Here is a 57671-nt window from a genome sequence, read left to right as displayed (position 1 = left end):
AAGCCGCAGCCTGTGCCAGGAATTCCTGCTCCAGGGTTTTGGATTCCTGTTTTAATTCATTCTGTCGGATCTGCAGGCGGAGGACGTCTGTAGCTGATGCGCGGCCCACTTCAACGGCTGTGAGCGCGAGTCGCTCGTAGGTTTCCAGTAGATCAAGGTTTTCTGCGAGGACAGCTTGCTGCGCCCTGAAGGCCTGTAATTGGTAATAGGCGCTGGCGACTTTAAGGATCAGTTCTCTCCTGGCCACCTGGTACTCTATATACTCGGCTTCTGACAATACGGTAGCCAACTCCTCCCGGGAACCGATGGTGCCAAACCACGGGAACATTTGCCGGGCAGAAAACCTGGCGCGTTGCGGGCCGGTCCTGGTCTCCGGTTCACTGACAAAATAACTGGTACTGATCTCTGTATTTGGCAGCCAGTTAGCCTCATTCACTTTTTCACGGGCGATATCCAACCGGGTCTGGTATGCCTGTAGGCCCGGGTTCTCCGCCTGGGCAATACTAATATAGGTCTGCAGGTCCTGTGCATTTGCAGGAAAGCAGAACTGGGTCAGCAGGAGTATAATGATATACTTTCTCATGACTTGCGTAGTTTTAATTTGGTTTCCTTGTGCCAGCTGTATAACACGGGAACGATAAAATAAGAAGTGACATCTATGATCATCCCCCCGAAACTCGGGATGGCCATGGGGATCATAATATCACTACCCCTGCCTGTAGAAGTAAGAATGGGTAGTAAGGCAAGGACCGTAGTTGCCGTGGTCATAAGGCAGGCCCTAATCCTTTTGTTCCCTGCCTCCAGTGCTGCAGCACGGATCTCTTCCCGGGTACCCGGGTCGTTCCGGTCAAAGGACTGGGTGAGGTATGTCGCCATGATCACCCCGTCATCCGTTGCAATACCAAACAGGGCGATGAACCCGACCCAGACAGCCACACTCAGGTTGATGGTCTGCATGTTAAAGAGATCGCGCATATTCTCTCCCAATAAGCTGAAATTCAGGAACCAGTCCTGCCCGTATAACCAGATCATGATAAAACCACCGGCAAAAGCTACTGCGATCCCGCTGAATACCATCAGGGAAGTACTTACAGAACGGAACTGGAAATACAGGATTAGGAAAATGATCAGCAGGGACAAGGGAACCACGATAGATAGTGTTTTCTCGGCCCTCAGCTGGTTTTCATAGGTGCCCGTAAAGGCGTAGTTGATCCCTTTTGGCACCACCAGTTCTCCGCTCGAGATCTTTGATCGAATAAGCTCCTGTGCATTTTCAACTACATCTACTTCAGCATACCCGTCCAACTTGTCAAACAATACATAGCCCACCAGGAAGGTGTCTTCGCTCTTAATGACCATGGGTCCTCTCTCGTAGCGGATCTCTACCAGGTCACCTAAAGGCACCGGGGTGCCATCCTTGACCGGTACGTAGATCTTCTTCAGATCTTCCGGGCTATCCCTGAGTTCCCTGGGGTAGCGTACCCGGACGGCATACCGTTCCCGGCCTTCCACGGTCTGTGTGAGTGGCATCCCGCCAACAGCAATACTGAGTACCTGTTGCACATCATCGACCGTGACCCCGTAACGGGCCAGCTGATCTCTCTGTATATCGATAAGCAGATAAGGTTTCCCTACGATCCGGTCGGCAAAAACGGCCTGCTCCTTTACGCCTTCTGCTTCTTTCAGAATACCCTCCAGTTTCAGTCCGAAAGCCTCTATCTGTTCCAGGTCTGTTCCTTTTACCTTGATGCCCATAGGAGCTCTCATCCCGGTCTGTAGCATCACCAGGCGGGTTTCGATCGGCTGTAATTTGGGAGCGGAGGTGATACCGGGCAGACGGGTGGCCTTGACAATCTCATCCCAGATATCATCAGGAGAATTTATATCGGGGCGCCAGTTCCGGAAGTATTCCCCGTCCTCATGGGGCAGCAGCATGGAACGGTTAAAGCTCCACGGATCACTGATTATTTCGTTTCCGGTCTCTGTTTCGCCTTCCACAGGGGAATTGGGGTTGGCCACCAGTTTACCACTACTGAGAACAAAGTAACCCTTTTCGTTCACTTTATATCGCTGACGTTCCCCCGCTTCATTCCGCTGGTATTCCGGGTAATACTGGATAATATTCTCGTACATCGATAGGGGCGCAGGGTCAAGGGCGGATTCTGTCCGCCCGGCTTTCCCTACCACCGTTGATACTTCGGGGATGGCAGCTACGGCCATGTCCAGTTGCTGTACCACTCGTTTATTTTCTTCAACCCCTGAATGTGGCATGGAAGTGGGCATCAGTAAGAAGGATCCTTCGTTCAGGGACGGCATAAATTCTTTCCCGGTATTCAGCATGATAACGATCCCGAGGGTTACGATAGTGACCGGGATCATCAGGAATGTCAGCTTGTGATCCAGCGCCCATCGCAGGATATCCGTATAGTAATATCGCAATGCCCACAGGGAGCCCAGGACGACCCCGCAGATCAGGCAGACGAACAACAGGTTAATGCCAACCGACCGGTCAAATCCTAAGGGGCGCCAGTAGCTGGCCAGTAAAATGATGATGGTGATAATGGTCACCAGTACATTAAGTGTATTCCTGCGTTCCAGGAAGATTGGAGGTAGTTTAAAATTAAAATTGTCCTGCTGGTGGAGAATATATAACCCTCCCAGTAAGCCAAAGACCAGCAGTGCAAGTCCGACCCAGTATCCGAGTATTACTGAGATCAGTCCCACCAAGACCAGCAGGATATTCAGGATAAGTCTCGGGTAGATACGGAGCTTTCTTTTCTTATAGATAAATGCGGCGAAGGGAGGAATAAGGAACAAGGTGATCACGATAGAGGCAGTGAGCGCCATGGTCTTGGTAAAGGCCAGGGGGCGGAATAATTTGCCTTCGGCCCCGATCATGGTAAAGACAGGGATAAAACTGATAATGGTCGTGAGTACCGCGGTAACAATGGCGCCGGAAACTTCAGCCGAAGCATTGTATACGATGGTGTTGATGGGCAAATTGCCTTCGTCTTCTTCCAGATGCCGGATGATATTCTCGACCAGGATGACCCCTACATCCACCATGGTCCCAATGGCAATGGCAATACCGGAAAGTGCAACTATGTTAGCGTCGACCCCGAAATACTTCATGCTGATAAATACCATGAGGACGGCGACCGGCAGTAATCCGGAGATCAGCAGGGAAGCCCTGAGGTTAAAGACCATTATAACAATGACCAGGACCGTGATCAGGATCTCCATGGTCAGTGCTTCGTTCAGGGTACCGAGGGTTTCCTTTATGAGTTCTGTCCTGTCGTAAAAAGGTACGATGGTCAATTGTGAGGTTCGCCCGTCTTCCAGGACCTTTGAGGGCAATCCCGATGAAAGCTTTCCAATCTCTTCTTTTACGTTATTGATCACTTCCAGGGGATTGGCTCCGTAACGGGCTACGACCACCCCGCCGACCACTTCAGCCCCTTCTTTATCCAATATTCCCCGTCTTACTGATGGTCCTAAATGGACCCTTGCGATATCCCTGATCCGGATAGAAGTGTAATCTTCTGAAGCCACCACGGTATTTGCAATGTCCTCTACCGATTTTACGTATCCCAGGCCGCGCACCAGGTATTCCGCTTTATTTATTTCCAGGGTCTGGGCCCCTATATCACGGTTTGTTTGACGGACCGCCTGCACCACGTCAGACAACTGTATATTGTATTGCCGCATCAATTCGGGGTCAACATCCACCTGGTATTCCTGTACATACCCCCCGATCGATGCAACTTCGGAAACGCCGCTGGCCGAAGACAAGGCGTATTTTACGTAATAATCCTGTACGCTGCGAAGTTCATGCAGGTCCCAGCCCCCGGTAACATTACCGTCTTTATCACGCCCTTCAATGGTGTACCAGAAGATCTGTCCCAGTCCTGTAGCATCCGGCCCCAGGGCAGGATTGACTCCGTCTGGTAATAATCCTGAAGGCAGGGAATTGAGTTTTTCCAGGATGCGGCTTCGCGACCAGTAGAATTCCACATCTTCTTCAAAGATGATATAGATGCTCGAAAACCCGAACATAGAAGAACTCCGGATGGTCTTGACCCCTGGGATCCCCAATAGGGAAGTGGTGAGCGGGTAGGTGACCTGGTCTTCAATATCCTGTGGGGACCTGCCTTCCCATTCGGTGAAAACGATCTGCTGGTTTTCGCCTATATCCGGGATGGCATCTACTGCTACGGGGTCCGAGGGAAGGATTCCGGTATTCCAGTTAAAAGGTGCGTTCACGATTCCCCAGCCTACAAAGAGTAGCAGGAGGAGCAACGCGACTAATTTATTTTCTATCAGGAATTTAATGCTTCTATCCAGCATTGTATCAAATTTAAACAGTTAAGCAAGAGAGCACATAAGCGTGCAAGCCCGGTCCCTGTTAGCGGGTCAGGCGGAATATAAACTGTTTAATTTTCAGATCAGGTAGGTCTCGTAAAGAATTTTGAGATCCTCGCTCAGGAGGGGAGGGGAATAATCCTCTAAACGCAGCGGTTTGTTCTCCGGGATAATGATGTTGTGGAGATAAGCAAAATAGTGTGGAAAGAGTATGGTTATTCGCTCAGCGGCAATTTGCTGGTAAGATTTTTTCAGCTCTTTCTGTCCCTCTTTTACGAATTCTTTATCTGTGCAACAGGATTTGGCAGCGATCATTTCTTCACAGGAAGCTGCGTGCTCCTGCATCTCCATCCCACAGTTTTTAGCTTCTTTCAGGAGTGTAAGACTTACCAGTGAATCCCCACAGAAATGCATATCGACGGTAAAGGAAACCGTTGATAACATGACTACGAAAGCCATGAGGATCGCTGTTATTTTATGAGATGATCTGTACACTTTTGCAAATATGTTAAATGTTTTGCTCAATACGGGTAAAATTAACAAAATTTCAGATTAATCCCGTGCATATTCAGTTGTAATGATTTGTTTATCAATTCGAAACGAATTGTTTTGATTAGTTTTTTTTCATGAACAGAGCTGGGGTGCCTTGATTTATTTAGGCCATCTAATTCTCATTTTCCCCTATCTTTGTAAGTATATGAATGAGCACCTGGATCCAACCGCGGAAAACTTTTCCCAAGAAGACCTCGATATAGAAAGAGCCTTAAGGCCGGCTTCCTTTGACGATTTTACGGGGCAGGCACAGGTCCTGGAAAACCTGAAAGTATTTGTGCAGGCTGCCAACCTCCGCGGGGAAGCCCTGGACCATACCCTTTTTCACGGCCCTCCCGGCCTGGGTAAAACGACCCTGGCCAACATCCTGGCAAACGAACTGGGAGTGGGGATCAAGATAACCTCGGGACCTGTCCTGGACAAACCGGGAGACCTTGCCGGTCTGCTGACCAACCTCGAGGAACGCGATGTGCTTTTCATCGACGAGATCCACCGACTGAGCCCCATCGTGGAGGAATACCTCTACTCGGCTATGGAGGATTTCAAGATCGATATTATGATAGAGACCGGGCCCAACGCTCGGTCAGTACAGATCAATTTACACCCATTCACCTTGGTGGGGGCAACCACCAGGTCCGGGCTTTTAACGGCCCCGATGCGTGCAAGGTTTGGAATTGCCAGCCGGCTGGAATACTATAACACCGAGCTCTTATCCACTATCGTGGAAAGAAGTGCCGAGATCCTGAAAGTGCCTATTACCCAGGAAGCCGCCATTGAGATCGCCGGCCGCAGCAGGGGTACACCCAGGATATGTAATGCCCTGTTGCGACGGGTACGCGATTTTGCCCAGATCAAAGGCAGTGGCAAGATAGATATGGCCATTGCGAAATTCGGGCTAAAGGCGCTCAATGTTGACACCTACGGCCTGGACGAGATGGACAACAAGATACTCGCCACGATTATCGATAAATTCAAAGGGGGACCTGTTGGGATCACCACCCTGGCCACCGCAGTTTCTGAAAGTGCTGAGACCATAGAAGAGGTGTACGAGCCCTTTCTTATACAGCAGGGATTCATAATGCGGACCCCCCGCGGACGTGAGGTAACTGAGTTAGCTTACAAGCACCTGGGCAGGATCAAAGGAGGAAATCAACCGGGGTTATTTTAGGTGAGTAAGGAACTACCAAAAGTCTCACGATACGAGGTGTTCAGGAACCGGAAACAGATCCTGGAAAACCCACTCCCTTTTCACAGGAAGCATTTTGACGATCTGGGTGATACCTTTAAAGTTGAGGTCAGTTTTGGCAGGAATATCATTTTTACGTGTAATGCCAATATCATCAGGCATGCATTACAGCAGAACCACAAGAATTACCGGAAATCTGAGCTGCAGACCGAGGACCTGGCCCGTTATATAGGGAAGGGAATACTGACGGCAGAGGGGGAGCACTGGCGTGTTCACCGGCGGATGATACAGCCTGCCTTCCATAAAAAGAAACTTCACCTTCTCTTACGCACTATGTTGTTAGTGATCCGGGAAGAACTCGGCAGGATAGAGCCACGGAAAACTACAGATATATTTCCGCTGATGGGTGACCTGGCCTTCCAGGTAGTTGCCCAGTCCTTGTTCAGCAGGGCCGATATCAGGACACGAATGAACAAGTTGCAGGAGATCACCGAGCGTAACCAGCAGATGCTGATCCGTGAAATGCGGCAGCCTTACCTCAAATGGTACTTCCGGTTAAGCGGAAAGATCACTAAACACATGGACATGGCCGAACAGGGCCGTGATATCCTGAATGGCATTATTGAAGAACGCATTGAGAGTGGGGAAGAGAAAAATGACCTGCTCGATATGCTGTTGCAGGCCAGGTACGAGGATGGCAGTGCCATGAGCAGGCAGCAACTGATCGACGAGGTTCTTATCCTTTTTACAGCAGGGCATGAAACTACAGCCAATGCCCTGAGTTTTGCCCTTCACCTGCTCGCATCCAATCCCGGGAAACAGGAAAAATTGTACGAAGAGGTCAGGGCAACTGACTGGGAGGAATCTGATCCCCTGGATCTGCTGGGAAAACTCTCGTATACCAAACAATGTATAGAGGAGGCGTTAAGACTTTATCCCCCGGTCTATGTGATAGACAGGGTGGCGAAGGAACAGGACAGTATAGAAGGACTGGAACTCCGGAAGAACACCCTGTTGCTGATGTCCGTTTATGAACTGCACCGCAGCGAAGAATTCTGGGAGCAACCCGAAGAATTTATTCCTGAACGCTTTGACCCCGGGCGAAACCTGAATCACTCCGCCTATTACTACCCGTTCGGGGCAGGACCCAGGATGTGCGTTGGTAATAACTTTGCCATGTACGAGATGGTGATGGTACTCAGTATGCTGGTGAAAGAATTCCGGATCACCACACCCCAGCCAACCCTTACACTGAACCCGCTGATCTCCCTGAAGCCGGGACCGGTCTACCTGGAATTCGTTCCGCGCTGATCCGCAGTTAACTGATTTTTAACTTTCTATTATTGAGCGGGTTATGGATAATATTCACTATCTTTAAATATCCCCCGCAACACTCGTTTACGTCCCTTACTACCGTGTTCCACGGTACGACTCATCCAGGGTTTAGACACAAGCCCATAAGGTTCTCCCAGGCCTGAATCCGCCAGGCGATTTCTGCAGATAATAGATGTATCACTGCATCATGCAGGAGTTTAACGCATGCAATCAATTAATTCTACATACTATGGAAACCGTTTTACAGGATTTAAAAGAAATGCTCCGGGGGGAATTGATAGAACCCGGGCATAAAGATTACCATGAGAGCAGGAAAGTGTACAACGCGATGATCGACAAGAAACCCGCCATGATCGCTAAATGTGTGGACGTGGCCGATGTCATAAACGCGGTGAATTACGGGAGAGAACACGATCTGCTGATCGCAGTGCGCGGGGGCGGCCATAATGGAGGTGGCCTTGGACTCTGCGAGGGGGGATTGGTCATAGATCTTTCACTGATGAAACATGTATTGGTAGACCCGATGGAGCAAACCGTCCGTGTGGGCGGGGGAAATGTCTGGGGAGAAGTGGATCATGCCACCCATGCATTTGGACTGGCAGTACCTGCGGGGATCATTTCTTCTACTGGAGTAGGCGGACTAACCCTGGGCGGGGGAGTTGGCCACCTGACCCGGACATACGGGCTGACCATTGATAACCTGCTGGAGGCCGACATGGTCCTGGCCGATGGTTCGTATATCACCGTGAATGAAGATGAGAACCCGGACCTGTTCTGGGCCATCCGGGGCGGAGGCGGTAATTTTGGAATTGTCACTTCTTTCACCTTTAAAGCTCACCCGCTGAAAAATGTTATCGGGGGACCGACGCTGTGGCCAATAGAAAAGACAGAAGAGATCATGGAGTGGTACCATGGCTTTATTCATAAAGCCCCGGATGAACTCAATGGTTTTATAGCCACTATGGTCATTCCCGGTCCGCCTTTCCCTGAACACCTGCACAATAAACAGTTTTGTGGAATTGTATGGTGCTATGCCGGGGAAGACCAGCAGGAGTTCGATAAACTCTTCGAGTCCGTCAGGGCCATGGATCCGCTTTTTGAGCATGTAGGTCCTATGCCATACCCTGCTATCCAGACCATGTTCGATGGGATGATGCCACCCGGGCTGCAGTGGTACTGGAGAGCCGACTTCTTTGACGAGCTGGGACCCCAGGCTCGGAAAGAACATCGCAATTTTGGTTCAAAAATTCCTACCCCTTTATCCCAGATGCACTTGTATCCCTTATCCGGTGCTGCCGCAAGGGTGCCGAAAGACGCTACGCCTTGGTCTTACCGGGATGCTAAATATGCGGGGGTCATTGTAGGTGTGGACCCGGATGCTGCCAATGCTGAGAAGATCACCCGGTGGTGTAAGGAATATTACAACGCGCTACATCCCCATTCCATGGGAGGAGCATATTCTAATTTTATGATGGATGAAGGCCAGGAACGGGTAAAGGCGTCTTATCGAAAGAATTACGATCGGCTGGTAAAGATCAAGACCAAATACGATCCCAAGAATCTTTTCAGGGTAAACCAGAATATCCGCCCAGGAGAATGATAAAACTTTAGTTTATTAAAATTGAACAGCCGGGGTATGCACCCCGGTTTTTTTTTGCATTAAGCGATATAAGTTGCAGATTTACAAATAGTTGAGAATAATTTCGTACTTTGAAGTAATCTTTCAGCACAACATTTATATTTTTTTCCCTAATGTTTCCCACCAATCTAATAACGCCCGGCTGTAGTATCATTTTGGCGATTCTATAGTTTAGGAATGGTAGTTCCCCTGCTCATTTAAACATATTATTATGAAGCAGGTACAAATCTTGCCTACAGTCGTTCTGATAATTATTTTATTCGCAGCCATGGGGTTAATGGCTGGTCTGCCGGGCGGGGATACCCTGCAGGGGGAAGCAGTCAAGGTACCTTTGAAAGGAGATCATGACCACCTGGCGATGCCTGGCAATAAGAGCTGGTGCGAACTATTTCATGACTTCCTGCAAAGATCAGCTAAAGACGGAGCACTGTTAGTTCGTTCGGCAGGAGATATCAGGATTACTGGACTTGCACCAGGTTATGCGATTGTCATGATAGAACTGCAGCTCCGGGCACCAAAATCTTGCAATACCCATGCGGGTCCTTGTTCACCGGATGCTGATTCAGGTAAGACCTATTGCGGGTATTCCACATTTAAGTGAGACAGTTGATATTTCACGTGATAAAACCTGTATGCCGGGATTGAAAGACCGTAACACCAACTACCTTCCCGGAATATGCTGGAGGGAAACAGAAAACATTGTTCCTTCACCCTAATTGGCACTAAATCCAATCAGCAAATAAGCATCTTCATAGTGATGATGTCATAATAATTTTAACGCACAGTAATTCAGTAGTTTAACTAAAAATATTTAACTTTATAAGAAGACCAACTCAAGGTCTGTTCCCTAGTTTACAGTTCCCTCAATTTAAAATTGCAGTTCAAAGTTCTCCTGTCAGATTAGCGGATTAGATAAACTTTCCGGGAAAAGTATGTGCCTTTTAAACGCGTATATTTTAATGCTTTCACCTCGTGATGACCGTTCGTGTTAATAGAATGAATCATAATCTATAGTTGCCTTAAGCTTTGATGAACACCTTTCTGTATACCGAGACACTTTATCCATTCCAATACTTGTGGAAGAAGATTATTGTTTAACCAAAATTGTTTTATTATGAAAAATGTAAGGCAGAATGATCGACTTTTCAGATTGATCCAATTCGTAGTATTCGACGGTTTACTGGTACTGTTAGCATTGTCCTTGTTTCTGACCTCCTGTACGCAGGAGGAGCTGAGCCCACAAGAGGATATACCTCTTACAAGTCACGCTGTGAAAGCTGAATTAGAGCCATGGGAAAAGGAAGTTGTGCGTTTAACAAAGAAAATGCGACGATTCCATAATTTTAAAGTAGCCCTTGCTCAAGGTTATGACGTAGACCTTTCAGGGTATGTGCCGCAGATGGGTCATCACTATGGTAAACAAGAACTTATAGATGACCTTTTTGAGTTGGAAAAGCCTGAGGTATTATTATATGTTCCGGAGGGCGAAGAGGGAATGAAATTTGTTGCAGTTGAGTACCTGGTTACAGTTCCTGATCCGGAAAATCCTCCAGCTGCCCCTGAAGGATTTACTGGTTCCGAGGACGAATGGTTCTTCAATACTGATATAGGAATGTGGACCTTACATGTTTGGGTCGCTATGGAAAACAGTGATGGTATTTTTGCCGCTCGTAACCAGGCATTACCATAATACGGAATAATACAGATTTAATGATTGAATTTCTTTATGTGCCGGGGGTTCCCGCTCCCGGCACTCTTTCCGAGTCTACATATTAAAACTAAGCCAGTAGCTATGACTCTAAAATAATTTTCAGTATTATTTTTTAGAACGGCTAATATTATATTCACAGGATCTACCCGGCGCTTCTTTTTTTAGATTTGTACCTTCGCCCTGATCAGGCGGATAACCCATGCAACAGAAATACACCTACAAGGAGATGATTAAGACCGAAGCAAAACGCCTCGGTTTTTTATCCTGTGGGGTATCTCGTGCAGGCTTTCTTGAAGAGGAAGCCCCACGCCTCGAACAATGGCTGCGGCAGGGGATGCACGGGGAGATGTCTTATATGGAAAACCATTTCGATAAGAGACTGGACCCTACCAAGCTGGTGGATGGAGCTAAATCGGTCATTTCTCTCCTGCTCAATTATTATCCCGAAGAGACTCAGCAGGAGGGGACCTACAAAATTTCCAAGTACGCTTACGGGCAGGATTACCATCATGTGATCAAATCAAAACTGAGGGAGTTGCAGCAGTTCATTACCGAGAATATCGGGGAAGTTCACGGCAGGGCTTTCGTAGATTCGGCCCCTGTCCTGGATAAGGCCTGGGCGGCACGCAGTGGCCTGGGCTGGGTAGGAAAGCATTCTAACCTATTGACACGGCAGCTGGGATCATTCTATTTTATTGCAGAGCTGATCACAGACCTGGAACTGGAACCCGATTCCCCGGTGACCGATCACTGCGGAACCTGTACCGCCTGTATTGATGCCTGCCCCACCCAGGCTATTGTAGCGCCCTACGTGGTAGATGGCAGTAAATGCATTTCTTATTTTACGATCGAACTAAAGAACGAGATCCCCTCCGAGGTAAAAGGCCAGTTCGATGACTGGGCCTTCGGCTGTGATACCTGCCAGGACGTCTGCCCCTGGAACCGTTTTTCCAAACCCCACCGGGAACCTGCATTTGACCCACATCCGGAGATGTTGCAGATGAGCAAAAAGGACTGGGAAGAGATCACCGAAGATGTCTTCCGGGAGGTATTTCGCAAATCTGCGGTAAAGCGCACCAAATTCTCAGGACTTAAGCGGAATATTAAATTCCTGAAGTCATAATAGGCTACAATGCTTTTAGATTAATGTTAAGAATTTGTTAGGAAAGGTCTTTAATAACTATCTTCCACATCAGTTTTTGATTTTTCAGTAGTGTTTTTCATAAATCATTACTGAGTTAATAAACTGGTAACCAATCAAATACCAACAACAAGTCTACGTCTTTACCACATGAAGATCAGGAAGCCCGAGTTAAGTTTTTGGCAGATATGGAACATGAATGTCGGATTTTTCGGAATCCAGTTCAGTTTTGGATTACAGCAAACCGCGGTGAACCCTATATTTTCATTCCTAGGTGCTCACCATGAAGAATTACCGTTACTGAACCTTGCTGGACCTGTTACCGGTCTGCTAATCCAACCTCTTATTGGTGCCATCTCCGATAAGACCTGGTCTCCCAAATACGGGCGCAGGAAACCCTTTTTCCTGATCGGTGCTATCCTGGCCAGTTTGTGTCTTGTGGCTTTTCCTTTCAGCCCGGAATTGTGGTTCGCCGTGGGGCTGCTCTGGGTTCTGGACGCAGCCAACAATACAGCTATGGAGCCTTACCGGGCTTTTGTGGGGGATAAATTACCGGACAAACAACTTACTTATGGCTACCAGATGCAGAGCCTCTTTGTGGGTGCCGGTATCACCCTGGCTAACTTTTCTCTTTTCCTCTTCCAGGACTGGTTCTCTGTTCCTGCCGTGGCAGGGGAGTTGTGCAGTACCGGTACAGAGGTAGTGACGGCCATTCCTAAATGGGTGTATTATTCTTTCTTCCTGGGAGCCATAGCTTCGGTGACCACTATCCTGTGGTCTGTCTGGAAAACCCCGGAGATCCCTCCAACGGACAAGGAGCTGGAATATATCCGGGAAAGGAAACAGACCGACTCTGTCCTGAAACGCACTTTTGAACCTATCATAGAGATAGCACACGCCATAGGGAGTATGCCCAAACTGATGTGGAAACTTGCCGCTGTCTATTTCTTTCAATGGTATGCCCTTTTCGTATACTGGCAGTTCATTACACCCATGCTGAGGACCAGCCTGTTCGGCATAAGTAACAGCGACACTTCCAGGTTCGAGACCATCATGGAAGCCTGCAGGTCAGGGGAGGTGATCGGTGCAGAGGATATGAGCTTTGCCCAGAATGTGCAGCTGATGTCTGAACAGGCACTGGCACAGACCGGGCTGATGAACGGGACCTATAACATGGTCACCATGCTGGTGGCCCTTGCCCTGGTGCCGATCGCACGAAAGTACAGTTCAAAAATAGTGTATGTGCTCAGTTTGTTCCTCACGGGGATAGCGCTGATCAGCATGCCTTTTATTACCGACAGGATTGCCCTGCTGCTCCCGATGATATTGTTCGGGATCGGGTGGGCTGCCATGATGGGGATCCCGTATGCCATGGTGTCCAAGGTGATCCCGGAAGAACGTCGTGGAGTTTACATGGGAATCGTAAACATGATGATCGTGATTCCCATGCTCATCCAGACGCTTTCCTTTGGATTCATTATAAAGAATTTCCTGGGCAATAACGCGGTCAATGCTATCCTGTTCGGGGGTGCCTTCTTTATTATTGCTGCTGTGCTGGCGATGAGGCTCAGGGTGGTCCCCCCGACTCCACCACCCAGGTTGAATATTGAAGCTGATAAAGCAGATAAGTAGGTGGCACTGAGGTTGAGAGCTGTGCTCCTGCTGTAACCCCTGGTCATTTGCTTTCCCGGGTTAAACCCATTATATTTTTAGTGCTTATCTATCACTGCAGATTTGTTTCGGCAGCAAAGAACTAATTCCAAAGAAATACTACTAAATTTGTGATTCAAAGGCCATCCTTATGAGCAAAGAAAAGAAAAGACGCGAAGCCCTTATATACCACGCGAAACCACAACCCGGTAAAATAAAAATTGTTCCCACCAAACCCTATTCTACCCAGCGCGACCTGGCCCTGGCTTATTCTCCCGGGGTGGCAGAACCCTGCCTGGAGATAGAGAAGAACAAGGAGAATGCCTACCGCTATACTTCTAAAGGTAACCTGGTGGCTGTGATCAGTAATGGAACTGCTGTCCTCGGTCTTGGCGATATAGGTCCCCTGGCCTCAAAACCCGTTATGGAAGGGAAATGCCTTCTCTTTAAGATCTTCGCGGACATTGACGGGATGGATATAGAGGTAGATACCAAGGATGTGGAGAAATTCATAGAGACCGTAAAAATGATCGCTCCAACTTTTGGCGGGATCAACCTCGAGGATATCAAAGCTCCCGAAGCTTTTGAAATTGAACGACGCTTAAAGGACGAACTGGACATCCCGGTAATGCATGATGATCAGCACGGGACAGCCATTATTTCCGCGGCGGCTTTACTGAACGCTGTGGAGATCGCCAAAAAGAAACTGGAGAAGGTGAAAATCGTGATCTCCGGTGCAGGTGCCGCAGCTATCTCCTGCTCAAGGTTGTACAAGGCCCTGGGTGCCAAAGGCGAGAATATGGTGATGCTGGATAGTAAAGGTGTGATCCGGAAAGACCGGGAAGGCATCAGCGGGGAGAAACTGGAATTTGCCACAAGCCGGAAGATAGATACCCTGGAGCAGGCGGTAAAGGATGCCGATATCTTTATCGGGCTTTCCATTGCCGATATCCTCAGTCCTGCCATGCTGAAATCCATGGCTAAGCGGCCTATCGTATTTGCCATGGCCAATCCCAACCCGGAAATTAATTATGACCTGGCCTGTAAGACCAGGGAAGATGTCATCATGGCCACGGGTCGATCAGACCATCCTAACCAGGTGAATAACGTTCTTGGGTTTCCTTTTATCTTCAGGGGAGCGCTGGATGTCAGGGCAACCAAGATCAATGAAGAAATGAAGATGGCGGCGGTAAAAGCCCTCGCCGAACTGGCAAAAGAACCGGTTCCTGAACAGGTGAATATCGCCTACGGTGAAACCCGCCTTACATTTGGCAAGGATTACATAATTCCCAAACCTTTTGATCCCAGGCTGATCGTGGAGATCCCGCCGGCAGTGGCCAAGGCCGCTATGGACAGCGGGGTAGCGAAAGCGCCCATCGATGACTGGGAGGCCTACCGGGAAACCCTGATGCAGCGTTCCGGGGATGACAATAAGGTGATGCGCCTGCTGATGAACAGGGCTAAAATAGATCCGAAGAAGATCGTATTTGCCGAAGCGGATAACCTGGACGTACTTAAGGCAGCCCAGATCGCTTACGAGGAAGGGATTGCACACCCTGTACTGCTTGGAAAAGTAGAGGTGATCAAAGAACTGATGGAGGAGCTGGAGTTTGATGCGGACGTTCCCGTGATAGACCCAAACGCCCCGGAGTCCAGCGAGAAAAGACTGCATTACGCAACCCAGTACTGGGAAAACCGTAAGCGGAAAGGATCTACCCTTCATAATGCCAAGTCGAAAATGCGCGAGCGTAATTATTTTGGGGCCATGATGTTGCTGGAAGGAGATGCTGACGGGATGATATCCGGGCAGACCCGGGCCTTCCCAAGTGCTGTAAAACCAATCTTCGAGGTCATTGGCCGCTCAACCAACGTACGCAACGCAGCGACGGTACATATTATGAATACTAAGAGAGGGCCTTTATTCCTGGCAGATACCTCGATCAATATTGATCCTGCTGCGGAAGAGATCGCGGAGATCTCGGTAATGACTGCTAACCTGGCCAGCGCCTTTGGGTTTGACCCTGTGATCGCGCTGCTGTCTTACGCGAACTTTGGATCCTCTAACCATCCACATGCCACCAAGGTGGCAAAGGCGGTGCAGATCCTGCACGAAAATCACCCTGAAATGGTAGTGGACGGGGAGATACAAACCGATTTCGCATTGAACAAGGAGCTGCACCAGAGCCAGTTCCCATTCTCAAAACTAGCCGGTAAAAAAGTAAATACCCTGATCTTCCCTAACCTGGAAGCCGCCAACATCACTTACAAGTTGCTGAAGGAACTGAACAAGGCTGATTCTATAGGGCCCATCATGCTTGGACTGAGGAAGCCTGTTCACCTGCTGCAGCTGGGGGCTAACGTGAATGAAATGGTGAATATGACCGCGGTTGCAGTGATCGATGCCCAGGAACGCGAGAAGCGCAGGAAAGCCAAACAGGGTACCGTAAAAATTTAAGACCGGCATATTTTAATGCCATCACCCAAATAATAAACCAACCATGATCACCCATCTTAAAGGGAAGCTCGTAGAGAAGCATCCTACCCATGTCGTCATTGAGTGTGCAGGAATAGGCTATTTTGTCAATATTTCCCTGAACACCTTTTCCCTGATCAGGGATGAAGAGCAATTGATGCTGTATACGCACTTACAGGTACGCGAAGACGCACATACCCTCTTTGGTTTTGCCCAGCCCTCTGAGCGGGAGATCTTCCTCCTCTTATTGTCCGTTTCCGGCATAGGTGCCAGTATTGCCAGGACCATGTTATCCTCTCTAACTCCGCAACAGGTAAGAGACGCTATTGCCAACGGTGATGTGGCTACTATTCAGTCTGTCAAGGGGATAGGTGCCAAAACGGCCCAGAGGGCTATTTTGGACCTCAAAGACAAGGTTCTGAAAATTCAGGATATCGGGGAAGTTTCAGCTCCATCGAACAATACAAATAAAGAAGAAGCGTTATCAGCTTTAGAGGTCCTTGGATTCGTCCGGAAACAAGCCGAAAAGGCCGTGGATAAGGCGATGATCGATGACCCGACACGTAGCGTCGAAGACATAATTAAACTGGCGCTGAAAAATTTGTAACAAGTTTGAAAACAGGGGCAACGTCAATACTTAAATCTTCTTCATTTAAGCTTCTCCATCTTTGGGTACTGTTCATTACGGTACTGGCCGGTGCTTACGGCCAGGAAACCGAAGTGGAAACGGATTCTACCGAAACCGGGATCGCCCTCGGGCGATTAGAACTGCAGGACCCTGAAAGCATTGTTTCCCGCTATACTTACGATCCCCAGCTGGATCGGTATATCTATACCCAGCAAGTGGGAGAATATGATATTACCTACCCCGTGATCCTGACACCGGAACAGTACCTGGAACTGGTGGAGCAGGAAAATATGAAATCCTATTTCAAGGAAAAGATCGACGCCTTCTCAGGGCGAAAGGCGGGTAGCGAAGAGGCCCGTAAGAACCTGCTTCCCAATTTCTATGTAAACAATAATTTCTTTGAATCCGTTTTTGGAGGCAATACTATAGAAGTGATCCCCCAGGGATCCGTAGCCATGGACCTTGGCGTCATCTGGCAAAAAAATGATAACCCGGCTCTGTCCCCGAGGAACAGGACGAATCTCTCGTTCGATTTTGACCAGCGCATCAGTCTGAGTATGCTGGGAAAAGTAGGCGAGCGTTTACAGGTGACGGCGAATTATGATACCGAGGCTACCTTTGATTTCCAGAACCTTGTTAAGCTGGATTTCACCCCCACCGAAGACGATATTATCCGGAAGATAGAGATCGGGAACGTGAACATGCCCCTGAACAGTTCACTGATCACCGGGGCCCAAAGCCTTTTCGGGGTAAAGACACAATTGCAATTCGGAAAGACCACGGTCACCGCGGTGGTCTCCGAGCAGCGATCCCAGAATAACACGGTGGTGGCACAAGGAGGAGGAACTCTCAATGATTTTGAACTGACAGCCCTGGATTACGACGAGGATAAGCACTTTTTCCTGGCGCAGTATTTCCGGAACCAGTATAACGAAGCCCTCGCGAACTACCCCTACATCCGTAGCCAGGTACAGATCACTCGATTGGAGGTTTGGGTCACCAACCGCAGCCAGCAGACACAGAATGTCCGGAATATCGTAGCCATCCAGGACCTGGGAGAAGGAATAAAGAGCAGGACCCGGATAGGGCAGACCAACGGGGAGCCTGCCGGTTTTTTTAACGTCAGCTCCTCGAACCCTCCGCCGAGGAACAATGCCAACGATTACGACCCTGCCTTACTGGGAACAGCCGAAGGGGTGCTCAACCAGAACATCCGTGACATCGCCACCGTGGATAGCGGTTTTGATATCAACACCGGGTACAGTGTTAACCAGGGATTTGATTATGCCATCCTGGAAAACGCCAGGAAACTGGAACCGGGAAGAGACTACCAGTTGAATACACAGCTGGGGTATATTTCCCTGAACCAGCGCTTGAGTAACGACGAGGTACTGGGGGTAGCGTTCCAGTATACCCTGGACGGGCAGGTGTACCAGGTGGGTGAATTTGCCAACGGGGGCGTAGACGCAACCACGGTGAACCCGGTTGCTGAACAACAGATCAGTAACAATACCCTGGTCGTGAAACTGCTGAAAAGTAATATCACGAACGTGAACGACCCCATCTGGGACCTGATGATGAAGAACATCTATTCCACTGGGGCCTTCCAGTTAAGCCAGGAAGACTTTAAACTGAATATCCTCTATTCTGACCCTACCCCGAGGAACTATATCACCCCGGTGAACCCGGATGTGGGCTGGCCGGATAACCCGGTGCCCCTGGAAGACCGAATCCTGCTGGATGTGTTTAACCTGGACCGGCTGAATGTTTATAACGATGTGCAACCTAGGGGAGATGGATTCTTCGATTTTGTCCCGGGTATTACCGTGGACACCAGGGGAGGCCAGATCATCTTTACCACGGTAGAGCCTTTCGGGGAATACCTCTTTAACCTGCTGGGAGGCGGAACCTATGATGTGCCGGATGACCAGGGTTATAACGAGAACCAGAGAAAATACGTCTTCAGGGATATGTATGCCCAGACCAAGGCAGCTTCCCTGGAAGATGCTGAGAAAAACCGTTTCCGTCTTAAAGGGCGTTACAAATCGGAGGGAACCAACGGGATCCCGATCGGGGCTTTTAATGTTCCCCAGGGATCGGTACGGGTTACTGCCGGCGGGAGGCAACTGCAGGAAGGAATCGATTATACCGTGAATTACCAGGCGGGAACTGTACAGATCCTGGATCCAAGCCTGGAAGCATCCAATACACCTATCAATATCTCGGTAGAGAATAATGCCGTCTTCGGGCAACAGACCCGGCGTTTTACCGGGGTGAACGTGGAGCACCAGGTGAACGAGAATTTTGTGCTGGGAGCTACCATGCTGAACCTGAATGAAAGACCGCTGACCCAAAAATCCAACTTCGGGGTAGAGCCGGTTAACAATACCATCTTTGGTTTTAATGGGAACTTCTCCACGGAGATCCCATTCCTGACAAGGCTGGTGAATATGCTGCCCAACATCGATACCGATGTTGCTTCTAACCTGTCGCTCAGGGGAGAGGTGGCCTTCCTGAAACCGAATTCTCCAAAGAATGCGGATTTCATGGGGGAAACCACAACCTACCTAGATGATTTTGAAGGTGCCCAGGCTCTGATCGATATCCGGTCGTCCCTGGGATGGACCCTGGCCAGTACCCCGCTGGAGTTCCTGGATGAGGGAGAAACGGGGCTGGAAACCGGGTACGAGCGTGCAAAAATGGCCTGGTATACCATCGACCCTATCTTTTATACTAACCAGCGCCCGGCTGCGATAACCGATAATGATATTTCCACTAATGAAACCCGAAGGGTCTTTATAGACGAGGTTTTCCCACAGGTGGATATAGCCCAGGGGCAGACCACGGTTCAGAATACACTGGATTTGGTTTACCTGCCGGGGCAGAGAGGACCCTATAATGCCAATGCTAATTTCGCGGCAGAGACACCGGACCAGAAATGGGCAGGGATCATGCGTGCCCTCAGCAGTACCAACTTTGAACAGAGCAACGTAGAATTCGTGCAATTCTGGGTGATGGATCCATACGTGGACGGATCTGCCACCAGTCCCGGTGAACTGGTGATCAACCTTGGGAACATTTCCGAAGATATTCTGGCCGATGGACGTAAGCAATACGAAAACGGGCTGCCCGGGGTAAATAGCAATGACCTTACTACCCCGACAGTCTGGGGTAAGGTGCCGGCCACCCAGTCCCTGGTTTACGCTTTTGATGCAGACGCAACCAACAGGAACCTGCAAGACGTTGGGTATGACGGGCTCCTTGATACTGATGAAGCAGCACAGGGTTATAACGGTCCCCCGGAAGACCCGGCCCTTGACAACTATACTTATTACCTGAACAGGGAAGGGAATATCCTGGAACGCTACCGGGATTTCAATAACCCCCAGGGGAACTCGCCAGTAACGGTAACCAATACGAACCGGGGTTCTACAACTTTACCTGACGTGGAGGATGTGGACCGGGACCTGACGATGAATACCATCAACAGTTATTACGAGTACCGCATACAGATCAAACCGAATACCACCATTGACGATAAATATGTGACCGACATTAAGGAAGGGACTACTCCGGACCTTCCCAATGGAGATCGTTTAAACCGCCGTTGGATACAGTACAAGATCCCGCTCAGCGACTTTACTGATGCCGTAGGTGGAATTTCCGATTTCAGGTCTATCAGTTTTATGCGGATGTATATGACGGGCTTCAGCAGTGATGTGGTCTTGCGTTTTGCGACCCTGGACCTGGTGCGGGGCGACTGGAGGAATTACACCAAGACCCTGGAAACCGGTGGCGATAACCCTGCAGATGACGGAACTGTTGTGGATGTGAACACCGTTAACATTGAAGAGAATAACTCCAGGATCCCTATCCCTTATGTATTGCCTCCGGGGGTGCTGAGGGAACAGCTCAACAATAACAATACTATCATCCGCCAGAACGAGCAATCTCTATCTTTCGTAGTAGAGAACCTGGAACCACAGGATTCCCGAGGGGTGTTTAAAAACGTAAATATCGATATCCGGCAGTACGAGCGTATAAAGATGTTTATGCATGCCGAAGAGATCGTAGATACGGATTATACAGATGGAGAGACACCATTGGTCGGTTTCCTCCGGATAGGAACAGATTTCTCTGAGAACTTTTACCAGCTGGAACTGCCCTTGCAATTCACGCCATTCGGAGCCAGTACCGCTTCCGAGATCTGGCCTTCGATCAACGAACTGGAGGTATCTCTTTCTGACCTTAACAAAGTAAAATCCCTAGGGATCGCGAACCAGAGCCTCACCGAGATTAATTTTTACGAAGTAGTGGACGGGGAAGTGATCCCGGTGGCAGAAGATGCCCCGAGAACAGCCGGCCGTGTTCGTATCGGGATACGTGGAAACCCCTCACTGGGTAGTTTGCGGAGCATGATGGTAGGAGTGAAAAATATTGATAATATCCCGGCACGGGGAGAGGTGTGGTTCAACGAGCTCCGCCTGGCCGGCCTGGATAATAACGGGGGTTGGGCGGCTGTAGCCGCTATGGACGCCAACCTGGCCGATTTTGCCAATGTATCAGCCACGGGAAGTAAAAGTACTTCCGGGTTTGGGGCCATCGACCAGATGCCGAACGAGCGGTCCCGCGAAGATGCTGTTGCCTACGATGTGGTGACCAATGTGGAATTAGGGCAGTTGTTGCCTCAGAAATGGAACCTGCAGATCCCTTTCAATTACGGGATCTCCGAACAACTCATCACCCCGGAATTTGACCCGGTATACGATGATCTTAAACTGGAGGACAGGATTGCCGCCGCCCCGTCACAAGAGGTTGCGGAAGAGATCAGGGAGCAGGCAGAGGATTACACTAAAAGGACCAGTATTAATTTTATCGGGGTGAGGAAGAACCGTGGGGAGGAAGCAGAAGCCAACTTCTACGACGTTGAGAATTTTACGTTCAACTATTCCTATAACGAAACCGACCACAGGGATTTCGAAATAGAGAACCTGAGAGACCAGGATGTTGCCACCGGTTTTGTTTATAACCATAATTTTAAACCCACCGAGGTAGCACCTTTTGCAAAGAAGGATTCGCTCTTTACGGGGAAATACTGGCAGTGGCTTAAGGAGCTCAATTTTAATGTGCTCCCGGCGAGCGTGGCTGTGCAGTCTAATATAGACCGCCAACTGAACCAGCAGCGATTCCGCGATGTACTGGAGCCCGGGGTAGAGCGCCTGGAGCTGCCCTTGTTACAGCAGCGCAACTACCAGTTCAACTGGCAGTACGCGGTAAACTACAGCCTTACCAAGTCGCTTCGCCTGAACCTAACTGCATCCAACAACCGTATCGTCCGTAATTATTTCGAGGACCCGGATGCGCCGGAGCCAATTATCGATCCTACCCTGACCTTATGGGATGGTTTCTTTGATGTCGGGGATCCCAACCGTCATAACCAGCAGTTGCAGCTGAACTACGAACTGCCGCTTAACAAAATTCCGATACTTGATTTCATTAATGCCCAATATACCTATACCAGTAATTTTGAATGGCAGCGCGGCGGAGATGCAATCCGAGAAGTAGTCGGAAACGATGTGAACACCGTACAGAATGCCAATACCCACAACCTGACGGCTTCCCTGAGCATGCAACGATTCTACGATAAGATCGGCTTAAAGAAAAGGGGCAGCAAGGCAGTATCGGGCAGGGCCCCGGCCAGGCGTGATAAAGCGGGCAGGCCGGCCGCAGGCCAGGAAGCCGGTAAGAAGAGTTCAGGCCTCGGGAATGCCTTTATAGACCTGGTCACCATGATCAAAAGGCTTAACGCGAATTACAGTGAGAATAACGGGCAGGTACTCCCGGGCTACCTCCCGTCTATTGGATTTATCGGGACTACTAAGCCTACCCTCGGCTTTGTTTTCGGAAGCCAGGCTGATGTACGTTTCCAGGCGGCCCGTAATGGGTGGCTGACCGATTTTGATGGGTATAACGAACAGTTCATCCGCCAGAAGAATACACAGCTCAACCTTACTGCTACGGCCCAGCCCATGCAGGATTTGACCATCGACCTGACTGCAGACCGGCAGTACTCGGAAAGCCTCAGGGAGAATTTTGATATAGAGGACGGGGAGTACATTGTACAGACACCGAATACCAATGGTAACTTCAGTATCTCTACGGTGATGATCAGTACCTTTTTCAACAAGAGCGACGAGACAGAATCGATCAACTTCGAGACCTTTAAAGAGAACCGGATCACTATAGCCAACCGCTTGCTTTCTGACCGTAATGGTGCGGACGAGGGCCTGGATAGTGATGGCTTCCCGCTGAGGTATGGTAAGAGCAGCCAGGAAGTGTTGCTGCCGGCTTTCTTTGCGGCGTATACCGGGCAGGAAGTTGACAGGGTAAACCTGGATGCTTTCAGGGACATTCCTATCCCGAACTGGAACATTAAATATACCGGCTTAATGCGCAACCAGTGGTTCCGCAAGAAGTTCACCCGTTTTTCACTCAGCCACGGGTACAGGGCAGCCTACAGTATCAACTCTTTCCAGACCAACCTGGAAAGGCAGAACAACCTCTTTGATGCCGATACCGGCAACCTGCAGCCTGAGCTGCTGATCAATAATGTGGTCCTGACCGACCAGTTCAACCCGCTGATGCGCGTTGATTTTGAAACCAAGAGTTCGCTGAGCGTGCTGGCGGAGGTCCGTACAGACCGGGCACTTTCACTGAGTTTTGACAACCAACTGATGACAGAGATCAATGGAAAGGAATATACCGTAGGACTTGGGTACAGGTTCAAGGACGTTCAATTCGTCACCAACATCGGGGGTGAAAAGCAAAGGCTGAAAGGGGATCTAAACCTGAAAGCAGATGTTACCCTCAGGGATAATATTACCATTATCCGCAGCCTGGATATTGATAATAACCAGATCACTTCAGGGCAGAACCTGTTGTCTGTCAAGTTTACCGCGGATTACGCCCTGAGCAAAAACCTGAACGCCCTGTTCTTCTACGATCATTCGTTCTCCCAATTTGCGGTTTCTACTGCATTTCCACAGACCACCATCAACACCGGGTTCACCCTGCGCTATAATTTCGGGAACTAAAAGGTAAACCCGGCCCTGACAGGCTTCATATTAGCAGGTTTTTTCCTTTCTGCATTTTTGAAAACCTTGACAGAAACAATTACATTTGCTGCCTAAGCAAAACAAAGCACAATGAACATACCGTCAGAACTTAAGTATACCAAGGACCACGAATGGATCCGGATCGAGGGCGATGTAGCCACCGTTGGAATTACCGATTTTGCCCAGGGAGAGCTGGGAGATATCGTATATGTAGAAGTGGAGACCCTGGATGAGACCCTGGACCAGGAGGAAGTTTTTGGAACCGTTGAGGCGGTAAAAACTGTTTCTGACCTGTTCCTGCCACTTAGCGGGACCATAGTGGAGTTTAACGAGGCCCTGGAAGATGAGCCTGAAAAAGTTAATTCTGATCCTTACGGCGAAGGCTGGATGATCAAGGTTAAGATCAGCGATAGTTCTGAAGTAGATGGTCTGATGTCTGCCGATGAATACAAGGAGCTGGTTGGTGCTTAACTCCAATAAGTATACAATAGTATTTATAAGCTGGATGGTGATGATAACGCTGCTCAGCTTTTTTTCATTTTCGGGAGTGGATGACGAAATCAGTTTTCCTTATATGGATAAGCTGGTGCATTTCGTTTTTTATTCAGTTGCTGCAATTACCCTCGGATTTGCCCTCCGGGAACGCAGCAGCGGAAAAATGCGCCTCTCGAATGCACTGCTGATTTCTTTCCTGTTTTCCCTGGTGTTTGGTATAATTATTGAGGTGTTACAAAGTACCTACACGAGCTGGCGCAGCGGGGAATTGGCTGATGTAATTGCCAATACCATCGGGGCGCTTACCGGGACTGCTTTCTTAAAGCTCCTTTTTTCCGGAAACCGGCAGTTAAAGTGGAAAATTTAATTGCAGGATTAGTAATAAAATAGTTAAATTAGCGAACACTAAACCAAAATGTATGGAACCCAAAAAGAATCCAAAAGCTGACTTGAGAAGAAATAGCGGCCTTTACTTCGTATTAGGGCTTGCGCTCGTGATGGCATTGGTCTACGTGGCACTTGAGTGGAAAACCTATGATGAAGTTCAGGATTACGATATATCTCTGAACGTCGAAGATCAACTTGATGAGGAAGTCCCAATGACCGAGCAGATCAAGACTCCACCGCCACCACCACCACCTGCAGCTCCCGAAGTTATCGAGGTAGTTGAAGATGAGGAAGAAGTGGAAGAAACCGTGATCGAGTCTACCGAGACCAGCCAGGAAGAAGAGGTAATTGAGGTTGAGGATGTAGAAGTTGACGAAGTTGATGAAGATATAGATGTTCCTTTCGCTGTTATTGAAGATGTACCGATCTTCCCCGGTTGCGAAGGAGCAAAAGATAAGAGGGCTTGCTTTAATGAAAAAATGCAGGACCATATCCGAAGAAATTTCCGTTATCCTGAAATTGCACAGGAAATGGGTATACAGGGGCGTGTAAACGTAATGTTTACCATCCAGACTGACGGTAGTATCGGTAATATCCGTTACCGCGGACCGGACAAGAACCTGGAAGCCGAGGCACTCAGGATCATCGAGAAGCTTCCGAAAATGACTCCCGGAAAACAAAGGGGTCGCCCGGTAAGGGTTCCTTTCAGTATCCCGATCACATTTAAATTACAGTAATACTATTCTATATAGAACCAGGACCCCGGCAACAATGCCGGGGTTTTTTTATGCTGTTTTTTTAACGGGCAGATTAATTATACTATATGTGGATTTATAAAGAAGCGATAAACAACTCCTTAAGATTGCAAACAAATAGATTGGGTGTTATCTTTGCACTCTTAAAATCAACGCATGAAGACTGCGATCGGTGCGGCAAAAAACATAACCTGGTCTATGACACTGGCCGACTTTAAAGAAATCACCAAAGCCAGGTTGGCGATCAGCGTGGTTTTCTCTTCTATAGCCGGTTACCTGCTGGGTGCTACCGAGATCTCCGGCCTGTCCCTGTTACTCCTTGCCTTTGGTGGATATTGCCTGGTGGGCGCGTCTAATGCTTTTAACCAGGTCATAGAAAGGGATCTTGACCTGCTGATGAATCGTACCCGGAACAGACCGATCCCGGCAGGGAGAATGAGTGTGAATACGGCGCTCTTCCTTGGGATGCTGATGACGGTGCTGGGACTTGTGACCCTTTACACCTTAAATCCTAAGACCGCCATGTTCGGCGCGATCTCAATATTTCTTTATACCAGTGTATACACCCCCCTGAAAACGGTAACTCCGCTTTCTGTCTTTGTAGGGGCTATCCCCGGGGCCATACCGTTTATGTTAGGCTGGGTAGCGGCTACGGACGAGTTCGGGATAGAGCCGGGGACCCTGTTCATGATACAATTCTTCTGGCAGTTCCCGCATTTCTGGGCCCTGGGATGGATGCTCCACGAAGATTACAAAAGAGGAGGCTTTAAGATGTTGCCAACCGGGAAAAAGGATCGCGGTACAGCATTCCAGATCATATTTTACACCTTCTGGATGATCCTCATTTCTGTGATCCCGGTCTTTGGTTTTACAGGGCGATTGCATTTATCAGTAACAGCCGGGGTTATCGTATTCCTCATGGGACTGGTGATGTTGTTCTTTGCCTTCAGATTATATACAAAAAGAGACAATATTTCTGCCAGGAAACTGATGCTTGCCAGTGTCAGTTATATTACCCTGATGCAGCTGGTATATGTCATCGATAAATTTTTATGGAGATGGATTTAACACAAGGAACCGCACAGGAGAAGAATGCCCGTGCCAAGAAAATGATGTTGTGGTTCGGAATGGTAAGCCTTATAATGGGTTTTGCCGGTTGGACCAGCGCTTATATTGTCAGCAGCAGCAGGGAAGACTGGTTGCAGGACCTGGTGCTGCCTTCGGCTTTCTTGATCAGTACGGTGATCATTCTTATCAGCAGTGTCAGCTACCACCTGGCAAAGAGAAGCCAGGCCCAGGAAGAAGCAGGAAAAAGCACAAGGTGGTTATTTGTAACCCTGGGGCTTGGCCTGTTGTTTATAGCGCTCCAATTCGTAGGCTTTTCACAGATGGTGGCCCAGGGCTATTATTTTACCGGTCCTACCAGCAGTATTACCATGTCTTATATCTTCCTGATCGCTATGGTGCATATCGTTCACGTAGTGGCAGGATTGATTTCACTGGGCGTGGTATTATACCAGCAGGTGAAAGGAAAATATGCGAATGGGAACCTGTTAGGAATGGAGTTAGGGATCACCTTCTGGCACTTTTTGGGCCTGCTTTGGCTGTACCTGATTTTATTTTTTTATTTCTTTAATTGATTAAAGCGACAAAAGTGCGATTTCATAGGGAATTGGACTTTTGTTTGCTGGAAAAAAATGTAAATTTGCCAATATATTCTTAAAAAGACTTTATGGATACTTCGGTTACTCCGGCTGCGGAAGAAAATGTATGGGGAGGCGGTAATAAGCCCCTCGGTGCCAGTTACGGTAAAATGATGATGTGGTTCTTTATCGTGTCCGATGCCCTGACATTTTCAGGCTTCCTCGCGGCTTATGGTTTTTCCAGATTTAAATTTATCGAGACCTGGCCAATCGCCGATGAGGTTTTTACCCACGTTCCCTTCTTTCACGGGAACTACCCCATGTACTACGTTGCCTTTATGACCTTTATCCTGATCATGTCATCTGTGACCATGGTACTGGCCGTTGATGCGGGTCACCATATGAAAAAATCCAAAGTGGTGCTATATATGTTCCTGACCATTATAGGAGGAGCGATATTCGTCGGGTCACAGGCCTGGGAATGGGCAACTTTTATAAAAGGAGATTATGGTGCACTGGAAACCAAAGGTGGCCGTATCCTGCAGTTTGTTAATGCTGAGACCGGCGAGCGCGCCGCATTAGGCGACTTTGCAGCAAGTATCCCGGATGTTCGCCAGGAACACCTGGAGCAGAATGGAGTCTGGTATTACGGGGATGAAAGCTCACTGCCAACCTATTCTCTCAATGAAGTGGTTGAAGGATTTAAAAGCAATCCAAATATCCTTATCAGGACTGAAACCCTGACGGATGATCACCAGAAGACTATGCTGACCCGGGAAGAATCCCTTGAAAGGATAGAAGACGCTGTCCTGGTTGTAGAAGGTGCCAACCTTGTCCGTAATGAGTATGGGAGCAGGCTGTTCGCAGACTTCTTCTTCTTTATCACCGGCTTCCACGGCTTCCACGTATTCTCCGGGGTGGTGATCAACATCATCATTTTCTTTAATATTATCCTGGGTACATACGAGCGCAGGGGGCACTACGAAATGGTAGAAAAAGTTGGGCTCTACTGGCACTTTGTAGACCTTGTATGGGTATTTGTATTTACATTTTTCTATTTGGTATAATCGTTCCCAAGGTATCGGGAAGTAAAACATATAACAATTATTATGGCTCACGGACACAAACTAGCTATTTTCAGAGGACTACTTAAGTTCAAATCAAATACCCAGAAGATCTGGGGCGTGCTCATATTCTTGTCCCTTGTGACTGCGGTAGAGGTAGCATTAGGTATTGCCAAACCATATTTTCTCACCCACAATTACTTTATCGGGATGAAGTTGCTTAACTGGATCTTTATCATCCTGACCCTGGTGAAGGCCTATTATATTGCATGGGATTTCATGCACCTCAGGGATGAGAAGAGTTCCCTCAGGAGGGCGATCGTATGGACCCCTATATTCCTGGTCTGCTACCTGATCTTTATCCTGCTGTTCGAGGCAGACTATATCTATACCGTGTACAAGGATGGCTTTGTAAAGTGGAATTTCTAAGACTTTATTAACAATATCAAAAGACGGTTTCACAACCGTCTTTTTTATTTTTGCATAGCATATGAAAAAGACCATAGTCTTAGTTGTCCTGTTCATCTTCCCGCTGGTCGCTTACCTCTTCTTCGCTTCGGGGGTGAATCAATTTGGTCGTCTGCCTGTACTTACAGAAAAAATTTCTGATGTCAGCTCCCTGGATCCCGGTACGACATTTAAAGACAAGATCACTATCCTGGGCTTCCTGGGCTCAGATCTGGAATATAAGAAGGGTAATGCCTTTAACCTCAACCAAAAGATCTATAAGCCGTTTTACGAGTTCAACGATTTCCAGATGGTTATGCTGGTTCCCGATGGAACGCAGGAGAAGGTAGAGGATCTGAAAAAGGATCTCGGGGCCCTTGTTGATATATCCAAATGGAAATTCGTATTCGCCCCGGAAAAGGAGATCACCAGGGTCTTTAATTCCCTGGAAACCGATCTTGAACTCGATGCCCAGTTAGGAACGCCCTATGTCTTTATCATCGATAAGGAAATGAAATTACGCGGCCGGACTGATGACGAGGACGAGGATGAGGGTGTCAAGTATGGATTCAATACCATTTCGGTTGCAGAACTGAACAATAAAATGGAAGACGATGTAAAAGTAATCCTGGCAGAATACCGCCTGGCTCTCAAAAAAAATAACGCCGACAGACAGAAGTAATGCGGAAGAAGAACTACACATATATTTGGGTCTCCCTGGTAGTGCTGGTTTTTGGGATCATCTTTATTCCCAGGATCGTGGATCGGATCAGGGATAAGGATATTGTTGAGAAAGACCGGATGAGTTCAGAGAATGATCCCGAAGTCCTTTCCTATATTATGCGTAACGGGGAACGCAGGAAGGTTCCTTCATTTGCTTTCAGGAACCAGGACAGCCTGCTGATCACCAATGAAGATTACAAAGGGAAGGTGTATGTGGTCGAATTCTTTTTTACTTCCTGCCCTTCTATCTGTCCCATCATGAACCGCAACCTGGTAGAACTGCAGGATGAATTCAGGGAATACGAGGATTTTGGAGTCGCATCTTTTACCATCAACCCGGAATATGATACGCCTTCGGTGCTCAAGGCTTATGCAGAGCAGTATGGTATAAACGATATGGACTGGCACCTGATGACAGGCGATCGTGAAGAGATCTACAAGCTGGCCAACGAGGGTTTCAATATTTTTGCTGCAGAAGCAGTTGATGTTCCGGGTGGTTTTGAGCATTCGGGTTTGTTTGCCCTTATAGACCGGGAAGGCTATATCAGGTCCCGTAAAGATGATTTCGGGAATCCTATCATATATTACCGGGGTACCATTACCCGTGAACAGCAGACCAATGATCACGGTGAGATCGAACAGATCACCCAACTGAAAGAGGATATAGAGAAATTATTAGAAGAATAGAATGAACCAGGTTGCGCTTAAAGAGAAAAGAATTAACAGGTGGATCACCGTTGTATCCATCCTTGTGCCCGTGGTGGTGGCCATATTATTTGGAGTAAAGATCCCGGGTGCAGAACCTTTATGGTTTCTGCCCCCTATATATGCAACAACTAATGGTATCACCGCTGTACTGCTGCTGCTGGCCCTCTGGGCGATTAAAAGCGGGAACCGCAGGATGCACCAGAACCTGATGAATAGTTGTATTGTACTCTCTGTGCTCTTCCTGATGATGTACGTAGCCTACCATATGACTTCAGAATCCACAGCCTTCGGGGGTGAGGGACTCATCCGTTATTTCTATTACTTCATCCTGGTGACCCACATACTGTTGTCTATCGCCATTATTCCACTGGTCCTGCGGACGTATACCCGCGCTTACCTGGGGAATTACGAATCTCACCGGAAACTGGCCCGCATCACGTTTCCCATTTGGTTATACGTGGCTATCAGCGGGGTAATTGTTTACTTAATGATCTCTCCGTACTATGCATTCTGATAAGCTACATGAAAATAAAAGAGGGAATGCGCAGAACTGGCATAAAATGATACTGCCGGCACTTTTGTTATTCATAGTACTGGTTCCGGAACAGGCTTTTGCCCAGTGCGCCATGTGCAGGGCTGTACTCGAAAGTGGTGAGAACACCTCGGTAGCAGAGGGTATCAATAACGGCATTGTTTACCTTATGGCCATTCCCTATATTCTTGTTGGGGCACTTGGTTATTTCATCTACCGGAAAATGAAGGCCTGATCACCGGGCCGTTCCTTCTCGATTTTATCTCTCAAATTTTAGCTGTCCTGACCCTTATCAGCGTCACCGGATAAAAAAAGTCGTAATATCCTGTAACTTTTAAGACCATATTTAGTCTTATTGTCACATCCTGGGTACCCGAAGCCTTTTGGAATATTACCAATCAGGCGGCAGCGGACCCCCGGACCAAACAAACGCTGACCAATGATCGAGATCAAAGACCTTCACAAATCCTATAAGATGGGAAGTAATTCCCTGCATGTCCTCAAAGGAATCAACTTTAAAGCTGAAGACGGGGAACTGGTGGCCATCATGGGATCTTCCGGTTCCGGGAAATCCACTTTGCTGAATATACTGGGAATGCTCGATGAGGCCGATTCAGGTGAATATGTGTTGGACGGAATTCCCATAAAGAACCTGAATGAAACCAAAGCGGCCAAGTACCGCAACAAATTCCTGGGTTTTGTATTCCAGTCTTTTAACCTGATCAACTATAAGAATGCCATGGAGAATGTCTCTCTTCCCTTGTATTACCAGGGAATGGGGCGGAAAGAACGCAACGAGAAGGCTATGAAATACCTGGAACAGGTTGGGCTGAAGCAGTGGGCTACCCATTTGCCCAATGAACTCTCGGGGGGTCAGAAACAAAGGGTTGCCATTGCAAGGGCTATGGCTGCAGAACCCAAGCTGCTGCTCGCCGATGAGCCAACCGGAGCCCTGGACAGTACCACCTCTTACGAGGTGATGGACCTTATACAGAAGATCAATGATGCCGGGAATACCATCCTGGTAGTAACACACGAAGAAGATATTGCACATATGTGCAAGAGGATCATCCATTTGAAAGACGGGGTGATCGTAGAGGACAAAAAAGTAAAACAAGTAAGAGCCGCGGATTATGTTCAGCAGGGATAACTGGAAAGAGATCTTTGAGACCATCCGCAAAAATAAACTGCGGACCTTCCTCTCCGGGTTCACCGTAGCCCTCGGGATATTCATATTTGTCTCCCTTTTCGGGTTCGGCAATGGCCTGATCAACACCTTTGACGAATTCTTCCAGGACGATGCGACCAACGTATTTTTCTTTTTCCCCGGACGGACCTCAAAACCATACAAAGGATTCAAGTCCGAAAGACAGATCGAATTTGACAACAGCGATATTGAGGATATCAAAAAGAATTTCCCAATGGCCCTCGAGTACATTACGCCGAGGATCACCAGGGGAGCAATGGTGCGGTACAAGTCGGAATCCAATAACTACACCACCCGTGCAGTAGGGGAATCTCACCAGTTTGCAGAGAAGACCATTATGATGAAGGGGCGCTACCTGAACACCCTAGATATCAAGGATAAGAACAAATACGCGGTCATCGGGAGGTTGGTAGAACAGGATCTGTTTGATGATGAAGAAGCCCTGGGGAAGTTCATCGATATAGGAGGCAGTATGTTCAAGGTGATCGGCGTCTTCCAGGATGATGGGGGTGACAACGAGGAGCGGATGATTTACCTTCCTTATACCACGAGACAATTACTGGAAAAGAACAATGACAAGATAGACCAGTTTATCGTCGGGTTTAAACCCGAGATTGGTTATACCGGTGCAATGGCCTTTGAAAGGAGCCTTGAGCGTTATATAAAAGAGAAGAAGGTTATTGCCCCGGATGATGAGAACGGAATTTTTATCCGGAACATGGCCGATGCCCTGCAGCAGAACCAGCAGTTTGCAGGTGTCTTGCAGCTGATCGTGGCCTTCGTGGCCTTCGGTACCATAATCGCCGGAATCATCGGGATCAGCAATATCATGGTCTTTGTAGTGAAGGAGCGCACCAAGGAACTAGGGATTCGAAAAGCTTTAGGAGCAACCCCGGCCAATGTGATCAGCACCATCTTACTGGAATCGGTGTTTATCACCACGATTTCAGGATTCAGTGGCATGTTGTTCGGCATCGCCCTGCTGAGTTCCCTTGGGGACACCCTGGAGGATTATTTTATCACAGATCCTTACATCAATACCGGGACAGCGATTTTTGCTACGATAGCCCTTATCATTTTTGGTGCCATTGCCGGCTATGTACCCGCCAACCGCGCGGCGAAGATTAAACCTATTGTAGCACTTAGAGACGAATAATATGAAGTTCTTATTTGACCGAAATACCTGGCAGGAGATTTACGGATCTATTCGTAAGAACAAGGTGCGTACGATCATCACGGTGATCGGGGTCACCTGGGGAATCTTTATTTATATCGCTCTCTCCGGGGCAGCGAAAGGTATGGATAACGGATTCGAGGAGGCTTTCGAGACCGTGGCCATCAACAGTATGTTCGCCTGGGCCCAAAATACGAGTATGCCCTATGCGGGATTTAAAACGGGGAGACCCATACAGTTAAAACTGGGAGATGTACAGGTACTGAAAAACCGTATCCCGGAAATAGAGACCATTGCGCCGAGGAATGTGCGCGGGTTTTTTGGAACCCCACAGGCTAATATCAGCCGGGGCGGAACTACAGGGAACTATACCGTGTACGGAGATTTTCCCGATTTCACCAAGATCTCTACCAAGAAGATATACGACAATGGCCGTTTCCTGAACGATGAGGATATAGAGCAGGCGCGAAAGGTTTGCGTGATAGGGGAACGGACCCAGAAAGAATTGTTTGAAAAAGGTGAAAATCCTATAGGAGGTTATATCCGGATAGACAAGGTGTATTTCCAGGTCGTGGGGGTACATAAGTTTGTTCCGGGAGGAGGTTTTGAAGGCGATGGGGATATATTCATCCCGTTTACCACGTACCGGAAGCTCTATAATACCGGGGACGATGTCATGTGGTTCTCTATCGCAGCCTTCAACGATGCGGATGTGATACAGGTAGAGAAGGATGTAAAGGCTGTGCTGAAGAATATTCACAAGGTGCACCCGGATGACGAAAGAGCTTTCGGTTCCTTTAACCTCGGGGAGATCTTTAACAGGATCATCGGGTTTTCCAAGGGAATTACTTTCCTGTCACTGATCGTGGGAATCGCAACTATCCTTGCCGGGGTGATCGGGATCGGGAATATACTGCTGATCTCCGTAAAAGAACGGACCAAGGAGCTTGGAGTAAGAAGGGCGCTTGGAGCGACCCCCCGGGAAGTACGTAACCAGATCATCATGGAGTCCGTGGTGTTAACCCTGATCGCAGGTATCATAGGAATCATACTGGGGGCATTGGTACTGGCCGGTATTGATGGTGCTACCCAGGATATCGATTTTCCCTATAACAATCCTACCGTACCTATTCCACTGGTCCTGGCTGCCCTGGCCATAATGGTGATCCTGGGGACCCTTATCGGGCTGATCCCGGCCCAGCGGGCGGTAAGTATCAAACCTATAGACGCATTAAGAGAAGAATAATAAATAAAGTAATAACGAATACAAACCAACTGACATGAAAAAGATCTTGAAATACGTAATCCTCGGTATTTTAATACTAGGTGCCTTATGGGCGGCCGCATGGTTCGTGCAGACCAACAGCAAATCGGCCATCACCTATGAGACCAAATCACCCTTTATTTCGGATTTAGAACAGAAGACCGTGGCGACAGGGAAGGTGGTCCCGGAAGATGAGATCGAGATAAAACCGCAGATATCGGGGATCCTCGAGAAAATATATATGAACGAAGGCGCCGAGGTTAAGGCAGGCGACCTGATCGCCACTATTAAGGTGGTGCCCAATGAACAGGCACTGAACCAGGCCCAGGGCAGGGTGAGGAATGCAGAGATAGCCCTGGCAAATTCCAAGATCGAATTTGAACGCAATAAGAAACTCTTTGATAAAGGAGTGATCTCTAACCAGGCTTATAACAACCTGAAGTTGCAATATGACCAGGCCGTGCAGGAACTGGAGAACGCAAGGGCAGATTACCAGATCATCCGCCGTGGATCGGCAGGGGGGTCTTCCAGTGCAAATACCAATATCCGTGCGACCGTAGACGGGACCATCCTGGAGATCCCGGTAGAAGAAGGGGACCAGGTGATCCAGAGTAATAACTTTAACGACGGAACCACGATAGCTACCATTGCAGACCTGGGAAAAATGATCTTTGAAGGTCAGGTAGACGAAGGAGAGGTTGGCAAATTGCAATTAGGAATGCCACTGGAGATCAGCCTTGGGGCTATAGAGGACAAGAAGTTCGACGCCAAGCTGCGTTTTATTGCACCCAAAGGAATAGAAGAGGCAGGCGCGGTTCAGTTCAAGATTGAAGGAGATGTGGATATCGAAGATGATTTTATGATCCGGGCCGGTTACAGTGCCAACGCTTCCCTGGTTCTCGAAAAAAGGGACAGTGTGCTGGTGATTCCCGAAGCCTTGTTACAGTTTGATAAAAAAACAGATGATCCTTACGTGGAAGTTGCAGTGGGAGACCAGAAATTTGAACGTCGGGATATCGAGATCGGTATCTCTGACGGTGTTAATGTCGAGGTCATCTCCGGGTTAAGCGAATCGGATAAAGTGAAGGTGTGGAACAAGACAGAGCCTATTAAAATAGGGGAAGATGATGAAGAGGAGAATTCAGATGATTAATCCATTCCAGAAAGCAGAACTCATGAAAGCAGTAAACAATAAAAGTACATGGCTGCTCCTGTTATTCCTTTTAGGAACGGTAGTGAGCAATGGGCAGATGAAACGCTGGACCCTGGAGGAGTGTGTAACCTATGCCATAGAGAACAATCTTTCTATAGAGCAATTTGAACTGGACCTGATGAATGCCGAGATCGATAAGCGGGACGCTTACGGCAACCTGATGCCCAATCTGAATGCCCAGCTGAGCACGACGGCCAGTACCGGTCTTATTTTGGATCCCACGACCAATAACCTGGTCACCGGGACTATTTTTTCAGCCTCAAACAATGTCACCTCTTCCGTAACCCTTTTTGACGGGATGCGGAACCTGTACCAGATCAACAGGGCTAAGCTGGGAATCATTGCCAGCCAGTACCGCTTAAAAGATCTCGTGGATGACATCCGGTTGAACGTGGCATTTGCTTACCTGCAGGTACTATCCAATAAGGAGACCCTGAAAGTGATACGTGCCCAGTACGCGGTGACCGAACAGGACCTGAAAAGAACGCAGGAATTGGTGGATTCCGGGGTAAATCCCCTGGGAGACCTGGTCGAAATACAGGCGACAATCGCAGGTCTGGAACAGCAGATCGTCAATGCCCGTAACCAGGTGCTGATCTCCAGGATCAACCTGGCTCAGCTGCTGCAGATCACCGATTACGAGAATTTTGATATAGCGGAAGAGGATTTTGATGTACCCCCGGCGGAGGTGCTGGCTAACAGCCCCAAAACCATCTTTGATAAAGCAATGACCTTCAGGAATGATATTAAATTCTCCGAATCCCAGGTGGCCCTGGCCGAACAAGACCTGCAGATCGCAAGGGGGGCACTATTCCCTACCCTCGCAGCTTTCTTTAATTACAACACCAGGTATTCTGACCAGACCAGGGATCCTTTTACCGGAGAGAAGATCGGCTTTAAGGACCAGTTATGGTTAAATGACGGAGTCTCTTACGGGGCACAGCTGAATATTCCCATTTTTAACGGCTTTGCTACCCGGAATAATATCAAGCGCTCCCAGATCGATGTACAACGCGCCAAATTGCAGTTAGAGCAGGAGAAGCTGGATCTCGAATCCAATGTCAACCAGGCTTACGTGGATGTGGAGAATGCCGCCAAGGCTTACGAGGCAGCACAGAAGACCCTGGAGGCCCGAAAACTGGCGCTGGAGTATTCCCGCGACCGTTTTGAAGTAGGACTGATGAATGCTTTTGATTTCAGCCAGGCCCAGGCCCGCCTTGATAATGCCGAGGCAGAGGTGATCAGGACCAAGTACGATTATATCTTCAGGATCAAGGTACTCGATTTCTATTTTGGTCTTCCGATTGTCCTAAACTAGCGTATCTTTGCAGCCATTATGGCACTGATACTGAATTTAGAGACTGCCACTACCAATTGCTCGGTTAGCCTGGCAGAGGACGGGAACCTGATTGCTCTCAAGGAAGAGAACAGCGCAGGCTATTCCCATGCAGAGCAATTGCATTATTTTATTGAAGAAGTAATGGGAATGGCCGGGAAGCCCCTGGCCGACCTGGAGGCCATTGCGGTCAGTAAAGGTCCGGGTTCCTATACCGGCTTACGGATAGGGGTTTCAGCGGCCAAAGGACTGTGCTATGCCCTGGGGATTCCGCTGCTGGCCACACCGACCCTTGACAGCCTGGCGAGACAGGTCAGCGTAACCTCCGGCCTTATAATTCCCATGCTGGATGCAAGGCGGATGGAAGTCTATTCCAAAGTTCTGGATCATAACTACACCGAACTGCGGGAAACCAAAGCAGAGGTGCTGGATGAGAATTCGTACCGTGAATATGCCGAGAAAGGCAAGGTCTACCTGCCGGGGAGTGGGGCAGAGAAGTGCAGGGATCTTTTTGATGATCACAATTTTGAATATCGTGAAGGCCTGGTTCCCTCAGCACGGGAAATGGCGACACTTTCTTATGAACGATTCCGGGAAGGCCTTTTTGAAGACGTAGCTTATTTTGAACCCTATTACCTGAAAGACTTTATCCTGCAGGGTAAGAAATCCAAAACCAAATAATAAAAAAACCCCCGTCCATCATGAAATGAACGGGGGTTCGTTTATTTATTAGGATATTATCACGATTCCTTGATCATGTGTACATCTCTTTGTGGGAACGGGATCTCTATACCGGCTTCATCAAAGCGGTATTTCATCTCTTCCATCACGTACCAGTGAGCATCCCAGAAATCTTCAAGTTTAGCCCAGAAACGCAGGCTGAGGTTTACAGAACTGTCTGCCAATTCTCCCACGACTACCATAGGCGCAGGATCCTGGAGGATATTACCCTGGTCCTTGCAGATCTGCAGCAGTATTTCCCTGGCCTTCTTAATATCTGAACCATAACCGATACCCGCTGTAATTTTGTCCCTCCGGATGGGTTCGGCACTGTAATTTATTACGTTATCATTGGATAATTGGCCATTTGGGATGATCGCTAACTGGTTGCCAAAGGTGTTCAGCTTGGTATAGAAGATGTTGATCTCCTTTACGGTACCTTCAGCTCCCTGGGCCGATATCCAGTCGCCCACTTTAAAAGGCTTGAACAGGAGGATGAGTACACCCCCTGCAAAATTGGAAAGTGACCCCTGCAGCGCCAGGCCAACGGCCAGACCGGCCGCACCGATAATGGCTACCAGGGAAGAGGATTGTACCCCTAACTGGGAAATCACCAGTACAAACAATATTACTTTCAGGGCGATCTTAATAAAACTCTGGAGGAAGGATTCCAGCGCGGGATCATAATCCTTCTTCTCAAAGAATTTATGTACCAGTTTGTTGATCATTTTTACTACCCAGAGTCCGACGACCAGGAGAATAATGGCCATGATCACATCCGGGAGTACTTCCCACATAAAATTGATGGCGTTGTCTACGTGTTCTTCGTATTGTGCTAAGCTTATCATGTATAATTTTTAAGCAGATAAAATATGTTAAAATTGACATCAATGTCAAATAGAATGGGCTAAACTAATGTTAAAGTTAAGTTATTTGGTCCAGGGCTTCAGCTGCTGAAATTACGGGCAGTTGGCAGGAGTTGTCCCTGCAAACATAGATCAGGGTTTTGCCCGGGGAATGACGTTCACTTAGCAGGGGAATCTCGCTTTTGTCACGGGCTCCCGCCAGGCTGCAGTTTGGAATGTATTCTTTCCGGAGTTCCCGGGCTCTCTGTTCGTAATCATCCCCGACCACTGCAATCTCAAAATAAGGTTCGGAGAAGAAAAGCAGCAGTTGCATCCAGTTGGCGTGGCTGGGCGCATAATTCTCGAACTGCGGGTGAACATTGATCAGCATGGTTCTTGCAATTGCTTCGTAGTCGGAATACGGAAAATAGCGTGACAACCGGAAAAGATTATGCGCCATAATGGAATTGGAAGCAGGGATCACATTATCGGTAACTTCCAGGGTGCGTCTTATCAGTACCTCCTCCTCATCAGAAGTGAAGAAGAACAAGCTGCTTTCTTCGTCTGCAAAATGGGTGATCGCACGATCCGTGAGTTTCCTGGCCATCGAGAGCCATTTTTCTTCAAAGGTCAATTCGTAAAAAGTGATCAACGCATCCGCCAGGGTGGCATAATCTTCCAGGTAACCGGGGATCGTCCTGCCTTTTTTTGAATAGGTGTGTTTTAAAGAATAATCGGGATATAACAGCTTCTCTTCTATGAATTTTATATTGATGCGGGCGAGGTCGAGGTACTCGCTGTTTTCGAGATAGCGGAAGGCATCCAGCAGGCCTTTCAGCATAAGTGCATTCCAGGAGGTGAGCAATTTATCATCTAACCGGGGTCTCGGTCTTTGCTCACGCAGGGGCAGAAGTTGCTCTTTCCACTGCTGGATACGGTTATTCAATTCGCTCTCCGAAATCTTCCAGCGTTCAGCGATCGAGGCTTTATTGCTATTCCTTATGAGCACATAGCGCTCGTCTTCCCAGTAGCCGTAATCGTTGAGATTGTAATAATCGGCAAACAGGTCATACTCTTTGCCCAGTTGTTCTTTCAGCTCCTCTTTTTTCCAGGTATAGAAGGCTCCCTCGGTAAGTTTTCCATTGTCGTCAATACTGTCTGCGTCCAGCGATGCGTAGAACCCGCCCCCGGGGTGCATCAGTTCACGACGGACAAATGCAATGGTCTCCTCGACCACCTCGCGGTATAAAGGATCTCTCTTCTGGGCGTACGCCCTGGCATACAGGCTGATCATCTGCCCGTTGTCATATAACATTTTCTCAAAGTGGGGGACATGCCATTTTACATCTACTGAATACCGGGAAAAACCACCGCCCAGTTGATCGTACAGTCCGCCATAGGCCATTTTGGTGAGGGTGTTATGAACATATTCCATCAATTTCGGGTCCCCTTTGCTGTGGGCATAATGCAGCTGGAAGTTGAGGTTTACCGGCATCATGAATTTCGGGGCCCTGTTATTGCCTCCCATTTCCATATCCAGGCCTTTTTTCCACCGGGCCATGATTTCCTCCAGGTCTGGTTGGGAAAGCAGTTCCTCTTTGGTATTCCGGGAGACTAAGTTGATCTCCTTTAAGCCCCGGGCCAGTTTCTCTGCGTATTCCCTGATCTTTTCCGGGTCTTCACGGTAGAGGGTCGCAAGTTGCTGCAGTACTTTTATCCAATCGTCTTTTTTAACAAAGGTAGCTCCCCAGAATGGCCGCCCGTCAGGAAGTGCTACCACATTCAAAGGCCAGCCCCCGCTTCCTGTCATCATCTGCAGGGCATCCATGTAGATGTGGTCTATATCCGGTCTTTCTTCCCGGTCCACCTTTACAGGGATAAAATATTTGTTCATCACCCGGGCCACCTCTTCATCTTCAAAGCACTGGTGTTCCATCACGTGGCACCAGTGGCAGGCAGCATAACCAATACTCACCAGCAGCAGTTTGCCCTCTTTCTCAGCGCTCTCTTCCAAATCTCCGCTCCAGGGTACCCAGTCTACCGGGTTATGGGCGTGCTGTTTCAGGTAGGGGCTGTCTTCCCCCGCCAGGGCATTGGTGTATTTGTGATCCTTGCCAGTCATTCTTATCCGGGATTCTGCTTTAATCCAAAGTTACGGTTATAACAGGCATAAAAAAAGCGCCCCGGGGGGCGCCTTAATTATTTGTCGTAACTATAACCTAATTGACTTCGAAGGTGATCTTTACATTCACCCGGTAGTTATCAATTTTGCCATCTTTCACCGTAGCACTCTGTTCGTTGATATATACAGATTTGATATTATTTACGGATTTAGATGCGTGGGTTACAGCGTTGTGGGCGGCATCTTCCCATCCTTTTGATGAGTTAGCCAATACTTCTATTACTTTTAATACTGCCATGATTTATGTTGTTTTAATTATTCTTCTTTAAGGTATGAAATTAAAGAAGCAATCACAACATACGAGGCTAATATCAGCCATTAATAGCCACAACTTCACGTACCTGCTCACCGAGCATGTTCTTCAGCATATTCTCTATCCCGTTCTTCAGGGTAAAGGTAGAAGAGGGGCAACCGCTGCAGGCACCCTGGAGGATGACGTTTACAGTCCGGCTTTCTTTTTCATAGGACTGGAAAAGAATGTTCCCGCCGTCACTGGCTACAGCTGGCTTAACATATTCTTCCAGGATCTGGATGATCTGCTGGCTGGTGTCATCAAGGTCAGGTGAATTAAATGCGGCCCCCGCCTTTTCCTCGTTCTTTTTCTGTACCGCGTCGGCATTAAGAATATCGTTCCCGGCTGAGATATATTCGCGGATGAATTCGCGAATCTCCATGGTCTTTTCATTCCAGTCGGCCACTTCGTATTTGGATACCGAAACATAGTTTTCATCCATGAAGACCTCCTTGACATAGGGAAAATGAAACAGCTTTTGTGCCAGGGGAGAATCCTTGGCTTCGTCTATATTCTTGAACTCTACGGTAAAGGGAACCAGCTTCTTATTCGCCACGAATTTCATCACCGCGGGATTAGGGGTTACTTCCGCGTAGATGGTTACAGGAGTTTGTTTGGTCTCTGTTACCTCTTTAACCACGGGTGCCCCGCTGTTCAGGTAATCCACAAGTTGCTGTGCCACTTCATCCTTAACATCATCCCAGGAGACAATGTCATAACGTTCCAGGGCAATGAAATTGCCGGAGATGTAAACAGTCTTGATAAAAGGCAGGTAGAACAACTGCTGGGCCAGGGGAGAATCCTTAGCCTCGTCTATATTGTGATATTCGTACCCGGCCTCTTTTACGATAAACTGGTTGGTCTCGAATTTCAGAATTGCAGGGTTGTTTGTCGGAACCACCGTAATCACATGCTCTTTCATAGTCCTTATTTTGTGCAAAAATACAACCATTTTTACACTTTGAGCACATATAATATTACAGCCTTTAGGCCGTTATAGTTTATATTTGACCGAACCAGCAACTCTTTGCCCTTCCTGAATGAAAAAATTCCTCCTCTTACTTACCGGCTGCCTCATGTACTCATCGTCCATGCTGTCCCAGGAAGGCCTGCCTGTGTATTTTGATTACCTGTCGGATAACTATTACCTGGTATATCCGTCCATGGCCGGAATCGGGAGTGGGGGGAAGGTGCGCTTAACCGCGAGAAAACAATGGTTCAATGTTGACGAGGCGCCAAGCCTGCAGACACTGAACGCGCATACCAGGATCGGGGATTCCAACAGCGGGGTTGGAGCTATGCTGTTCAATGACGCTAATGGGTATCATTCGCAGACCGGGATAAAACTGACCTACGCACATCACCTCAGGTTTGGAGGAGATATAAGGATACTTAACCAGCTCTCTTTCGGCCTGAGCGCAGGATTCCTGCAAAGCAGCCTGGATGAAAGTGAATTCCGTTCCGTGATCCCGGACCCTGTCATCACCGGCGGAAGAAACAGTGTAGGGTATTTTAACGTGGACCTCGGGATGTCTTACAGTTATATGGATTTTTACGCCCACGGCGCAATTCTTAATTTGCTGGGAACGGGAAGAGATCTCTATACGGCGATCGAATTTGATAACCTCAGGCGCTGGCTGGTGTCTGTGGGTCATGTTTTTGGAAAAGGTGAATGGAGGGTAGAGCCCTCGGTACTTTTCCAGATGACCGAATTCACCGAGGAGGAAACCATAGATTTCAATGCCAAAGTGTACAAGGATGTTGATTTTGGAACGGTCTGGGGCGGACTATCGTACCGGCGCAGCTTTGACGGTGCCCAGTACCAGTCCAATGGCGTGCTGGGAGAACAACGGCTCCAGCTGTTTACCCCTATTATCGGGGTAACCGTGAATCGTTTCCTGGTATCCTATAATTATTCTTACCAGAGCGGTGATATCCGCTTTGACAATGGCGGGTTCCACCAGATCACCTTAGGGTTCGACTTTGGCCCTGAGCGCGAGAATCGCTACAACTGCTATTGCCCCGCGGCGAATTATTAAAACCTATTTATTCTTATTATCTAACCGACTGGTTTTCCCATGCCGGCTTAACGAATTGGTGTATTTTTGTCATATCTAAAAATGCAGCCATGATAAAACCGGTGAGGGGAATATCCCCGCAGATAGGAGAAGATTGTTATATAGCCGAAAATGCCACCATAGTGGGGGAAGTGGTAATGGGCAGGCAGTGCAGTGTCTGGTTCAACGCCGTCATCCGTGGAGATGTCCACTATATCAGGATGGGAGACAAGGTGAATGTGCAGGACGGGGCTGTGATCCATGGGACCTACAAGAAATCGCCTACCAACATTGGTAATAATGTTTCTATAGGACATAACGCCATTGTTCACGGGTGTACTGTAAAAGATAATGTCCTTATAGGAATGGGGAGTATTGTGATGGACGACTGCGTAGTGGAAAGTCACAGTATCATCGCCGCAGGCGCAGTAGTACCCCCTGGGACCCATGTCCCCGAAGGCTCGATCTTTGCCGGGGTTCCGGCCCGAAAGATAAAGGAAGTGAGCCCGGAGCTGCGGACCGGCGAGATAGACCGTATCGCGGAGGCTTACGTGATGTATTCCGGCTGGTTCAAGAAGGAATAGACGGTCCGTTTTTTTCCATCAACAATAGGAGTGATATAGCAACCGGGTTACCCGGGACATGAGTATGTTCGTACTGTGTAGGGAGCAGCCCTTTGGGAGCAGGGAAGCGCTTATACCTGCGCGGGGCTAAATCCCCCGTATATGGCGGGTAAAGCGCAAAATATTCCCTATTTTAGCCCCACTAAAACCGAATTGATGAAAGCATACATATTCCCCGGACAAGGCGCCCAGTTTACCGGGATGGGCCTAGACCTGTACGAAAAATATCCACAAGCACAGGAACTGTTTGAACGCGCTAACGAGATCCTCGGGTTTTCAATTACCGATATAATGTTCGAAGGAACTGCAGAGCAGCTCAAGGAGACTAAGGTGACCCAGCCTGCTATCTTTCTGCACTCCGTGATCCTGAGCCGTGTGTTAGGTGAAAGTTTTAAACCGGACATGGTTGCCGGGCATTCGCTTGGTGAATTTTCCGCTCTAGTGGCTAACGGGGCGCTGAGTTTTGATTCCGGCTTAAGCCTGGTTTCCAAAAGAGCCCTGGCAATGCAGAAAGCCTGTGAGATGCAGCCCAGCACTATGGCGGCGGTATTGGGCCTGGAGGACGAAGCAGTTGAAAAGATATGTAAAGAGATCGGGGGGATCGTAGTGCCCGCGAATTATAACTGTCCGGGGCAGTTGGTGATCTCCGGGGAAGTACCGGCGATAGAAAAAGCCTGTGAGAAGCTGAAAGAAGCAGGGGCAAGACGGGCCCTGGTGTTGCCTGTGGGGGGAGCATTTCATTCCCCGCTGATGGAGCCTGCCCGCGAGGAACTGGCTGCAGCAATAAAGGAGACAGAGGTAAATAAGCCGAGTTGCCCTATTTACCAGAATGTCACCACCACCGCGGTAACAGACCCTGCGGAGATCCGGAAAAACCTGATCGCCCAGCTGACCGCACCGGTCAAATGGACACAGAGTGTGCAGCAGATGATCGCGGATGGTGCCACCCATTTCACAGAAGTAGGCCCCGGTAATGTTTTACAGGGACTGGTCAAGAAGATAGATCGCAGTGCGGAAACGTCTGCGGCATCGGTAGAATAGGCGGTGAGCTGCTTTTGAGCAGTTTACCCGAAATACCTTTATTTAATCCTATGAATGTCAGCTTTGTGGGAATTTTTCATAATATTGGTATCCTTTTACACATTAAAAACCAAGCCTCGCACTGAATTTTATTTAAAAATTCAAAATTGAGCTATGAAAATACCATCATTTAAGCAGTTCCTCCTGGGATGCCTTTTCTTGTTTAATGCTTTCGCCTTTGGGCAGACACAGGTTTCTATATCAGTTTCAGATAATACTGCCGGAGAAACAGGGCCAGATAACGGACAATATCTTGTTACAGTGCAAAACGGGCCAGGGCTTGCTAATGTCCAGGTCAACTATGCTGTTGCTGCCGGCACCACTGCCACTTCAGGATCTGATTTCACTCCTTTTTCGGGAAGCGTAACCGTATTTACCAATGTTAGCGGAAATGGATCAAATACTATTACGCTTAATGTATTAGACGATGATATTGATGAAGATCTGGAAGTGGTTGTCTTGGAGATCACCACCGGTTCTTATGATATAGTAGCTGGGCAGGGAAGCGCGAGTATTAATATTACTGATAATGATACTGCCGGTGTCTCCGTGAACCCAACATCCGGGAATACCACAGAAGGCGGCGGCACGTTCCAGTTTACCATTACCCTGGATACTGAACCGCTTGATGCAGTAACTATACCTGTAAGCAGCAATGATACCAGCGAGGGTGTTGTAGACGTAAGCAGTGCCGTTCTCGATAATACCAACTGGGATACTGGGGTCACGGTAACAGTGACGGGCCAGGACGATGCAGTTGCAGACGGGAACGTCGCCTACGTGATACAAACCGGTGATGCCACCTCTCCCGGGGATCCGAAATACGACGCTATCGGCCCGGCAGGCACCCCTGATGTAAACCTTACCAACACCGATAATGACACCGTAGGGGTTACAGTAACCCCGACTTCCGGTACGACCACGGAGTCAGGGGGCAACTTCCAGTTCACTGTTACGCTCAATACACAGCCAACTGCAGCGGTAACCATTCCAATCAGTAGCAATGACCCTTCTGAGGGTACGGTCTCTGCCAGCCAGGTGGTGCTGGACAACACCAACTGGAACACAGGGCAGACCATTACGGTAACAGGGGTGAACGATAATATTGTAGATGGGAATGTCAGTTATACTATCGTTACCGGAAACCCAACCTCCGGGGACCCTGCTTATAATGGACTCGGTGCCAATGATGTAGCAAATGTCAGCGCGACAAATACCGATAACGACACCGAGTTAACGATCGCTAACAGCTCCACTACAGAGGGAACAGGATTTGTATTTACAGTAACATCAAGTAATGCTGTACCAGGAGGTTTCACCGTGAATATCGGATTTACGGATGGTACCGCGACCGGCGGAAATCTTCCGCTGGCTTTTCCTGAAGATTATGATAACGGGGTTAAAACCCTCAACTTCTCCGGCGGCGCCGGGGAACAGCAGCAATTCGGGGTGGCTACGACCAATGATACCCGGGTAGAAGGCAATGAAACATTTACCGTTACGATGACAAGCGGGAACCCCAATGTCATCACCTCGGATACCGCTACAGGAACCATCATTGACAATGATTCCTGTCCTACCACGGCACCCACCAGGAATAACAGTGTGCCTGATGAATTCTGTGATTCGTTCAGCCAGGACCTGAATGCATACGTATCTAATACGCCCCCGCCGAATACAGTATTGAGGTGGAGCAGAAGTTCCAGCCCTGCTGCTAACGGCAGCAACCACCTGGGTAGCAGTGTGGTGAATACAGCAGATAGTTATTACGGTTTCTTTTATGACCAGGACGATCAGTGTCTCGGACCTACCCTGCGTGTGGATATTACTTTGAATACCAGTCCCGAGGCCGGGACCACCCAGAGCGCAAGTGCCTGTGGTGTTGGACCGGGCGACAGCACCGTAGACCTTGACGATCAAATTACCGGTGAGGATTCAGGGGATTGGGCGGTGACCAGCCAGCCTTCAGGCGGCAATGTCACGATTCCGGGGAATAATAATGTTGATTTTGCCGGCCAACCCTTAGGAAATTATGTATTTACATATACCACGGATAATGCCCAGGCGCCATGTACCGAGGATTCGGTGACCCTGACCATTACGGTGATCGATTGTACCCCTCCCTGTGATGCAGGCAATACTGCCCCTGTAAGAGATGCTGACGTGGCTGACGTATTCTGTGATGTGATCACAACGGGACTTGATGATTACACCAACAGCAACCCGCCGTCAGGTACTACCCTGACCTGGAGTGCGAACCCCGATCCGCTGATCGTGGCCAACCACCTCACCCAGGCCCAGGTAGATAATCCATCACCCGGAACTTATTACGGTTTCTTTTACGATGCTACCAACAGTTGCGCCAGTCCCACCCTGGAAGTTACCCTGACAGTAAATACCACCCCTGTGATCACAGGTACTACGGGAGACGAACTATGCGGACCGGGGCAGGCGACATTAACCGTTACAGGAGATATCCCGGACAGCCCGGAGAACCCAAGTTACCGCTGGTACGCCACAGCGAGCAGTACCCAGGTGCTGGGGAATTTTGCCACCTTTACACCTAATGTGACCACCACTACCACTTATTTCGTGGAAGCCACCGCTAATGGTTGTACCTCGGAAAGGGAAGGAGTTACCGTAACCGTGGTGCCACCCGTAAGTGCAGGCAGTACCAATGATACTGCAGCCTGTAATGTGCCTGAGAATGGCCCTACCTTAAGGGACCTTGATAACTTTATCAGCGGGAACGATGCGGGGGTATGGAGCATCAGCCAGGACCCATCAGGAGTTCTGACCATAGAATCAGGAAATACGGTTAATTTCAATAACCGTCCTGCAGGAACGTACATATTTACCTATACCACCACCGGGGCGCAGCAACCCTGTACAAACGAATCGGTAGACCTGACCATTACGGTGAACAGCTGTGATGTGGACTCGGACGGAGACGGATTGCTGGATGGGCAGGAAGCTATCCTGGGTACCAACCCTAACAACGTGGATACGGATGCGGATAATATTAATGATAATATTGAAGTTGGCCCTAACCTGGATAGTCCCCTGGATGAAGACGGGGATGGTATCATTGATGCGCTGGAATCTATCCTGACAGATACCGATAATGACGGGGTGACAGACCAGCTGGATCCTGCGAATACAGATCCCTGTATCCCGAATGCAAATAACGAAGTCTGCCAATCACAACCACTGGACCTGCAGGTGCAGAAAGAAGTGGATAACCCAGGAGCCTCTTTCGGGGAGCAGGTGGTGTTCACCATAACCCTGAATAATACGGATACCCGTGCGGCCTCGGATATCGTGGTGGGCGACCTGCTGGAATCCGGGTTCGAGTTTGTCTCTGCTGAGACTTCGGACGGCACCTATGACCCGGAAACCGGGAGTTGGGAGATAGACCAACTGAACGGGATGGCTACCGCTACCCTTACGGTGACGGCTACGCTGCGCAGTGAAGGAGTGTTCACCAATACGGCAGAATTGTTGTCTTCGAGCCCGGTAGATGACAATGCTACGAATAACTCATCTACCGTTACAGTTAACCCGGACCCGGTAGAGGGAGTAGACCTTGTCATCAGGAAAGAAGTGGTACCTTCCCGGCCATTAGTGGGCGAAGAAATACTTTTCAGGATTTCTGTAGTAAATGAATCATCCAATGAAACCGTGGTAAACAACATCAGGGTAGAAGATATTATAACGGAAGAGGGAGGTTTTGTATTCCAGAACATCATTTTTAACACACACGGAGGCTATGACCCGCTTACGGGGATTTGGGATATACCATCCCTTGCTGCGGGTAAAGAAGCGAGCCTTGCCTTTACGGCTCTGGTTCCAAGAACCGGCAATTTTATCAATGTAGCAACTATTCTTAGTTCTAATCCCGTTGACGGAATTACCGAGAATAACACGGCAACAGTCCGTGTAGTGGTCAGTGAAAGATCTAGTGATGAGCCCGGATTTATATTTAACCAGTTCTCTCCCAATGGGGATGGAACGAATGACATTCTCAGGATCAATAATATTGACCAGTTCCCGGGTAATTCGCTGGTGATCTTTGACCGTTACGGCAACAAAATTTTCGAAGCTCGTGATATGACCGATAGTGCCATCTGGGATGGCCGTCGGAACAATATAGACGTGGCAGAAGGAACCTATTTTTATATCCTGGATCTCGGCGATGGTTCAGAGGTAAGGAAAGGCTGGATACAGCTGATAAGATGAGCATATCAATGACACAATATATACGGATTTCCGGAAAAAACGGAGTTTGGTTAATGACCTTGCTGCTGTTCGGTGCTATGCATTTGAGCCATGCACAGAAAGAACCGCAGTACACCCAGTATATGTACAACATCGGGAGTTTTAACCCCGCCTATGTCGGTTCCGTGGAGACTACTGATATCTCTGCTTTATACAGGGCACAGTGGATCGATATTGAAGGCGCACCAAGGACGATCCGCTTTGGGGTGAACCACCCGTTCAATAACGAAACCATGGGACTTGGTTTTAACGTGATCAATGACCAGATCGGGCCGTCTAGCCAGACCTTCGTAGACGTGGCATATTCGTACCAGGTGAACCTCTCGGATTACGTAAAATTATCTTTCGGGATGGACGTGGGAGGATCATTCCTGAACGTGGATTTTTCCAAGGGAACTTTCGAGAACCCCGGCGAACCCATCCTGGACCAGGAGACCATCAGTAAATTCTATCCCACGGTAGGGGCCGGACTCTTTATGTACGGCGATGACGGGTACCTGGGGGTTTCTGTCCCTAATTTCCTGACCGATGACATATATAATGAAGAGGTAGCCACCATAGTGGATGACAAGCTGCAGTTTAACTTTATCGGGGGCTACATATTTGAACTCTCTGAAAGCCTGAAGTTTAAACCTGCCGTACTCGCTAATTATCTCAGCGGATCCCCGGTTACCTTTAACGTTTCTACCAACTTCCTGATCAATGATACTTTTACCGCCGGGGCCTCGTACAGGATTGGCAGCGCTGTAAGCGGGCTGGCAGGATTCCAGGTTTCTCCGAATGCTTTTATCGGGTATTCTTATGATTACACCACCAACAGCATTGGGGATTACAGCCAGGGATCCCACGAAATAATCGTTAAATTCTTCCTCGGCAAGGATTTTGCCAAGAATAAGAAGGAGAAAATGAGAGGCGAAAAAGGAAAACCAAAACAAATAGATTCACCAAGGTTCTTTTAATATGAGCATGCGAGCAGACATAAAGTTATTGGCAATACTGATTTTCCTTTGTGGGGCTGTCAACATTCATGCGCAGGAACAGGGTTCTAAGGCAGACATTCTTTTCTTTGAATACGCCTACCAGGATGCGATAACCGAATACCTCAAGGAACAGCAGAGGAGTCCGCTTACCTTAAAGCAACAACAGAACCTGGCCCAGGCTTATCTCAAGGTCGGGAATTACGCCAAGGCTTCCGATGCGTACCTGCAGGTGTTCAAGAGAGACAGTACGATGACCAATCACCAGTTCAACAATATGCTGCAGGCCATGGCGAGGGCCTCGGGCAAAGAACGCGTGAAAGCTTTCCTCGATACCAGGAAACATACCCTGCCCAAGGAGCTTATAGAGAATGCGGATTTTAACCTGGTACTACTGGAAAAACAGGATGCCGAGAACCCGGGGTACAACGTATTCCATGCCAATGGGAACAGTAACCAGGCCGATTTTTCCCCTACATTTTACAAGGACCGGCTGCTTTTCACTACTGCCAGGGCATTGGAGTCAAAACCAATCTATGGCCCTTCAGGTGAATCCTTCCTGGACATCTGGGTGGCGCGGATAGGCCCCGATGGTAACCTGGCCAATCCAAACCCCTTCTTCGGTATCCCTAAAGCCAAATACCACGAAGCCACACCTTATTATTCCAAAGAACTGGATAAGATATTTTATATCAGTTCCAATACAGAAAGAGGTAAACTGAAGTTCAGCCAGTCCGGCAAGAACAGCCTGGCGATTACCATGGCCTCCGATGACAAGACTTCCAATTACCTGCTGAAGGATCTCAATATTTCTTTCTACTACCCTTTCTACGATGCTGAATCCGGGAAACTTTATTTCGCTGCGAATTTTGACGACAGTCTTGGGGGCACGGATATTTACTTTGTGTATACCAACAATGGACTGATCATGTCGGCCCCGATCAATTTAGGACCACGGATCAATACGCCCGGGAACGAGATCGCACCTTATATCTATGATGGCAGCCTGTTCTATTCCTCGGATATCTTTTACGGTTTGGGAGGAATGGATATCTATAAGTCGGACATCCAGCAGGATGGATCCTTCAGTATCCCGGTAAACCTGGGAACCGGGATCAATACCGAAGTCGATGATTTCGGGCTGGTGATCCGCAGCAGGGAGAGTGGAGGAGTGCTAGGTTATTTTGCATCCAACCGGCAGGGAGGAAATGGCAATGACGATCTCTACGGCTTTACAGCAGACAAGAAACCCGGACTCAAAACTTTTTCCTTACGTGGTTCTGTACTCAATATTGCTGATAAGGATGAGGTGCCCGGTGCACAGGTGAGGGTACTGGATGGGGAAGGTAATGTACTGACCGAACTGAGCTCGGATAATGATGGAGCATTCCGTTTCGAAATTCCCTGGCAAGAACAACTGACCATACAGGCGACCAAAGAGAAATATTCAGTCTTTTCGGCGACCTATGATGCTGCAGAGCTGGAAAAAATTCAGGGCATAGGGTATAACATGGGAATAGTTGCCCTCGATGATATCCTGGAACGCTCTGATGATCAAACCTTGTTTAAACTCCGGAAGTTCTACTTTTCGAGCGGGCGTACAAGCCTGACCCCCGAGATCACGGCCGAACTGGATAAGATCGTGGATGCCATGACCAGGTTCCCTGAAATTAAATTCAGTATAGCCGTTCATACAGACAGTCGTGGTGGCAGGACTACCAATAAGAGATTATCCCAGGCAAGGGCCGATGCGATCAAAAACTACCTGCTGGAGAAAGGAATAGATCGTGCCAGTATTGTCTCTGCGACCGGTTACGGGGAAGAGCAACTGGTGAATCAATGCAAAGACGGGGTGTTCTGCCTGGAAATGCTGCACAAGCAGAATGAACGATACCTCTTTGTTATAGAGAATTACGAGGAACTTTAGGCGGTAAGCTCACAGGCCTTGCAATCCTTCACCTTGCCATAATAGGTATTCCTGTATTTGTGAAGGGTTTTCAGGGGGATTCCTGCAAAGGATTTCCTGATGTAGGTGACCCGTGTCTGTAGTAGTCCCATCTTAGGGGTAAACCGGGTTTCTTCTTTAGTGTTTCTTACAATTCTAATCAACTTCATAGTACACAGATTTCTACAAAGATTTAAAAATTAGCTGCTAAATGCAAATCCATCCCCGGGAGCAACCCCATTTCCATCCCGGGATACAACTTTTCAGGAGGCTAATCGCTGCGTTTTTCAGGATTGTCTATATTTAGAGAAAATAGCCGACCTATGGATAAGAAACCTGATCACACCGGGTACTGGAGAACCAACCTGAAATACCTGCTGATCCTTTTAAGTATATGGTTCCTGGTTTCCTATGGATTTGGGATCCTGCTAAAGGATACACTGGACAATATTTCCCTGGGGGGATTCAAACTTGGATTCTGGTTTGCACAGCAGGGTTCGATCTATGTTTTTGTAATCCTGATATTTGTATACGTGCGGCTGATGAATAAACTTGACCAGAAATACGGCTACCGGGAAAAATAAGCTAACCAAACCAATACTTCATGGACGTACAGACCTGGACCTACCTGATCGTAGGTCTTACTTTTGCTCTTTACATCGGGATCGCCATCTGGAGCAGGGCAAACTCTACCACGGATTTTTACGTGGCCTCAGGCGGAGTCCCGCCTTTGGCGAACGGGCTGGCTACGGCAGCGGACTGGATGTCTGCCGCTTCCTTCCTGGGAATGGCCGGCTTACTCTCTTTTAATGGCTATGACGGGTCTGTTTACCTGATGGGGTGGACGGGTGGCTACGTACTGCTGGCCTTGCTCCTGGCTCCTTACCTGAGGAAATTCGGAAAGTTCACCGTACCCGATTTTATCGGGGACCGCTATTATTCCAACGTGGCCAGGACCGTGGCAGTGATCTGTGCCTTACTGGTATCCTTTACGTACGTGGCTGGGCAGATGCGCGGTGTTGGCCTGGTGTTTTCCAGGTTCCTGGAAGTTCCCATCAATACCGGGGTGCTGATAGGGATGGTCATCGTTTTGTTCTATGCCGTGCTCGGGGGGATGAAAGGCATTACTTATACCCAGGTGGCCCAGTATTGTGTGCTGATCTTCGCTTTTATGGTCCCCGCTATCTTTATCTCCATACAGATGACCGGGAACCCCATCCCGCAGATAGGAATGGGTTCTGATGTACTGGGAGAAGAGATATCCTTACTGGATAAGCTGGACGGGCTATCCACAGAACTGGGATTTAATGCCTATACCGAAGGCTCACGGCCACTGATAGATATCTTCTTTATCACTGCCGCCCTGATGGTAGGAACTGCCGGGCTGCCCCATGTGATCGTACGTTTCTTCACGGTGCCCAGGGTCAGGGATGCCCGGAAATCGGCCGGTTATGCGCTGCTGTTCATCGCTATCCTGTATACCACTGCACCTGCTATAGCAGTTTTTGCCCGTACCAACCTGATCGAGACCGTAAGTGGGAAACCCTATGCCGAGATGCCCGCCTGGTTTTCCAAATGGGAAACCACCGGCCTGATCGTGTTTGATGACAAGAATAAAGATGGCAACATACAATACCTGGCGAATTCCGGATCAAATGAACTGACGGTAGATGCCGATATCATGGTTCTGGCAAACCCGGAGATCGCCAACCTGCCCAACTGGGTGATAGCCCTGGTCGCTGCCGGTGGGCTGGCGGCAGCGCTGTCTACTGCAGCCGGACTTTTACTGGTCATTTCAACCTCCATCTCGCACGATTTAATCAAGAAACAGATCAAACCAAACATATCCGATAAAGGAGAATTAATAGCAGCCCGGTTGTCCGCGGTGGTTGCGGTGTGCGTGGCAGGATATTTCGGGATCAACCCGCCCGACTTTGTGGCTGCCACCGTAGCCCTGGCCTTTGGACTTGCCGCGGCTTCTTTCTTCCCGGCTATAATCCTCGGAATCTTTTATAAACGAATGAATAAGGAAGGAGCCATTGCGGGGATGGTAGTGGGAATACTGGCCATGCTGGGGTATATGCTGAAATTTAAGTTCGATTTCTTTGGAGGTGGAGGAACAGCAGACTGGTGGCTTGGGATTTCACCGGAGGGTTTTGGAACTGTCGCCATGTTGCTTAACTTTATTGTGGCTATTGCGGTGGCATCTTTCACCAAAGCCCCACCCCCTGAGATCCAGGACATGGTAGAACTGATCCGGATACCTTCAGGGGCAGAAAAGGCCATTGAACATTAACGTAAAACCAGTCCCGTTGCAACGCAGGGGACCACAACCAGAAAATACATGAGTAATTACCATATTAAACACCTGGAGGAATATTTTCAGGTCTACCGTAAATCTGTCAGGGATCCCGAATCGTTCTGGGAAGAGATTGCGGAAGAACACTTTGTCTGGCGAAAGAAATGGGACAAGGTATTGTCCTGGGATTTTACCAAACCCGATGTGAAATGGTTTGAAGGTGCCCAACTGAATATCACCGAGAATTGCCTGGATCGCCACCTGCCGACCCGGGGGGATAAGACTGCTATACTATTTGAGCCAAATGATCCCAAGGAAGAGGCACAACACATCACCTACCGGGAGCTGCATGAAAAGGTTTGCAAAATGGCCAATGTGCTCCGGGATAAAGGAGTTAAAAAGGGCGACCGGGTCTGTATCTACCTGCCCATGATCCCTGAACTGGCGATCTCGGTCCTCGCCTGTGCCCGTATCGGCGCCATACATTCGGTCGTATTTGCCGGGTTTTCCGCTAATGCCCTGGCAACCCGTATCAATGACAGTGACTGCAAGGTTGTGATCACTTCAGACGGGTCTTTCCGGGGAGCAAAGACTATAGACCTGAAAGCTATAGTAGACCAGGCTATGGAAGACTGCCCGGGTGTAAACACCCTGCTGGTGGCCAAACGCACCGGTACCGAGGTAAATATGAAGGAGGGCAGGGACTTTTGGCTGGAACCTTTGATGGACAAGGCGTACGCGGATATAACCGCCGAGGTTATGGACGCAGAGGACCCGCTTTTTATCCTCTACACTTCCGGTTCTACCGGCAGACCCAAAGGGATGGTTCACACTATTGGTGGCTATATGGTCTTCACCGCTTATACATTTAAAAATATATTTCAATACCGTGAGCCCGATGTCTACTGGTGTACGGCAGATATTGGGTGGATCACCGGGCATTCGTACATCGTCTATGGTCCCCTGGTGAACGGGGCTACCACGGTAATGTTTGAAGGGGTGCCCACCTACCCGGATCACGGCAGATTCTGGGAAGTTGTTGAGAAACACAAGGTAACCCAGTTCTATACCGCTCCGACTGCGATCCGGGCACTGGCAAAGGAAAGCCTGGATTACGTGGAGAAGCACGACCTGACATCCTTAAAAGTGCTGGGAACTGTGGGAGAACCCATAAACGAGGAGGCCTGGCACTGGTACAACAATAATATCGGGAAAGGCAAGAGCCCTATTGTGGACACCTGGTGGCAGACCGAGACCGGGGGGATAATGATCTCACCCATCCCTTATGTGACCCCGACCACACCAACCTATGCTACCTTGCCTTTTATCGGGGTGCAACCTGCCCTGATGGACGAGGAAGGTAAGGAGGTAAAAGGTAACCTGGTAGATGGCAGGCTGTGTATCAAATTCCCCTGGCCGGGGATGGCAAGAACCATCTGGGGTGACCACGAGCGGTACCGGGATACCTATTTTTCGGCTTATAAAGGCTATTATTTCACAGGAGACGGTGCACTCAGGGATGCCGTGGGCTATTACCGGATCACCGGGCGGGTTGATGATGTGATCATCGTTTCGGGTCATAACCTCGGGACCGCACCCATAGAAGATTCGATCAACGAACACCCTGCAGTAGCAGAATCAGCCATAGTAGGTTTTCCCCATGACATAAAGGGTAACGCCCTGTACGGGTTTGTCATCCTGAAAGAAACGGGAACAGGCAGGGACAGGAATAACCTGAGGAACGAGATCAACCAACAGATCACGGAGCAGATAGGGCCGATCGCGAAACTGGATAAGATTCAGTTCGTGCCCGGCTTACCTAAGACGAGGAGCGGGAAGATCATGAGGCGGATACTGAGGAAGATCGCCGGGAATGATACCTCTGACCTGGGAGACATCAGTACACTGCTGAATCCCGAGGTGGTACAGGAGATCATTGATGAAGCCCTGTAGGTTTCAGAAGAATATCATCCAGCAGTAATAGAGGGAGAAGAAGGCAAGGAAGAACATCCCCGCCCAGGTAAGCCATTGCAGTGGGCGGGATGGCCTCATATCTGCAGGTACATCCTTGCTCATCACATTCTTCAGGTTCATATACCCGACTACAGGCGCCATCACGAATGATATAAAGGTGGCGAGGGCCACCAGGTTCCCCATATTAGCGCTGAAGGCGGTAAGCACCAGGTAATTCACTGCAGCCAGGATAACCACAGCCCAGGCAAAATGTTTCCGGGCGACCAATGGTTTGCGTGTAGGACGTAAGAACCCCAGGATGTCCAGGCTTACCCGTGCGATTGCATCGTGGGCGGTCATACAGGTACTGAACATGGTGGCAAAGGCTGATACCGCGATAAAGATATAAGCCCACTGCCCGATATGGGTGGTGAAGAGCTGTACCACCTGGTCTGCAAAAGTTACCGCGTTCCCGCTGAGTTCTGTATTGGTGCCATATAGGGTCATCCACCCGATAAGCAGGAAGAATACGGCCAGTAAGGCAGTCATCAGGTAACCCGAATTAAATTCCTGCAGAGCTTCTGCCAGGCTGAGCCTGCGGTTGGTGATCTTGAATTTTTCCACGGTCCAGAGACTGATCCAGCTACTGGCTTCAACGGCTGTCGGCATCCAGCCCACCAGCCCGATCAGGAAAAGGATTCCCACCTCGTTAAAGATCTCCGGCCTCCGGAAACCCTCTACCGGGGTTACCGGGCCTTTGATAAGCACAAGTACCGTAGTGACCAGCAGTGCTATAAAAAGGATTGATACCACGAATTTCAGCGACAGTTCCAGGAATTTATAACGGCCAATGATCAGCAGGACACTGATAAAAGCGAATAGTCCCAGGGCTACCATGCTTACCGAGATCCCAGGGGTGTCAAAAAGGTTGATAAAGAGTCCGGCTGTCACTACGTAGAGCGCGGCAAGGATGGTAAAAGTGGTCACCAGGTGAATAAAGGAATAGAGGTAGAGGTAGGTTTTTCCCCTGCCTAAGTAACCTTCGATAAGAGTCTTGTCAGCTGCAATGGTATAGCGGATACCGAATTCAAAGAAAGGATATTTAAGGATGTTGGCCAGGATGATAGGGATAATCATAACCCAGCCGTACTGGGCTCCAGCTTTGGTCGAAAGCACCAGGTGGGAGGTGCCTATGGCCATGCTGGCGAACAAAAGCCCGGGTCCCAGGTTTTTGATCAGTGTTTTAAGATTGGGCATATAGGATGGTTAGGTGATTAAATGTAGGATTTTTTTTAAGACGATACTAGGGTGATGCGGTGAGGCGGTGAAACAGTGATGAAGTGATGCAGTGATACGGTGAAGCGGTGAAACGGCCCGCCCGCCCGCCTGCATGTACGCAGTACGGGCAGGTACCGAGCGGCACGTTCGGGCGGGTGATGCAGGGATGCGGGGATACAAGCAGTTATACGGTGATACAGTGATACAGTGATGCGGTAATGTCGTCATTCCGTCACACCGTCACACCGTCATGAGGACAGTGAGGCGGTGATGCGGTGATCCAGTGATACGGCGAACTGCTAACTGAGAACCGAAAACTGTGAACTGCGAACTGCAAACTGCCTACTGAGAACCGGGGTTCTTAACCCCGCCCCGGTCTTAAGTTATGGTGTTTTACTGCAG

45 protein-coding genes (1 of these 45 only partly in view) are annotated in these 57671 nt (G+C 48.7%); 36 read left to right on the top strand and 9 right to left on the bottom strand.

All coding sequences use genetic code 11. From position 1 onward, the window contains the following. The 3 genes from CLV82_RS00545 to CLV82_RS00535 all read right to left on the bottom strand — a co-directional run. Positions 1-583, bottom strand: partial view of a TolC family protein gene (locus CLV82_RS00545; RefSeq protein ID WP_133642363.1) — the 5' portion only. The gene continues 635 nt to the left of window position 1, outside the view; 583 of the gene's 1218 nt are visible here — the first part of the coding sequence; its start codon is at positions 581-583; its stop codon lies off the left edge, out of view. Next, a complete protein-coding gene (locus CLV82_RS00540) occupies positions 580-4347 on the bottom strand; it encodes an efflux RND transporter permease subunit (RefSeq protein ID WP_133642362.1) in 3768 nt (1255 codons plus the stop codon). Before CLV82_RS00540 ends, CLV82_RS00545 begins: the two co-directional genes overlap by 4 nt. Before the next feature lie 93 nt (positions 4348-4440). Then, positions 4441-4857 carry an HYC_CC_PP family protein gene (locus tag CLV82_RS00535; RefSeq protein WP_449489487.1) on the bottom strand — a complete coding sequence of 139 codons (417 nt, stop codon included), beginning with the start codon at positions 4855-4857 and terminating at the stop codon, positions 4441-4443. A gap of 202 nt (positions 4858-5059) precedes the next feature. Here CLV82_RS00535 and ruvB point away from each other — a divergent pair, with 202 nt between their 5' ends. The 27 genes from ruvB to tsaB all read left to right on the top strand — a co-directional run bounded on the left by ruvB (position 5060) and on the right by tsaB (position 37421). Next, entirely contained in the window at positions 5060-6082 is a 1023-nt protein-coding gene (gene ruvB, locus CLV82_RS00530; protein ID WP_133642360.1) for a Holliday junction branch migration DNA helicase RuvB, read from the top strand. Beyond that, on the top strand, positions 6083-7411 hold the full coding sequence (locus CLV82_RS00525) for a cytochrome P450 (protein ID WP_133642359.1): 1329 nt from the start codon (positions 6083-6085) through the stop codon (positions 7409-7411). Between the two features lie 253 nt (positions 7412-7664). Beyond that, complete coding sequence (locus CLV82_RS00520; protein ID WP_208107958.1) at positions 7665-9035, top strand: FAD-binding oxidoreductase; 1371 nt, start codon at positions 7665-7667, stop codon at positions 9033-9035. A gap of 250 nt (positions 9036-9285) precedes the next feature. After that, the gene (locus tag CLV82_RS00515; protein WP_133642357.1) at positions 9286-9675 is read left to right on the top strand and encodes a hypothetical protein; all 390 of its coding nucleotides are present in this window, start codon (positions 9286-9288) and stop codon (positions 9673-9675) included. Between the two features lie 513 nt (positions 9676-10188). After that, positions 10189-10764: a hypothetical protein gene (locus tag CLV82_RS00510; RefSeq protein WP_133642356.1), complete on the top strand. Its 576-nt coding sequence runs from the start codon at positions 10189-10191 to the stop codon at positions 10762-10764. Between the two features lie 220 nt (positions 10765-10984). After that, a complete protein-coding gene (gene queG, locus CLV82_RS00505; protein WP_133642355.1) occupies positions 10985-11908 on the top strand; it encodes a tRNA epoxyqueuosine(34) reductase QueG in 924 nt (307 codons plus the stop codon). Between the two features lie 168 nt (positions 11909-12076). Next, complete coding sequence (locus CLV82_RS00500) at positions 12077-13558, top strand: MFS transporter (protein ID WP_133642354.1); 1482 nt, start codon at positions 12077-12079, stop codon at positions 13556-13558. A 169-nt stretch (positions 13559-13727) separates the two neighbouring features. After that, positions 13728-16031 (top strand): NADP-dependent malic enzyme, encoded by a 2304-nt coding sequence (locus CLV82_RS00495; protein ID WP_133642353.1) that lies wholly within the window; start codon positions 13728-13730, stop codon positions 16029-16031. A 43-nt stretch (positions 16032-16074) separates the two neighbouring features. After that, the gene (ruvA, locus tag CLV82_RS00490; protein WP_133642352.1) at positions 16075-16656 is read left to right on the top strand and encodes a Holliday junction branch migration protein RuvA; all 582 of its coding nucleotides are present in this window, start codon (positions 16075-16077) and stop codon (positions 16654-16656) included. A 5-nt stretch (positions 16657-16661) separates the two neighbouring features. Then, positions 16662-23771: a T9SS outer membrane translocon Sov/SprA gene (gene sov / locus CLV82_RS00485; protein WP_133642351.1), complete on the top strand. Its 7110-nt coding sequence runs from the start codon at positions 16662-16664 to the stop codon at positions 23769-23771. A 111-nt stretch (positions 23772-23882) separates the two neighbouring features. Next, entirely contained in the window at positions 23883-24263 is a 381-nt protein-coding gene (gene gcvH / locus CLV82_RS00480) for a glycine cleavage system protein GcvH (RefSeq protein WP_133642350.1), read from the top strand. Further along, complete coding sequence (locus tag CLV82_RS00475; RefSeq protein ID WP_133642349.1) at positions 24235-24654, top strand: VanZ family protein; 420 nt, start codon at positions 24235-24237, stop codon at positions 24652-24654. Before gcvH ends, CLV82_RS00475 begins: the two co-directional genes overlap by 29 nt. A 52-nt stretch (positions 24655-24706) precedes the next feature. Then, the gene (locus CLV82_RS00470; RefSeq protein WP_133642348.1) at positions 24707-25411 is read left to right on the top strand and encodes an energy transducer TonB; all 705 of its coding nucleotides are present in this window, start codon (positions 24707-24709) and stop codon (positions 25409-25411) included. Between the two features lie 174 nt (positions 25412-25585). Then, positions 25586-26497 carry a heme o synthase gene (gene cyoE / locus CLV82_RS00465; protein ID WP_133642347.1) on the top strand — a complete coding sequence of 304 codons (912 nt, stop codon included), beginning with the start codon at positions 25586-25588 and terminating at the stop codon, positions 26495-26497. Further along, positions 26488-27069, top strand: coding sequence for a cytochrome c oxidase subunit 3 (locus tag CLV82_RS00460; RefSeq protein WP_133642346.1), 582 nt, complete (start codon positions 26488-26490; stop codon positions 27067-27069). Before cyoE ends, CLV82_RS00460 begins: the two co-directional genes overlap by 10 nt. A 92-nt stretch (positions 27070-27161) precedes the next feature. Further along, positions 27162-28139, top strand: coding sequence for a cytochrome c oxidase subunit 3 (locus CLV82_RS00455; RefSeq protein ID WP_133642345.1), 978 nt, complete (start codon positions 27162-27164; stop codon positions 28137-28139). A 42-nt stretch (positions 28140-28181) separates the two neighbouring features. After that, on the top strand, positions 28182-28565 hold the full coding sequence (locus CLV82_RS00450; RefSeq protein ID WP_133642344.1) for a cytochrome C oxidase subunit IV family protein: 384 nt from the start codon (positions 28182-28184) through the stop codon (positions 28563-28565). 61 nt (positions 28566-28626) lie between these two features. Further along, positions 28627-29265 carry a hypothetical protein gene (locus CLV82_RS00445; protein ID WP_133642343.1) on the top strand — a complete coding sequence of 213 codons (639 nt, stop codon included), beginning with the start codon at positions 28627-28629 and terminating at the stop codon, positions 29263-29265. Beyond that, positions 29265-29993 (top strand): SCO family protein, encoded by a 729-nt coding sequence (locus CLV82_RS00440; protein WP_133642342.1) that lies wholly within the window; start codon positions 29265-29267, stop codon positions 29991-29993. The genes CLV82_RS00445 and CLV82_RS00440 overlap by 1 nt, the downstream gene beginning before the upstream one ends. Before the next feature lies 1 nt (position 29994). Next, positions 29995-30528 (top strand): DUF420 domain-containing protein, encoded by a 534-nt coding sequence (locus CLV82_RS00435; protein ID WP_133642341.1) that lies wholly within the window; start codon positions 29995-29997, stop codon positions 30526-30528. A 46-nt stretch (positions 30529-30574) separates the two neighbouring features. Continuing rightward, complete coding sequence (locus tag CLV82_RS00430; protein WP_133643420.1) at positions 30575-30781, top strand: hypothetical protein; 207 nt, start codon at positions 30575-30577, stop codon at positions 30779-30781. Between the two features lie 204 nt (positions 30782-30985). Beyond that, positions 30986-31696 (top strand): ABC transporter ATP-binding protein, encoded by a 711-nt coding sequence (locus CLV82_RS00425; RefSeq protein ID WP_133642340.1) that lies wholly within the window; start codon positions 30986-30988, stop codon positions 31694-31696. Further along, positions 31680-32909: an ABC transporter permease gene (locus tag CLV82_RS00420; RefSeq protein ID WP_133642339.1), complete on the top strand. Its 1230-nt coding sequence runs from the start codon at positions 31680-31682 to the stop codon at positions 32907-32909. Before CLV82_RS00425 ends, CLV82_RS00420 begins: the two co-directional genes overlap by 17 nt. A gap of 1 nt (position 32910) precedes the next feature. Further along, a complete protein-coding gene (locus CLV82_RS00415) occupies positions 32911-34173 on the top strand; it encodes an ABC transporter permease (RefSeq protein WP_133642338.1) in 1263 nt (420 codons plus the stop codon). A gap of 34 nt (positions 34174-34207) precedes the next feature. After that, positions 34208-35344, top strand: coding sequence for an efflux RND transporter periplasmic adaptor subunit (locus tag CLV82_RS00410; RefSeq protein ID WP_133642337.1), 1137 nt, complete (start codon positions 34208-34210; stop codon positions 35342-35344). A 22-nt stretch (positions 35345-35366) separates the two neighbouring features. Continuing rightward, positions 35367-36722, top strand: a complete 1356-nt coding sequence (locus CLV82_RS00405) for a TolC family protein (protein WP_133643419.1) — start codon at positions 35367-35369, stop codon at positions 36720-36722. Between the two features lie 18 nt (positions 36723-36740). Beyond that, entirely contained in the window at positions 36741-37421 is a 681-nt protein-coding gene (gene tsaB / locus CLV82_RS00400) for a tRNA (adenosine(37)-N6)-threonylcarbamoyltransferase complex dimerization subunit type 1 TsaB (protein WP_133642336.1), read from the top strand. A gap of 59 nt (positions 37422-37480) precedes the next feature. Here tsaB and CLV82_RS00395 read toward each other — a convergent pair whose 3' ends face one another. The 4 genes from CLV82_RS00395 to CLV82_RS00380 all read right to left on the bottom strand — a co-directional run bounded on the left by CLV82_RS00395 (position 37481) and on the right by CLV82_RS00380 (position 41701). Next, on the bottom strand, positions 37481-38308 hold the full coding sequence (locus CLV82_RS00395) for a mechanosensitive ion channel family protein (RefSeq protein ID WP_133642335.1): 828 nt from the start codon (positions 38306-38308) through the stop codon (positions 37481-37483). A 76-nt stretch (positions 38309-38384) separates the two neighbouring features. Beyond that, positions 38385-40427 carry a thioredoxin domain-containing protein gene (locus CLV82_RS00390; protein WP_133642334.1) on the bottom strand — a complete coding sequence of 681 codons (2043 nt, stop codon included), beginning with the start codon at positions 40425-40427 and terminating at the stop codon, positions 38385-38387. Between the two features lie 97 nt (positions 40428-40524). Continuing rightward, on the bottom strand, positions 40525-40725 hold the full coding sequence (locus CLV82_RS00385) for a dodecin family protein (RefSeq protein ID WP_133642333.1): 201 nt from the start codon (positions 40723-40725) through the stop codon (positions 40525-40527). A gap of 73 nt (positions 40726-40798) precedes the next feature. After that, positions 40799-41701, bottom strand: coding sequence for a NifU family protein (locus CLV82_RS00380; RefSeq protein ID WP_133642332.1), 903 nt, complete (start codon positions 41699-41701; stop codon positions 40799-40801). Positions 41702-41819: 118 nt separating this feature from the next. Between CLV82_RS00380 and CLV82_RS00375 the strand changes: the two genes are divergently transcribed. The 6 genes from CLV82_RS00375 to CLV82_RS00350 all read left to right on the top strand — a co-directional run bounded on the left by CLV82_RS00375 (position 41820) and on the right by CLV82_RS00350 (position 51721). Further along, positions 41820-42818 carry a PorP/SprF family type IX secretion system membrane protein gene (locus CLV82_RS00375; protein WP_133642331.1) on the top strand — a complete coding sequence of 333 codons (999 nt, stop codon included), beginning with the start codon at positions 41820-41822 and terminating at the stop codon, positions 42816-42818. Positions 42819-42907: 89 nt separating this feature from the next. Then, positions 42908-43420: a gamma carbonic anhydrase family protein gene (locus CLV82_RS00370; RefSeq protein WP_133642330.1), complete on the top strand. Its 513-nt coding sequence runs from the start codon at positions 42908-42910 to the stop codon at positions 43418-43420. A gap of 195 nt (positions 43421-43615) precedes the next feature. Further along, positions 43616-44500, top strand: coding sequence for an ACP S-malonyltransferase (gene fabD / locus CLV82_RS00365; RefSeq protein WP_133642329.1), 885 nt, complete (start codon positions 43616-43618; stop codon positions 44498-44500). Between the two features lie 153 nt (positions 44501-44653). Next, a complete protein-coding gene (locus tag CLV82_RS00360) occupies positions 44654-48778 on the top strand; it encodes a T9SS type B sorting domain-containing protein (protein WP_133642328.1) in 4125 nt (1374 codons plus the stop codon). Between the two features lie 8 nt (positions 48779-48786). Further along, on the top strand, positions 48787-49776 hold the full coding sequence (locus tag CLV82_RS00355) for a PorP/SprF family type IX secretion system membrane protein (RefSeq protein WP_133642327.1): 990 nt from the start codon (positions 48787-48789) through the stop codon (positions 49774-49776). A 7-nt stretch (positions 49777-49783) separates the two neighbouring features. Further along, positions 49784-51721: an OmpA family protein gene (locus CLV82_RS00350; RefSeq protein ID WP_133642326.1), complete on the top strand. Its 1938-nt coding sequence runs from the start codon at positions 49784-49786 to the stop codon at positions 51719-51721. Here the strand turns inward: CLV82_RS00350 and CLV82_RS00345 are convergent. Then, a complete protein-coding gene (locus tag CLV82_RS00345; protein WP_133642325.1) occupies positions 51718-51909 on the bottom strand; it encodes a hypothetical protein in 192 nt (63 codons plus the stop codon). The genes CLV82_RS00350 and CLV82_RS00345 overlap by 4 nt on opposite strands. A gap of 153 nt (positions 51910-52062) precedes the next feature. Between CLV82_RS00345 and CLV82_RS00340 the strand changes: the two genes are divergently transcribed. Genes CLV82_RS00340 through acs form a run of 3 tightly spaced genes read left to right on the top strand, consistent with a single transcriptional unit; the run spans position 52063 to position 55991 of the window. Further along, entirely contained in the window at positions 52063-52323 is a 261-nt protein-coding gene (locus CLV82_RS00340) for a DUF4212 domain-containing protein (protein ID WP_133642324.1), read from the top strand. Between the two features lie 20 nt (positions 52324-52343). Further along, on the top strand, positions 52344-54035 hold the full coding sequence (locus CLV82_RS00335) for a sodium:solute symporter family protein (protein WP_133642323.1): 1692 nt from the start codon (positions 52344-52346) through the stop codon (positions 54033-54035). A gap of 48 nt (positions 54036-54083) precedes the next feature. Further along, positions 54084-55991, top strand: a complete 1908-nt coding sequence (gene acs, locus CLV82_RS00330; RefSeq protein WP_133642322.1) for an acetate--CoA ligase — start codon at positions 54084-54086, stop codon at positions 55989-55991. Between the two features lie 3 nt (positions 55992-55994). Here acs and CLV82_RS00325 read toward each other — a convergent pair whose 3' ends face one another. Further along, the gene (locus CLV82_RS00325) at positions 55995-57248 is read right to left on the bottom strand and encodes an NRAMP family divalent metal transporter (protein WP_133642321.1); all 1254 of its coding nucleotides are present in this window, start codon (positions 57246-57248) and stop codon (positions 55995-55997) included. Positions 57249-57671 lie beyond the last annotated feature (423 nt).

Origin of the sequence: Zeaxanthinibacter enoshimensis, from assembly GCF_004362865.1 — a bacterium.
GTDB classification, from domain to species: domain Bacteria; phylum Bacteroidota; class Bacteroidia; order Flavobacteriales; family Flavobacteriaceae; genus Zeaxanthinibacter; species Zeaxanthinibacter enoshimensis.
This window is presented reverse-complemented; position numbering and strand designations above follow the sequence as displayed.

Excerpts from the sequence above, each read along its gene's own strand:
- CLV82_RS00470 (WP_133642348.1), top strand. The coding sequence starts at position 24,707 with ATGGAACCCAAAAAGAATCCAAAAGCTGACTTGAGAAGAAATAGCGGC.
- CLV82_RS00500 (WP_133642354.1), top strand. The coding sequence starts at position 12,077 with ATGAAGATCAGGAAGCCCGAGTTAAGTTTTTGGCAGATATGGAACATG.
- CLV82_RS00405 (WP_133643419.1), top strand. The coding sequence starts at position 35,367 with ATGAAAGCAGTAAACAATAAAAGTACATGGCTGCTCCTGTTATTCCTT.
- CLV82_RS00510 (WP_133642356.1), top strand. The coding sequence starts at position 10,189 with ATGAAAAATGTAAGGCAGAATGATCGACTTTTCAGATTGATCCAATTC.
- CLV82_RS00450 (WP_133642344.1), top strand. The coding sequence starts at position 28,182 with ATGGCTCACGGACACAAACTAGCTATTTTCAGAGGACTACTTAAGTTC.
- cyoE (WP_133642347.1), top strand. The coding sequence starts at position 25,586 with ATGAAGACTGCGATCGGTGCGGCAAAAAACATAACCTGGTCTATGACA.
- CLV82_RS00375 (WP_133642331.1), top strand. The coding sequence starts at position 41,820 with ATGAAAAAATTCCTCCTCTTACTTACCGGCTGCCTCATGTACTCATCG.
- ruvB (WP_133642360.1), top strand. The coding sequence starts at position 5,060 with ATGAATGAGCACCTGGATCCAACCGCGGAAAACTTTTCCCAAGAAGAC.
- CLV82_RS00440 (WP_133642342.1), top strand. The coding sequence starts at position 29,265 with ATGCGGAAGAAGAACTACACATATATTTGGGTCTCCCTGGTAGTGCTG.
- acs (WP_133642322.1), top strand. The coding sequence starts at position 54,084 with ATGAGTAATTACCATATTAAACACCTGGAGGAATATTTTCAGGTCTAC.
- CLV82_RS00425 (WP_133642340.1), top strand. The coding sequence starts at position 30,986 with ATGATCGAGATCAAAGACCTTCACAAATCCTATAAGATGGGAAGTAAT.
- CLV82_RS00455 (WP_133642345.1), top strand. The coding sequence starts at position 27,162 with ATGGATACTTCGGTTACTCCGGCTGCGGAAGAAAATGTATGGGGAGGC.
- gcvH (WP_133642350.1), top strand. The coding sequence starts at position 23,883 with ATGAACATACCGTCAGAACTTAAGTATACCAAGGACCACGAATGGATC.
- fabD (WP_133642329.1), top strand. The coding sequence starts at position 43,616 with ATGAAAGCATACATATTCCCCGGACAAGGCGCCCAGTTTACCGGGATG.
- tsaB (WP_133642336.1), top strand. The coding sequence starts at position 36,741 with ATGGCACTGATACTGAATTTAGAGACTGCCACTACCAATTGCTCGGTT.
- queG (WP_133642355.1), top strand. The coding sequence starts at position 10,985 with ATGCAACAGAAATACACCTACAAGGAGATGATTAAGACCGAAGCAAAA.
- CLV82_RS00345 (WP_133642325.1), bottom strand. The coding sequence starts at position 51,909 with ATGAAGTTGATTAGAATTGTAAGAAACACTAAAGAAGAAACCCGGTTT.
- CLV82_RS00515 (WP_133642357.1), top strand. The coding sequence starts at position 9,286 with ATGAAGCAGGTACAAATCTTGCCTACAGTCGTTCTGATAATTATTTTA.
- CLV82_RS00420 (WP_133642339.1), top strand. The coding sequence starts at position 31,680 with ATGTTCAGCAGGGATAACTGGAAAGAGATCTTTGAGACCATCCGCAAA.
- CLV82_RS00475 (WP_133642349.1), top strand. The coding sequence starts at position 24,235 with ATGAATACAAGGAGCTGGTTGGTGCTTAACTCCAATAAGTATACAATA.
- CLV82_RS00340 (WP_133642324.1), top strand. The coding sequence starts at position 52,063 with ATGGATAAGAAACCTGATCACACCGGGTACTGGAGAACCAACCTGAAA.
- CLV82_RS00520 (WP_208107958.1), top strand. The coding sequence starts at position 7,665 with ATGGAAACCGTTTTACAGGATTTAAAAGAAATGCTCCGGGGGGAATTG.
- CLV82_RS00380 (WP_133642332.1), bottom strand. The coding sequence starts at position 41,701 with ATGAAAGAGCATGTGATTACGGTGGTTCCGACAAACAACCCTGCAATT.
- CLV82_RS00445 (WP_133642343.1), top strand. The coding sequence starts at position 28,627 with ATGAAAAAGACCATAGTCTTAGTTGTCCTGTTCATCTTCCCGCTGGTC.
- CLV82_RS00435 (WP_133642341.1), top strand. The coding sequence starts at position 29,995 with ATGAACCAGGTTGCGCTTAAAGAGAAAAGAATTAACAGGTGGATCACC.
- CLV82_RS00335 (WP_133642323.1), top strand. The coding sequence starts at position 52,344 with ATGGACGTACAGACCTGGACCTACCTGATCGTAGGTCTTACTTTTGCT.
- CLV82_RS00495 (WP_133642353.1), top strand. The coding sequence starts at position 13,728 with ATGAGCAAAGAAAAGAAAAGACGCGAAGCCCTTATATACCACGCGAAA.
- CLV82_RS00350 (WP_133642326.1), top strand. The coding sequence starts at position 49,784 with ATGCGAGCAGACATAAAGTTATTGGCAATACTGATTTTCCTTTGTGGG.
- CLV82_RS00360 (WP_133642328.1), top strand. The coding sequence starts at position 44,654 with ATGAAAATACCATCATTTAAGCAGTTCCTCCTGGGATGCCTTTTCTTG.
- CLV82_RS00395 (WP_133642335.1), bottom strand. The coding sequence starts at position 38,308 with ATGATAAGCTTAGCACAATACGAAGAACACGTAGACAACGCCATCAAT.
- CLV82_RS00390 (WP_133642334.1), bottom strand. The coding sequence starts at position 40,427 with ATGACTGGCAAGGATCACAAATACACCAATGCCCTGGCGGGGGAAGAC.
- CLV82_RS00415 (WP_133642338.1), top strand. The coding sequence starts at position 32,911 with ATGAAGTTCTTATTTGACCGAAATACCTGGCAGGAGATTTACGGATCT.
- CLV82_RS00410 (WP_133642337.1), top strand. The coding sequence starts at position 34,208 with ATGAAAAAGATCTTGAAATACGTAATCCTCGGTATTTTAATACTAGGT.
- CLV82_RS00430 (WP_133643420.1), top strand. The coding sequence starts at position 30,575 with ATGATACTGCCGGCACTTTTGTTATTCATAGTACTGGTTCCGGAACAG.
- CLV82_RS00385 (WP_133642333.1), bottom strand. The coding sequence starts at position 40,725 with ATGGCAGTATTAAAAGTAATAGAAGTATTGGCTAACTCATCAAAAGGA.
- CLV82_RS00355 (WP_133642327.1), top strand. The coding sequence starts at position 48,787 with ATGACACAATATATACGGATTTCCGGAAAAAACGGAGTTTGGTTAATG.
- CLV82_RS00540 (WP_133642362.1), bottom strand. The coding sequence starts at position 4,347 with ATGCTGGATAGAAGCATTAAATTCCTGATAGAAAATAAATTAGTCGCG.
- CLV82_RS00460 (WP_133642346.1), top strand. The coding sequence starts at position 26,488 with ATGGATTTAACACAAGGAACCGCACAGGAGAAGAATGCCCGTGCCAAG.
- ruvA (WP_133642352.1), top strand. The coding sequence starts at position 16,075 with ATGATCACCCATCTTAAAGGGAAGCTCGTAGAGAAGCATCCTACCCAT.
- CLV82_RS00370 (WP_133642330.1), top strand. The coding sequence starts at position 42,908 with ATGATAAAACCGGTGAGGGGAATATCCCCGCAGATAGGAGAAGATTGT.
- CLV82_RS00325 (WP_133642321.1), bottom strand. The coding sequence starts at position 57,248 with ATGCCCAATCTTAAAACACTGATCAAAAACCTGGGACCCGGGCTTTTG.